This is a genomic window from Bradyrhizobium cajani (assembly GCF_009759665.1).
Classification (GTDB): Bacteria; Pseudomonadota; Alphaproteobacteria; order Rhizobiales; family Xanthobacteraceae; genus Bradyrhizobium; species Bradyrhizobium cajani.
In genome coordinates this window covers 1-55329 of the sequence record NZ_WQNE01000017.1, presented here as the reverse complement: position 1 = coordinate 55329, position 55329 = coordinate 1, and the positions used below count along the sequence as shown (strand labels likewise).

At 64.9% G+C, this 55329-nt stretch carries 56 protein-coding genes and 2 tRNA genes (1 of these 58 only partly in view); 18 read left to right on the top strand and 40 right to left on the bottom strand.

Features of this window, described 5'->3' with window-relative positions; translation table 11 throughout:
* The 4 genes from GPL20_RS20670 to GPL20_RS20655 all read right to left on the bottom strand — a co-directional run.
* Nucleotides 1-135 carry the start of a hypothetical protein gene (locus tag GPL20_RS20670; protein ID WP_157331342.1) on the bottom strand. Its footprint begins 135 nt before the window's first position, so 135 of the gene's 270 nt are visible here — the first part of the coding sequence; it begins with the start codon at nucleotides 133-135; its stop codon lies beyond the left edge, outside the window.
* A 157-nt stretch (nucleotides 136-292) separates the two neighbouring features.
* Nucleotides 293-2203 (bottom strand): propionyl-CoA synthetase, encoded by a 1911-nt coding sequence (locus GPL20_RS20665; RefSeq protein ID WP_157331341.1) that lies wholly within the window; start codon nucleotides 2201-2203, stop codon nucleotides 293-295.
* A 342-nt stretch (nucleotides 2204-2545) separates the two neighbouring features.
* Nucleotides 2546-3934 carry a tetratricopeptide repeat protein gene (locus tag GPL20_RS20660; protein ID WP_157331340.1) on the bottom strand — a complete coding sequence of 463 codons (1389 nt, stop codon included), beginning with the start codon at nucleotides 3932-3934 and terminating at the stop codon, nucleotides 2546-2548.
* A 109-nt stretch (nucleotides 3935-4043) separates the two neighbouring features.
* Nucleotides 4044-4808, bottom strand: a complete 765-nt coding sequence (locus tag GPL20_RS20655; RefSeq protein WP_157331339.1) for a tetratricopeptide repeat protein — start codon at nucleotides 4806-4808, stop codon at nucleotides 4044-4046.
* Nucleotides 4809-4911: 103 nt separating this feature from the next.
* Between GPL20_RS20655 and GPL20_RS20650 the strand changes: the two genes are divergently transcribed.
* Nucleotides 4912-6456, top strand: coding sequence for a cation:proton antiporter (locus tag GPL20_RS20650; RefSeq protein ID WP_254125530.1), 1545 nt, complete (start codon nucleotides 4912-4914; stop codon nucleotides 6454-6456).
* Nucleotides 6457-6527: 71 nt separating this feature from the next.
* Complete coding sequence (locus GPL20_RS20645) at nucleotides 6528-7298, top strand: hypothetical protein (protein WP_157331338.1); 771 nt, start codon at nucleotides 6528-6530, stop codon at nucleotides 7296-7298.
* Between the two features lie 175 nt (nucleotides 7299-7473).
* On the opposite strand, the gene GPL20_RS20640 is transcribed toward GPL20_RS20645, so the two are convergent.
* The 5 genes from GPL20_RS20640 to GPL20_RS20620 all read right to left on the bottom strand — a co-directional run bounded on the left by GPL20_RS20640 (nucleotide 7474) and on the right by GPL20_RS20620 (nucleotide 12808).
* Nucleotides 7474-8280 (bottom strand): SDR family NAD(P)-dependent oxidoreductase, encoded by an 807-nt coding sequence (locus GPL20_RS20640; RefSeq protein ID WP_157331337.1) that lies wholly within the window; start codon nucleotides 8278-8280, stop codon nucleotides 7474-7476.
* A gap of 89 nt (nucleotides 8281-8369) precedes the next feature.
* Entirely contained in the window at nucleotides 8370-8783 is a 414-nt protein-coding gene (locus GPL20_RS20635; RefSeq protein WP_157331336.1) for a DUF1850 domain-containing protein, read from the bottom strand.
* Nucleotides 8744-10855, bottom strand: a complete 2112-nt coding sequence (locus GPL20_RS20630; RefSeq protein WP_167533132.1) for a TRAP transporter permease — start codon at nucleotides 10853-10855, stop codon at nucleotides 8744-8746. Before GPL20_RS20630 ends, GPL20_RS20635 begins: the two co-directional genes overlap by 40 nt.
* A gap of 249 nt (nucleotides 10856-11104) precedes the next feature.
* Nucleotides 11105-12052 carry a TAXI family TRAP transporter solute-binding subunit gene (locus GPL20_RS20625; protein WP_157331335.1) on the bottom strand — a complete coding sequence of 316 codons (948 nt, stop codon included), beginning with the start codon at nucleotides 12050-12052 and terminating at the stop codon, nucleotides 11105-11107.
* 276 nt (nucleotides 12053-12328) lie between these two features.
* Nucleotides 12329-12808, bottom strand: a complete 480-nt coding sequence (locus GPL20_RS20620) for a hypothetical protein (protein WP_167533131.1) — start codon at nucleotides 12806-12808, stop codon at nucleotides 12329-12331.
* Nucleotides 12809-13003: 195 nt separating this feature from the next.
* Here GPL20_RS20620 and GPL20_RS20615 point away from each other — a divergent pair, with 195 nt between their 5' ends.
* Nucleotides 13004-13321: a hypothetical protein gene (locus GPL20_RS20615; RefSeq protein WP_157331333.1), complete on the top strand. Its 318-nt coding sequence runs from the start codon at nucleotides 13004-13006 to the stop codon at nucleotides 13319-13321.
* Nucleotides 13322-13514: 193 nt separating this feature from the next.
* Here GPL20_RS20615 and GPL20_RS20610 read toward each other — a convergent pair whose 3' ends face one another.
* Entirely contained in the window at nucleotides 13515-14702 is a 1188-nt protein-coding gene (locus GPL20_RS20610; RefSeq protein ID WP_157331332.1) for a hypothetical protein, read from the bottom strand.
* 56 nt (nucleotides 14703-14758) lie between these two features.
* Complete coding sequence (locus GPL20_RS20605; RefSeq protein WP_373568229.1) at nucleotides 14759-15388, bottom strand: NUDIX hydrolase; 630 nt, start codon at nucleotides 15386-15388, stop codon at nucleotides 14759-14761.
* 69 nt (nucleotides 15389-15457) lie between these two features.
* On the opposite strand from GPL20_RS20605, the gene GPL20_RS20600 reads away from it, so the two are divergent.
* The 4 genes from GPL20_RS20600 to GPL20_RS20585 all read left to right on the top strand — a co-directional run bounded on the left by GPL20_RS20600 (nucleotide 15458) and on the right by GPL20_RS20585 (nucleotide 19274).
* The gene (locus GPL20_RS20600; RefSeq protein ID WP_167533130.1) at nucleotides 15458-15883 is read left to right on the top strand and encodes a PaaI family thioesterase; all 426 of its coding nucleotides are present in this window, start codon (nucleotides 15458-15460) and stop codon (nucleotides 15881-15883) included.
* A gap of 275 nt (nucleotides 15884-16158) precedes the next feature.
* Nucleotides 16159-17169 (top strand): aldo/keto reductase, encoded by a 1011-nt coding sequence (locus GPL20_RS20595; RefSeq protein ID WP_157331329.1) that lies wholly within the window; start codon nucleotides 16159-16161, stop codon nucleotides 17167-17169.
* A gap of 16 nt (nucleotides 17170-17185) precedes the next feature.
* Complete coding sequence (locus GPL20_RS20590; protein WP_157331438.1) at nucleotides 17186-18499, top strand: tetratricopeptide repeat protein; 1314 nt, start codon at nucleotides 17186-17188, stop codon at nucleotides 18497-18499.
* A 196-nt stretch (nucleotides 18500-18695) separates the two neighbouring features.
* Nucleotides 18696-19274, top strand: coding sequence for a hypothetical protein (locus tag GPL20_RS20585; protein WP_157331328.1), 579 nt, complete (start codon nucleotides 18696-18698; stop codon nucleotides 19272-19274).
* 9 nt (nucleotides 19275-19283) lie between these two features.
* On the opposite strand, the gene GPL20_RS20580 is transcribed toward GPL20_RS20585, so the two are convergent.
* Nucleotides 19284-19535, bottom strand: coding sequence for an oleate hydratase (locus GPL20_RS20580; protein WP_157331327.1), 252 nt, complete (start codon nucleotides 19533-19535; stop codon nucleotides 19284-19286).
* Nucleotides 19536-19556: 21 nt separating this feature from the next.
* Nucleotides 19557-21380, bottom strand: a complete 1824-nt coding sequence (locus GPL20_RS20575; protein WP_157331326.1) for an AMP-dependent synthetase/ligase — start codon at nucleotides 21378-21380, stop codon at nucleotides 19557-19559.
* 112 nt (nucleotides 21381-21492) lie between these two features.
* On the opposite strand from GPL20_RS20575, the gene GPL20_RS20570 reads away from it, so the two are divergent.
* Nucleotides 21493-21840: a DUF3088 domain-containing protein gene (locus tag GPL20_RS20570; protein ID WP_157331325.1), complete on the top strand. Its 348-nt coding sequence runs from the start codon at nucleotides 21493-21495 to the stop codon at nucleotides 21838-21840.
* Nucleotides 21841-21882: 42 nt separating this feature from the next.
* Here the strand turns inward: GPL20_RS20570 and GPL20_RS38920 are convergent, their stop codons facing one another.
* The gene (locus GPL20_RS38920) at nucleotides 21883-22065 is read right to left on the bottom strand and encodes a hypothetical protein (RefSeq protein WP_167533128.1); all 183 of its coding nucleotides are present in this window, start codon (nucleotides 22063-22065) and stop codon (nucleotides 21883-21885) included.
* On the opposite strand from GPL20_RS38920, the gene GPL20_RS20565 reads away from it, so the two are divergent.
* The gene (locus tag GPL20_RS20565) at nucleotides 22064-22381 is read left to right on the top strand and encodes a hypothetical protein (protein WP_157331324.1); all 318 of its coding nucleotides are present in this window, start codon (nucleotides 22064-22066) and stop codon (nucleotides 22379-22381) included. The genes GPL20_RS38920 and GPL20_RS20565 overlap by 2 nt on opposite strands.
* Before the next feature lie 31 nt (nucleotides 22382-22412).
* Here GPL20_RS20565 and GPL20_RS20560 read toward each other — a convergent pair whose 3' ends face one another.
* From GPL20_RS20560 to GPL20_RS20535, 6 genes are all read right to left on the bottom strand, one after another.
* The gene (locus tag GPL20_RS20560) at nucleotides 22413-23684 is read right to left on the bottom strand and encodes a flavin monoamine oxidase family protein (RefSeq protein ID WP_157331323.1); all 1272 of its coding nucleotides are present in this window, start codon (nucleotides 23682-23684) and stop codon (nucleotides 22413-22415) included.
* A 9-nt stretch (nucleotides 23685-23693) separates the two neighbouring features.
* Nucleotides 23694-24401, bottom strand: coding sequence for a RibD family protein (locus GPL20_RS20555; RefSeq protein ID WP_157331322.1), 708 nt, complete (start codon nucleotides 24399-24401; stop codon nucleotides 23694-23696).
* A 15-nt stretch (nucleotides 24402-24416) separates the two neighbouring features.
* Nucleotides 24417-25094 carry an FABP family protein gene (locus GPL20_RS20550; protein ID WP_157331321.1) on the bottom strand — a complete coding sequence of 226 codons (678 nt, stop codon included), beginning with the start codon at nucleotides 25092-25094 and terminating at the stop codon, nucleotides 24417-24419.
* A 155-nt stretch (nucleotides 25095-25249) separates the two neighbouring features.
* Entirely contained in the window at nucleotides 25250-27856 is a 2607-nt protein-coding gene (locus GPL20_RS20545) for a bifunctional diguanylate cyclase/phosphodiesterase (protein WP_157331320.1), read from the bottom strand.
* Between the two features lie 326 nt (nucleotides 27857-28182).
* Nucleotides 28183-28962 (bottom strand): DUF2182 domain-containing protein, encoded by a 780-nt coding sequence (locus GPL20_RS20540; RefSeq protein ID WP_157331319.1) that lies wholly within the window; start codon nucleotides 28960-28962, stop codon nucleotides 28183-28185.
* A 63-nt stretch (nucleotides 28963-29025) separates the two neighbouring features.
* Nucleotides 29026-29658: a DUF1326 domain-containing protein gene (locus tag GPL20_RS20535; protein ID WP_157331318.1), complete on the bottom strand. Its 633-nt coding sequence runs from the start codon at nucleotides 29656-29658 to the stop codon at nucleotides 29026-29028.
* A gap of 518 nt (nucleotides 29659-30176) precedes the next feature.
* On the opposite strand from GPL20_RS20535, the gene GPL20_RS20530 reads away from it, so the two are divergent.
* The 3 genes from GPL20_RS20530 to GPL20_RS20520 are packed head-to-tail and all read left to right on the top strand — an operon-like array spanning nucleotide 30177 to nucleotide 32812.
* On the top strand, nucleotides 30177-31430 hold the full coding sequence (locus GPL20_RS20530) for a glycosyltransferase family 2 protein (RefSeq protein ID WP_157331317.1): 1254 nt from the start codon (nucleotides 30177-30179) through the stop codon (nucleotides 31428-31430).
* 12 nt (nucleotides 31431-31442) lie between these two features.
* Nucleotides 31443-32489, top strand: coding sequence for an HlyD family secretion protein (locus GPL20_RS20525; RefSeq protein WP_157331316.1), 1047 nt, complete (start codon nucleotides 31443-31445; stop codon nucleotides 32487-32489).
* 8 nt (nucleotides 32490-32497) lie between these two features.
* The gene (locus GPL20_RS20520; RefSeq protein WP_157331315.1) at nucleotides 32498-32812 is read left to right on the top strand and encodes a TackOD1 domain-containing metal-binding protein; all 315 of its coding nucleotides are present in this window, start codon (nucleotides 32498-32500) and stop codon (nucleotides 32810-32812) included.
* Nucleotides 32813-32875: 63 nt separating this feature from the next.
* Here the strand turns inward: GPL20_RS20520 and GPL20_RS20515 are convergent, their stop codons facing one another.
* A complete protein-coding gene (locus GPL20_RS20515) occupies nucleotides 32876-36433 on the bottom strand; it encodes an autotransporter domain-containing protein (protein ID WP_246250770.1) in 3558 nt (1185 codons plus the stop codon).
* A gap of 308 nt (nucleotides 36434-36741) precedes the next feature.
* On the opposite strand from GPL20_RS20515, the gene GPL20_RS20510 reads away from it, so the two are divergent.
* A complete protein-coding gene (locus GPL20_RS20510; RefSeq protein WP_157331314.1) occupies nucleotides 36742-37695 on the top strand; it encodes an AraC family transcriptional regulator in 954 nt (317 codons plus the stop codon).
* A gap of 440 nt (nucleotides 37696-38135) precedes the next feature.
* Here the strand turns inward: GPL20_RS20510 and GPL20_RS20505 are convergent, their stop codons facing one another.
* The 10 genes from GPL20_RS20505 to GPL20_RS20460 all read right to left on the bottom strand — a co-directional run bounded on the left by GPL20_RS20505 (nucleotide 38136) and on the right by GPL20_RS20460 (nucleotide 45215).
* Nucleotides 38136-38531, bottom strand: a complete 396-nt coding sequence (locus tag GPL20_RS20505; protein ID WP_157331313.1) for a lysozyme inhibitor LprI family protein — start codon at nucleotides 38529-38531, stop codon at nucleotides 38136-38138.
* A 586-nt stretch (nucleotides 38532-39117) separates the two neighbouring features.
* Nucleotides 39118-39193: transfer RNA gene (locus tag GPL20_RS20500), tRNA-Phe, on the bottom strand.
* Between the two features lie 175 nt (nucleotides 39194-39368).
* Nucleotides 39369-39551 carry a DNA gyrase inhibitor YacG gene (gene yacG / locus GPL20_RS20495; RefSeq protein ID WP_157331312.1) on the bottom strand — a complete coding sequence of 61 codons (183 nt, stop codon included), beginning with the start codon at nucleotides 39549-39551 and terminating at the stop codon, nucleotides 39369-39371.
* 168 nt (nucleotides 39552-39719) lie between these two features.
* Nucleotides 39720-40349 carry a Maf-like protein gene (locus GPL20_RS20490; protein WP_007597557.1) on the bottom strand — a complete coding sequence of 210 codons (630 nt, stop codon included), beginning with the start codon at nucleotides 40347-40349 and terminating at the stop codon, nucleotides 39720-39722.
* Between the two features lie 209 nt (nucleotides 40350-40558).
* The gene (locus GPL20_RS20485; protein WP_157331311.1) at nucleotides 40559-41026 is read right to left on the bottom strand and encodes an arsenate-mycothiol transferase ArsC; all 468 of its coding nucleotides are present in this window, start codon (nucleotides 41024-41026) and stop codon (nucleotides 40559-40561) included.
* A 72-nt stretch (nucleotides 41027-41098) separates the two neighbouring features.
* Nucleotides 41099-41596 carry a UPF0262 family protein gene (locus GPL20_RS20480; RefSeq protein ID WP_157331310.1) on the bottom strand — a complete coding sequence of 166 codons (498 nt, stop codon included), beginning with the start codon at nucleotides 41594-41596 and terminating at the stop codon, nucleotides 41099-41101.
* A complete protein-coding gene (gene hisD, locus GPL20_RS20475; RefSeq protein ID WP_157331309.1) occupies nucleotides 41593-42888 on the bottom strand; it encodes a histidinol dehydrogenase in 1296 nt (431 codons plus the stop codon). The genes GPL20_RS20480 and hisD overlap by 4 nt, the downstream gene beginning before the upstream one ends.
* Nucleotides 42889-43069: 181 nt before the next feature.
* On the bottom strand, nucleotides 43070-43513 hold the full coding sequence (locus tag GPL20_RS20470) for a DUF2948 family protein (RefSeq protein WP_167533127.1): 444 nt from the start codon (nucleotides 43511-43513) through the stop codon (nucleotides 43070-43072).
* A gap of 83 nt (nucleotides 43514-43596) precedes the next feature.
* A complete protein-coding gene (locus GPL20_RS20465; protein ID WP_167533126.1) occupies nucleotides 43597-44256 on the bottom strand; it encodes an NAD(P)H-binding protein in 660 nt (219 codons plus the stop codon).
* Between the two features lie 20 nt (nucleotides 44257-44276).
* The gene (locus GPL20_RS20460) at nucleotides 44277-45215 is read right to left on the bottom strand and encodes an SDR family oxidoreductase (RefSeq protein WP_157331306.1); all 939 of its coding nucleotides are present in this window, start codon (nucleotides 45213-45215) and stop codon (nucleotides 44277-44279) included.
* An 89-nt stretch (nucleotides 45216-45304) separates the two neighbouring features.
* Here GPL20_RS20460 and GPL20_RS20455 point away from each other — a divergent pair, with 89 nt between their 5' ends.
* Complete coding sequence (locus GPL20_RS20455; RefSeq protein ID WP_157331305.1) at nucleotides 45305-45955, top strand: TetR/AcrR family transcriptional regulator; 651 nt, start codon at nucleotides 45305-45307, stop codon at nucleotides 45953-45955.
* A gap of 59 nt (nucleotides 45956-46014) precedes the next feature.
* Here GPL20_RS20455 and GPL20_RS20450 read toward each other — a convergent pair whose 3' ends face one another.
* From GPL20_RS20450 to GPL20_RS20430, 5 genes are all read right to left on the bottom strand, one after another.
* Complete coding sequence (locus tag GPL20_RS20450; RefSeq protein ID WP_157331304.1) at nucleotides 46015-46839, bottom strand: alpha/beta fold hydrolase; 825 nt, start codon at nucleotides 46837-46839, stop codon at nucleotides 46015-46017.
* A gap of 151 nt (nucleotides 46840-46990) precedes the next feature.
* On the bottom strand, nucleotides 46991-47500 hold the full coding sequence (locus GPL20_RS20445) for a hypothetical protein (protein WP_157331303.1): 510 nt from the start codon (nucleotides 47498-47500) through the stop codon (nucleotides 46991-46993).
* A 192-nt stretch (nucleotides 47501-47692) separates the two neighbouring features.
* Nucleotides 47693-48001, bottom strand: coding sequence for an EthD family reductase (locus GPL20_RS20440; protein ID WP_157331302.1), 309 nt, complete (start codon nucleotides 47999-48001; stop codon nucleotides 47693-47695).
* Nucleotides 48002-48218: 217 nt separating this feature from the next.
* On the bottom strand, nucleotides 48219-49925 hold the full coding sequence (locus GPL20_RS20435; protein ID WP_157331436.1) for an FAD-dependent oxidoreductase: 1707 nt from the start codon (nucleotides 49923-49925) through the stop codon (nucleotides 48219-48221).
* Nucleotides 49926-49950: 25 nt separating this feature from the next.
* Complete coding sequence (locus GPL20_RS20430) at nucleotides 49951-50151, bottom strand: hypothetical protein (protein ID WP_157331301.1); 201 nt, start codon at nucleotides 50149-50151, stop codon at nucleotides 49951-49953.
* Nucleotides 50152-50469: 318 nt separating this feature from the next.
* On the opposite strand from GPL20_RS20430, the gene GPL20_RS20425 reads away from it, so the two are divergent.
* The 3 genes from GPL20_RS20425 (at nucleotide 50470) to GPL20_RS38915 (ending at nucleotide 51442) form a co-directional block, all read left to right on the top strand.
* A tRNA-Thr gene (locus GPL20_RS20425) sits at nucleotides 50470-50544 on the top strand.
* Between the two features lie 67 nt (nucleotides 50545-50611).
* Nucleotides 50612-50962: a RidA family protein gene (locus GPL20_RS20420; RefSeq protein WP_254125648.1), complete on the top strand. Its 351-nt coding sequence runs from the start codon at nucleotides 50612-50614 to the stop codon at nucleotides 50960-50962.
* 330 nt (nucleotides 50963-51292) lie between these two features.
* Entirely contained in the window at nucleotides 51293-51442 is a 150-nt protein-coding gene (locus GPL20_RS38915; RefSeq protein ID WP_167533125.1) for a hypothetical protein, read from the top strand.
* 196 nt (nucleotides 51443-51638) lie between these two features.
* Here the strand turns inward: GPL20_RS38915 and GPL20_RS20415 are convergent, their stop codons facing one another.
* From GPL20_RS20415 to GPL20_RS20395, 4 genes are all read right to left on the bottom strand, one after another.
* Nucleotides 51639-52094, bottom strand: coding sequence for a DoxX family protein (locus tag GPL20_RS20415; RefSeq protein WP_157331434.1), 456 nt, complete (start codon nucleotides 52092-52094; stop codon nucleotides 51639-51641).
* A gap of 99 nt (nucleotides 52095-52193) precedes the next feature.
* Nucleotides 52194-52670: a cyclic nucleotide-binding domain-containing protein gene (locus GPL20_RS20410; RefSeq protein ID WP_157331300.1), complete on the bottom strand. Its 477-nt coding sequence runs from the start codon at nucleotides 52668-52670 to the stop codon at nucleotides 52194-52196.
* 245 nt (nucleotides 52671-52915) lie between these two features.
* Nucleotides 52916-53545, bottom strand: coding sequence for a ferric reductase-like transmembrane domain-containing protein (locus tag GPL20_RS20400; protein WP_157331298.1), 630 nt, complete (start codon nucleotides 53543-53545; stop codon nucleotides 52916-52918).
* Between the two features lie 11 nt (nucleotides 53546-53556).
* Nucleotides 53557-54060 (bottom strand): peptidase associated/transthyretin-like domain-containing protein, encoded by a 504-nt coding sequence (locus GPL20_RS20395; RefSeq protein WP_157331297.1) that lies wholly within the window; start codon nucleotides 54058-54060, stop codon nucleotides 53557-53559.
* 217 nt (nucleotides 54061-54277) lie between these two features.
* On the opposite strand from GPL20_RS20395, the gene GPL20_RS20390 reads away from it, so the two are divergent.
* Nucleotides 54278-55273 (top strand): LLM class flavin-dependent oxidoreductase, encoded by a 996-nt coding sequence (locus GPL20_RS20390; protein ID WP_157331296.1) that lies wholly within the window; start codon nucleotides 54278-54280, stop codon nucleotides 55271-55273.
* Nucleotides 55274-55329: the final 56 nt, after the last annotated feature.

Below are 55329 nucleotides of genomic sequence, written 5' to 3'. Positions count from 1 at the left end.
GCCGCGGCCCTGGCAGACCGCGTCGTCATCGTCGCCGCCCATCGCCACCGGCGTCTGGTAGCGCGCGGAGCAGGCGGAGAGAGCGATGGCGAGCAGCACAGCTGCAAGCAGGCGCGGCGCGGTGGCGAGTGGCATACGAGGTCCCCTGTTGGCCGGGCCCTGTTTAGCGCGGAATGAGGAGATTATAAGTCGGCATCACCGTCATTCCGGGGGCGGTCCGCAGCACCGAACCCGGAATCTCGAGATTCCGGGTTCGATGCTTCGCATCGCCCCGGAATGACAGGCCAAAACTTCACACCCTCCCTTTCAGCGCCTCGCCGATCTCGTCCAGCACCTTGGGATCCTCGATCGTCGCCGGCATGGTCCAGGCCTCGCCGTCGGCGATCTTCTTGATGGTGCCGCGCAGGATCTTGCCGGAGCGCGTCTTGGGCAGGCGGCCGACGGTGATGGCGAGCTTGAAGGCGGCGACGGGGCCGAGCTTGTCGCGCACCAGCGTGATGATCTCCTTCTCGATCTCGGCCGGGGCGCGCTTCACGCCCGCCTTCAGCACCAGGAAGCCGCAGGGCACCTCGCCCTTGATCGCGTCCTTGACGCCGAGCACGGCGCATTCGGCCACATCCGGATGTGACGCCAGAATCTCCTCCATGCCGCCGGTGGAGAGGCGATGGCCGGCGACGTTGATGATGTCGTCGGTGCGGCCCATGACGAAGACATAGCCGTCCTCGTCCTTGTAGCCGGCGTCCGAGGTTTTGTAATAGCCGGGGAATTCGCTCAAGTAGGCTTCCTTGAAGCGCGTGTCCTGATTCCATAGCGTCGGCAGGCAGCCCGGCGGCATCGGCAGCTTGATGACGATCGAGCCCATGGTGTTGGGGCCGACCGGCTTTGCGGCTTCGTCGACGATGTCGACCTGGTAGCCCGGCATCGGCACCGTCGGCGAGCCATGCTTCACCGGCAGCATGCCGAGGCCGACCGGATTGCCGGCGATGCACCAGCCGGTCTCGGTCTGCCACCAATGATCGATCACCGGCACCTTCAGCTGCTGCTCCGCCCATTCCACCGTCGGCGGATCGGCGCGTTCGCCGGCGAGGAACAGCGTGCGGAACTTGGAGAGATCGTATTGCCGGATGAACTTGCCGTCCGGATCTTCCTTCCGGATGGCGCGGAACGCGGTCGGCGCGGTGAACAGCGCCACCGCCTCGTGCTCGGAGATCACGCGCCAGAATGCGCCGGCATCGGGCGTGCCGACCGGCTTGCCCTCATACATGATCGAGGTCGCGCCGTGCAGCAGCGGGCCGTAGACGATGTAGCTGTGGCCGACCACCCAGCCGATGTCGGAGCCGCACCACCAGACCTCGCCCGGCTTGACGCCATAGAGGTTGAACATCGACCATTTCACCGCGACGAGATGCCCGCCATTGTCGCGGACCACGCCCTTGGGAATGCCGGTCGTGCCTGACGTGTAGAGGATGTAGAGCGGATCGGTGGCGGCGACAGGCACGCAAGTAGCCTTCTTGCCGTCATTCAGCGCCTTGCGGCGCAGGCTTGCCCAATCGTAGTCGCGTCCCGGGGTCAGGTCGCAGGTGTGCTGCGGACGTTGCAGCACGATGCAGGCCTTCGGTTTCGTGCTCGCGAGCTTGATGGCCTCGTCGAGCAGCGGCTTGTAGTGCACGATGCGGCCGGGCTCGATGCCGCAGCTTGCGGAGAGAATGAGGTTCGGCTGGGCGTCGTCGATGCGGGTGGCGAGCTCCTTGGCGGCAAAGCCGCCGAACACCACGGAATGCACCGCGCCAATCCGCGCGCAGGCCAGCATCGCGACCACGGCCTCCGGCACCATCGGCATGTAGAGGATGACGCGGTCGCCCTTGGCGACGCCGAAATCCTGCATGATGGCGGCGAGCGCCTGCACCTCGCCGAGGAGCTCGGCATAGGTGAGTTTGGTGATGCTGTTCGTCAGCGGCGAATCGTGGATCAACGCGACCTGGTCGGCGCGGCCGCGCGCGACGTGGCGGTCGAGCGCGTTGTAGCAGGTGTTGACGAGGCCGCCGGTGAACCAGCGCCCGTAGGTGCCTTGCGTGGCATCGAAGACCTTCTTCGGCGGCTCGATCCAGTCGATCTCCTTGGCCGCCTCGGCCCAGAAGCCCTCGGGATCGGCCAGCGAGCGCGCATGGACCTCGTGATAGAGACTCTTCCCCTGGATATTCATTCCCGCGCTCCCGTTCCCTTTATTCGCCTGGCCCCGACCATGCGGCAGGACAGGCGCCCCGCCATGACCCGGATCAAGTGCCGGCCTTGTTTGAAGGGTATTTTCCCGGGAACGGGCCGCGGTTCAAGCTGAAAAGGATGGTGCTTTTGGGGGAGAGAGCGCGGCAGCGGCTGTGTCCTCCCTCGCCCTGCTTGCGGGGAGAGGGCTGGGTGAGGGGGGTCTCCCCGGGGACGGTGAGAGTTAGACTCCGCGGAGGCCCCCCCTCACCCGGAATTGCTCTCGCAAATTCCAGCCTCTCCCCGCACGCGGGGAGAGGCGAAGAGCGCGCGCCGCACAAGCTCGTCAGCTCTCCATCGCATTCAACCGCTGCAGCCGCTCCTGCATGACCTTCTTCAGATCATAGCCCGGCCGGCCGAAGCTGGCGTTGCGCGTCGCGAGGAAGTCGCGCTGGGTCCTGCGCAGGTCGCCGGCCGAACGCTTGTTGGCCGACTTCAGCACGCGCTCGTAAGTCTCGGCGATCTGGCGGTCGAGCACGCCGAGCTGGGGATCGGCGCAGATCACCTTCTCGACCTCGCGCCTGGCCGTGGCGCAATCGAAGGACGGGCCGCTATCGTCGGCCGAGCGCGCATGCATCGGGCCCGAGGTGGTTGCGCCGAACTTGGCGATCTCGGCGATCATGCTGCGGCGGCCGTCGGCTGCACTCCGGTTGCCGGGATCGAGCCGCAGCACCGTCTCGAAGTCGGCCAGCGCCTTCTTGCGTTCGCCCATCTTGCTGTAGAGCACGGCGCGATTGTTGTAGGCGAGCGCGAATTTCGGATCGAGCCGAAGCGCAGCGTCGTAGTCGCTGAGGGCGGCGCCGAGCGCGCCCTTGAACTGGTGGGAATCGCCGCGGTTGGTGAAGAAGTTCGGCCGCTGCTCCAGTCGCAGCGCTTGGTCGTAGTCGGCGATCGCCTTGTCGTACTCGCCGAGGTCGGCATAGGACAGGCCGCGGTTGTTGAAGAATTCCGGCTCGGTGGGATCGAGCCTGATCGCCTCGGTTTCGTCGGCGATGGATTTGTCGAGCTGATCGAGCTTCCTGTAGGCAGCCGCGCGGTTGGCGTGGGCGCGCGCGTGGTTCGGATCGAGCCGTAGCGCCTCGTTGAAATCGCGGACGGCCTTTTCGTTGTCGCCGCCAAGATAAAAGGTCGTGCCGCGGTCAGACCAGGCCTGGGCATAGTCGGGCTTCAGCTTGATCGCCTGGTCATAGTCGGCGAGCGCGCGGTCGAACCGGTGCTGATTGGTATAGACGATGCCGCGCATCTCGTAAGCTTCGGCGTCGTTGGGATCGAGCTTGATCGCGGTGGACAGATCGGCCGCGGCGCGGCCCAGATCTCCGCCCGCCTCGCGCAGGAGGTCGCCGCGCACGCGATAGGCAGGCGCATACTTGCCGTCGAGCGCGATGGCGCGGTCGAGGTCCTTCAAGGCCTGGTTCAGGCCGCCCTCCGTCCTCGCATTGGCGTTCGCACGAACGACCAGCGCCGCGGAACGGTCCCGCCTCGGATTGCCGGTCTGATCGATGATCACATTGCAGGCCGCGATCAGCTCGGATCGCGGCGCCTTGCTGTCGAGCACGCAGGCGACGCCGGCGGCGGCGGGGCCGGCCGCGAGCGCGAGGCCGGCGGTCAAGGTTGCGCCGAGCAGCGTCGATCGGGCAACGGATGAGTGTTGCGCGGGGCGAGACGTGCCGCACATGGCTTTGGGCTCCGTGACAAGGGCTTTCCCCGTTGTCGCGTTCATCCGGCAACAGGTTCAAACGGCGAGGCCTCCCTCTCGCCGCGAGCGAGAGAGGCGATGCGCGGCATTAATATCCGTCGACGCCGTTGATCCGCTGCAACCGCTCCTGCATCGCCTTCTTCAGGTCGTACCCCGGCCGGCCGTAACCGGCATTGCGGCGGGCGATGAACTCGTCCTGCTCGCGATGCAGCGCCTTGGCCTCCGCGGGATTGCGCGCCTCCCGGATCGCGCGGGCATTCGACCCGAATATCTCGCGATCGAGATCGGCGAGCTCGCGATTGCCGCAGATCGCCCTTTCCACCGCACGCCGCGCGCCGGCGCAGTTGAAGCTGGGCTTGCCGGCGACCGCCATCTGCGCGCCGATCCGCTCGAGCTCGCGCGCCATCGCCTTGTGATTGACCTTGGCCTTCTCGTGGTTCGGATCGATTCTGAGCGCCGCGCCGAAATCCTGCACCGCCTTGGGCTTGTCGCCCTTCTTCAGCCAGAGCTCGCCGCGCGCGTTGAACGTGTCGGCGAGCGTGGGATCGAGCAGAAGAGCGCGGCTGTCGTCGGCGATCGCACGGTCGATCTGGTCGTGCCGCGCATAAAGCGCGCCGCGCGCGACCAGCGCCTTGATCAGGTCTGCCTTCGCGGTCTTCTCGTTGTCGATCACGGCCGCACAGGCCGAGGCCGCCTTGTCCATGTCGTCGGCTAAGGCCGCAGCGAGGCACGGCGCGACGTCGATCTGCGCCACAGCGACCGGCTCGCCGCCGGTCGCGGCATGGGCCACGGCGAGCGAGAGCGCATAGATCAGCGCCACGCCTGACGATTGAAGCAGGAGAAGAGATCGCATTGTCGTTGCAGTCGGAAAGCTCGCCTTGAGACCGGATTGTCCGCTATACGGCCGGATTGGTGCTAGCTTGTGGCATCGCTCAAATCTGTCTTCGGGGACTGGCGTGTCGACATTCGAATGGCTCATCGCGCTTCTGCTCGGCGCTGTTGCCTTATCGGCGCTGGCGCGGCGGATCAAGGTCCCCTACCCGACCTTTCTCGCCATCGGCGGTGCGCTGATCGCGCTGCTGCCGGGGAGCCCGACCTGGACGCTGGAGCCCGACCTCGCGCTGGCGCTTTTTGTCGCACCGGTGCTGCTGGATGCCGCCTTCGACACCTCGCTGCGGGATCTGCGCAACAACTGGGTTCCGGTCTCCACCCTTGTCGTCGCCGCGGTCGGCCTCACCACCGCTGGCGTCGCCTATGTCGCGCACCGGCTGATGCCGGACATGCCCTGGGCCGCCGCGGTTGCGCTCGGCGCGATCGTGGCGCCGCCCGATGCAGCGGCCGCTGTCGCGATCCTGAGCCAGGTGAAGCTGCCGTACCGCATGGTCAAGGTCCTTGAGGGCGAGAGCCTGCTCAATGACGCGAGCGCGCTTCTGATCTATCGCATCGCCGTCGGCGCCGTCGCCGCCGAGCATCTGACGTGGAGCCAGGTCGCGCCGACGATGGCGCTGGCGCTGGTCGGCAGCGTCATCGCGGGTCTCCTTGCAGGGCGCATCATCCCGCTGTTCATGGAACGGGTGAGGGAGGCGCCGAGCGCGATCATCGTGCAGTTCGCCACCACCTTCATGGTCTGGATCGCCGCCGAGCATCTCGGTCTCTCCGGCATCCTCACCATCGTGGTCTACGCCATCACCGTCGCGCGCACGGCGCCGGCACGCATCCCGGCGCGGCTGCGGGTGCCGTCCTATGCGGTCTGGGAGACGACGGTGTTCGTGCTCAACGTGCTCGCCTTCATGCTGATCGGCATGCAGATGCGGCCGATCTGGTCGCGGCTGGATGCTGACGTGCGCTGGGAATATTGCGTGGCCGCCGCATGGATCCTGCTCACCGTGGTCCTGGTCCGGCTGTTCTGGGTGACGTTCTACCGCACGACCCTGCGCACGCTCGTCGCGTACGGGATCTATCATCCCAAGGATCCGACGGCGGTCGCCTCGCCCAAGGGCGGCCTCATCATCTCCTGGTGCGGCATGCGCGGCCTCGTCACGCTCGCCACGGCCTTCGCCCTGCCGGAGAACTTCCCCTATCGCGACTTCATTGTCTTCATCGCCTTTGCGGTGGTGCTGGGATCGCTGGTCATCCAGGGCCTGACGCTGCGTCCGCTGATCCTGGCCTTCAACCTCAAGGACGACGATCCCGTCGGCGCCGAGGTCGCGCGCGGACGCGCGGTCGCCTATCGCGCGGCACTAGACGCGATCGAGAGCGATCCGTCGGAGGAGGCGGAAATCCTGCGGCTCGAATATCGCGCGATCCTGATGCAGGCCGAGAGCGATCCAAACGGCGGCATCGCCAGCGGCGAACTGCCTGCCGATCCCCTGCGCCGCCGCGCCATCGAAGCCGCGCGCAAATCGATCTTCGACCTCCGCGCCACCGAGGTGATCGGCGACGACGCGTTTCATCGGCTCGAGGAAGAGCTCGATCGCGCAGAATTGAGCGCGGGCGGTTGAGCTACGTGCGCTAGATCACACTGGGCTGTCCAGGGGCTGAACCGGATCGCCTCCCCATAGACTCACTCCTGATGACGACCCTGATCGACGACCGTCGTGTCCGCGCGCGTGATGCGTCGCCTGCACGATATTTTTATCTCCACATGTCGCTGGCCTGTGCGGCCACTGCTTTCCTCGGCTTCGCACCGACCTATTGGATCCCGCTTGCGCAGCGGACCTTCTCCACAAGCCCCGTGATTCATTTTCACGGACTCTTGTTCTTCACCTGGTCGCTCTATTTCGTGCTCCAGACCTGGCTCGCCGCCTCGGGCCGCGTGGTCAATCACCGTTCGCTCGGCATCGCCGGCGTGTCGCTTGCGACCGCGATGACGATCTTCGGCTTTCTCGCTTCCGTGCATGTGATGCAGCATTCCACCGCACTCGGTCAGAAGGAGGCCGGCATCGGCTTCTCGATCGTGCCGATGAGCGGGATCGCATTCTTCGCGGTCGTGTTCGTGCTCGCGATCGTGAACACGCGGAGGCCCGAGATCCACAAGCGCCTGATGCTGCTCGCGGCGGTGTCGATCCTCGACGCCGCGATCGCGCGCTGGTTTCTCACCTTCCTCGCGCCTCCCGGACCGCCCGGCCCACCGCCGGTGCCGGTGACCATCGCTCCGGCCGTGGTTGCCTCGCTGCTGCTCGTCGTCGCAATGGTACGTGACTGGCGCACCGAGGGCCGCGTCCATCCGGTCTACATCTACGGCACGCTCACGCTGCTGGCGGTGAAGGTGTTGAACTGGCCGATCAGCGAGACGGCCGCGTGGCATGCGTTTGCTGGCGGCATCCTGGCGCTGGCGCAGTAATTCTCCGCTGTCGTCCTGGACAAGCGCAGCGAAGCGGAGCGCAGATCCGGGACCCATAACCACAGGAAGATGTGGTTACGATGACTCGGAGTTACGTCTCGGCAAAACAACTCCACCCTGTGGCTATTGGTCCCGGGTTCGCGGTCCGCCGCCCCGGGACGACAGCGGATTGGCGTTACGCCCCCGCCTTGCAGGTGATCCCGCCGTCGACCACGAGCTCGATCCCCGTCACATATTTCGACTCGTCCGACGCCAGGAACAGCGCCGCGTTGGCGACATCGAAGGCGTCGCCCATGTGCCCCATCGGCACCTGCGCATCGCGCTTGCGCCACATCTCCTCGACGTCGCCGCTGGCGTAGCTTGCGGCAAGACCTGCGGAATGCGCGACCATCGGCGTCTTCATCAGGCCGGGCAGGATCGCGTTCACCCGCACATGGTGGCGCGCGAACTCGATCGCGGTGGTTCGCGTCATCATGTTCATCGCCGCCTTCGAGGTGCCATAGGTCACGTAGGAGATGCCCATGTGGCGGATCGAGGCGATCGAGGAGATGTTGATGATCGAGCCGCCGCCCTGTTTCACCATCACGGGGATGACATGCTTCATGGCGAGATAGGCGCTCTTGAGGTTGACGCTGAAGACGCGGTCCCAGCTCTCCTCGGTCACCTCCACCACGCTGCCCATCTCCGCGATGCCGACATTGTTGTCGAGCACATCGATGCGGCCATAGGCCTTCAGGCATGCCGCGACCATCGCCTCGATCTCGCTCGCCCGCGAGACGTCGGCGGTGAACGCCGTGGCCTTGCCGCCTTCGTCGGTGATGATCTTCGCGGTCTCCTCGGCCGCCGCGCCGTTGCGATCGACGCAGAACACCTGCGCGCCCTCGCGCGCAAAGGTCACCGCGGTGGCCTTGCCGTTGCCCCAGCCGGGTCCGATCGAGCCCGCGCCTACCACCATCGCAACCTTGCCCTTGAGCCGATCCATCTCGTTTCTCCTTTGTTGTTCTTTGTAGCCCGGATGAGCGAAGCGACATCCGGGGCCACCGTTCCCGGATATCGCTTCGCTCATCCGGGCTACGGATCCTTGCAGAAGCCCATCTTCGTGACGTTAGCACCGATGGGATGGCCGACAATCTCGGACAGCGTCCGGCACTGTCCACCATGGCACAGCCGCCACTCCCCCGCCGCCGCCGAGTTACCGAGCACGACCTCCGGCATCGGCGAACGCGTCGGCTGCCATTGAAACCAGCCGTCGACAAGCCGCGCCTCCGGCGGCGGCTCCATGCCGGGGCCGGTGCCCTTGACGCGGGCCTGCACCAGTTCGAGGCCGGCGGGGGTGACGCGCCAGTCCTCCTGCCACTCGACCTTTGCAATCGAATGCGTCCAGGCCAGCGTGAAGGCGGACAGCGCCAGCGCCTTCACGCCGCCCGCTGTTGCAAGGCAGAGGCTCACACCGCCTCGACCGTTGCCGGCGGACGCTGCCGCCATTGCCACAGCACGAGCGCTGCGGAGAGCACGAAGCCCGCGGTGTCGCTGAACGGGAAGTCGCCGAGCAGACAGAACGCGGCGCCGAGTGCAACCAGACGTTCCAGCAGCGTCAACCGCGTGAACAGGAAGCCGATCGCGACCATGCCGAACAGCGCAATCGCCACCAGCGCCTTCAGGGTTGCAAGCGCCACCGCACCGTAGAAGCCGAGCTTGGCCGCCATGGGATCGCCGGCCTGAAGCATCAGCGCAGGCGAATAGACGAAGATGAAGGGAATGACGTAGCCGGCGAGCGCGATGCGCATCGCCTCCCAGCCGATCTTGTCCGGGTTCTCCTTCGCGATCGGCGCGGCGGCAAGTGCTGCGAGCGCGACCGGCGGCGAGAGGTCGGCCATGATGCCGTAGTAGAACGCGAACATGTGGCTCGCGATCAGCGGCACACCGAGCTTTGCCAGCGCCGGCGCGGCAAGCGCGGCGGTGATGATGTAGGTCGGGATGGTCGGGATGCCGGTGCCGAGCAGGATCGACAGCAGCATGGTCATGATCAGTGCCAGGAACAGGCTCTTCTCGCCGAGCCCGATCACCCAGCCGCCGAAGATGGTGCCGACACCGGTCTGCGACATCATGCCGATGATGACGCCGACGATGGCGCAGGCCATGCCGACGGTGATGGCGGATTTGGCGCTTTCGGCCAGTGCATCGCGGCAGGCGCGCAAGGCTGCAAAGCCGCCGCGAACGAAGGCGGTGATCACGATCAGTCCGACCACGACGCAAGCGACCGGCACGATCTGGAGCCCGTCGCGCGACAGCGCGGCGACGACGAGCGCGAGCCCGATCCAGAAGATGTAGCGGATGACCGTCGTCGAGACGCCGGCGGTGATGCTGGTGCCCAGGATCAACGCCACCGTCAGCGCGAGGCCCATGCTGCCGGCATAGAGCGGCGTAAAGCCTTCGAACAGCATGTAGACGAGGGCGGCGAGCGGCAGCACGAGGTACCAGCGCGTCACCAGCGCCCTCCACGCGCTCGGGATCTCCGAGCGCTTCATGCCGACAAGGCCGTGCTTGCCGGCTTCCAGGTGCACCATCCAGAACGCCGAGGCGAAATAGAGGATCGCGGGAATTGCCGCCGCTTTGACGATCTCCGAGTACTGAACGCCGAGCGTCTCCGCCATGATGAAGGCGACCGCGCCCATCACCGGCGGCATGATCTGCCCGCCCATCGACGCCGTCGCCTCGACACCGGCGGCGAAGGCGCGGCGGTAGCCGAACTTGATCATCAAGGGAATCGTGAACTGGCCGACGGTGACGACATTGGCGACGCCGGAGCCGGAGATCGTGCCCATCATGCCGGAAGCGAACACCGCGACCTTGGCCGGTCCGCCGCGGGTGCGGCCGAACAGGCCGAGCGAGACGTCGGTGAACAGCTGGATCATGCCGGCGCGCTCCAGGAACGAGCCGAACAGGATGAACAGGAAGATGTAGGTCGCCGAGACGTAGATCGGCACGCCGTAGAAGCCTTCCGTGCCGAACGACAGGTGCGTGACGATCTGGTCGAAGTCATAACCGCGATGGTTGAACGGCGACGGCAGATATTGGCCGAAGAACCAGTAGACGAGGCACGCGCCGCACATCAGCGGCAGGGCCGCGCCCATCAGCCGCCGGGTGCCCTCGAAGATCAGCACCGCGAGCAGCGTGCCGACCACGAGGTCGAGCCGCGTCGGATCGCCGTCGCGCGCGATCAGGTCGGCATAGAAGATCCATTGATAGAGTCCGCACAGGAAGCCGGCGCCGCCGATCACCCAGCCGAGCGCTCGCCCAAAATCGCTCTTCGCAGTGAAATTGCCGATCAGGCCGAAGGTGAGGAGAATGAGGAAGCCGACATGGACGCCGCGCACCACCTGGCTCGGCAGATAGTTGAACGCGGCGACATAGAGCTGGAACGTGGCGAAGGCGATGCCGATCCAGTAGGCGAGCGTACCCCACCAGCCCGGGCCGAATCCGTCCGGAAAACCGTGCTCGAAATTGTCGAACTCGACCTTGATGGGGGCCTCGGTGGCCTCTGCCTTTTCCAGCATTTCATTCGTCCTCAGCCTGTCCCTGCCGGATAGCATTGGCACATGGGCCCCCAAAACGTCATGCCCGGGGTTATCCCGGGCATTCGCGAACTCTCTCTCCGTCATTCCGGGGCGATGCGAAGCATCGAACCCGGAATCTCGAGATTCCGGGTCTGGTCCTTCGGACCATCCCGGAATGACAGAGCAATTGGCAAGAACGTGGATGGCCGGGACAAGCCCGGCCATGACGTCCGACACCGAGAGCCGACCTTACTTGATCAGCCCCTTTTCCTTGTAATAGCGGATCGCGCCGGGGTGCAGCGGAACCGGGCTGCCATTGGCCGCCGTCTCGAGCTTGATCTCCTTGCCGGCCGCGTGCGCAGTGGCGAGCTCGGGCAGCGACTCGTAGACCAGCTTGGTCATCTGGTAGGCGAGATCGTCCGAGACGGCGGAGCTCGTGACAAGATAGTTGACCACGGCCGCGGTCGGCACGTCCTTGTCCTGCCCGGTATAGGTGTTGGCGGGAATGGTCGCGGAGATGAAGGGCGGGCCGATCTTGTCGACCGTCTCCTTCGGCACCGACACCACCGTGATCGGGCTCGAGGTCGACAGATCCTTCAGCGAGGCGACGCCGAGGCCGGCCGATTGCAGCGTCGCGGCGAGCTGGCGGTTCTTCATGAGATCGACGGATTCGGCGAACGGCAGATATTCGACCTTGCCGAGGTCCTTGTAGCTCATGCCGGCCGCAGCGAGGATCGCGCGCGAATTCAGCTCGGTGCCCGATTTGGGCGCGCCGACCGACAGGCTCTTGCCCTTGAGGTCGGCCAGCGTCTTGATGCCGGACTCAGTGGTGGCGACGATCTGGATGTAGTTCGGATAGATCGCGCCGATGGTCCTGAGCTTGTCGAGCTTGGTCTTGAAGCCCGCCTCCTCCTCGCCGTCCCAGGCCGCTTTCAGCGAGTCGCCCAGCGTGAACGCCAGCTCGCCACGACCCTGCTGGAGCAGGATGAGGTTCTCGACCGACGCCTTGGTCGCCTGCACCTGCGTCTTCACGTTCGGAATCTTGTCGCCGTAGATCTTCCCGATCGCGACCCCGAGCGGATAATAGACGCCGGAGGTGCCGCCGGTCAGCACGTTGATGAAGGATTGCGCATGCGCGCAAGGTGCCGACGCCGCCAGAGCAAGAGCCGCGGCCACGCCGAAGAACGTCCGTTTCATGATTTTTGTACTCCCCAAACCGGCGGCGAAATTGGCCGGATGAAGGGAGCGGGTCAACCCATCCAAAAGGCAAAACAGGACTGCGGTAAACGGCCGTTCCGGCTTGATTTTTGGGAACCCGGCGGGTGCGGCGAGGTGGCGCAGCGCTCACCTCTCCCGCGCGCGGGAGAAGTCGGCGCGCAGCGCCGGGTGAGGGCTCTGTCCTAGTGGAGACTGTCCCCATCGCGGAGACACCCTCCCCGCCCCTCCCCTGCAAGCGAGGGAGGGAGCACACCCTCACTGGAAGGTCATGTCCAGGCACTTGGAGATGTCGGAGCCGAGGCCGGAGGAGATGATGATGCAGCCGCGTACCCTCTGCGCGGTGACGTCGGCGGCCCAGACCGAATAGCCGCCGGGGCCGAAGAACGAATTGGTGTTCGGCGGCTCGGTCTCGGTCGCGTCGAAATCATAATGGCCGTCGGTCTCGAAGATGCGGGGCTTCTTGGTGCAGCCGCCGTCGGTCTGGACGTTGATGACTTCCTTGTTGTCGCGGGTCAGCGCCAGCGAGACCTGGCAGCGGAAATACTCCGAGGTCCTGGTGTTGAAGAGGTAGGTATAGGATTTGCAGGTCGCGGTGTTCAGCTTGCCCGGGGCAAGGCCGCGGCTGCACGAAATCCGCTGGTTGTGGCTGAGCTGGTAATCGTCGGCCCGGGCGGCCGGCGCCAGCGCGGTCAGCAGCAGCGCGACGGCCGAGCACGCTTTAATGACATGGTTCATCCGAATCATCCCCACCAATCTTTTTGTCGAATTGCGTTCTAGACGGAAAGCGGAACATAGTCGCGAGGGGACGAAGGGAAAATCACAAACTGCTGGGCACGATGTGATGCGCTGCGGCGCTTTCGCGAATTGACCCGGAAACGCCGTTCGTGATTTGTTCAAGCCGGGTGCTCCAATGGCGGGGAGGATTGGATCATGACATTTTCGACGAAGACATTTGCACTCGTTTCGGCTGCACTCGTGACGGCGCTCGGCGCCTTTGCCGCGCCCGCGTTGGCGCAGACTGCGGCCACGCCGTGGGAGCTCAAGCCCGACATGGGCTACGCCTATGACAGGGACGGCAAGACCTTTTCCTACAAGATGGGCACCAGCAATGCCGGCGAGCTGCTGAAGGGCGCCAAGAAGGTGCCGAAGGGCACGCTGTTCTTCATCGGCCACAACGGCCAGCTCTACATGCGCACCGGCCCGTATCTGGAAGGCGACGGCAAGTTCAAGTTCGGGCCGGATCAGTAGGGGCGACGGCGGTGCGCTGCCTCGCCCCGTTGTTACGGGGCCGCGACGAGCTTCGCTCGCGCTGAGAGGATTGGGGTGAGGGGCTCTGTCCGCGGATGAGATTGTCGAGGGACCTGTACCCCCTCACCCGGATCGCAAGAGCGATCTGACCTCTCCCCGCAAGCGGGGAGAGGTGAAGCAGAGCAGCAGTGCCCTAAAACGCGCCCGCCAATTCCCTTGCGCCGGCATTGTTGCTGTTCGAATTCATCCGCGTATCCGTCACGGCGAGCAGCTTGGCCACCGTGTTGTGGCGGATCGCGACCGGGTTGCGCTCGTAGCCGCCGCGCTGGAAGAAGTTCGAGGTCGGCACCTGCTCGCGCATGGCCTGCGGCATGGTCACCATGTCGAGGCCGGTGCCGTCGCCGGTGAGGTTCATCATCTCGAGCTCGGCGGCGGTGAGCGGGCGGGTGTAACCCTTGGCGCGTGCGAACAGCACCGAGGTCAAGAGCTTGTGGGTCTGGAGCATCGGGCCGACATCGACGTCGAGCACCATCGCGTGCATGGCCCAGCCCTGCGCGGTGTTGCCGATCTTCTCATGCTCCGACCAGGTGTCGGGTACCGACTTGGCGTGCGCCACCATGCGCTTGAGCACGCCGAGCTTGTGCTCCAGCGTCTTGCGTGCCGGCCCCGACGTCTGCGCCACCTTTTCGCTCAGCGCGCGAATCAACTCATGGCCCTGCTCGGCCAGGAGCTCGACGCTGTTGGTGGTCAGCAGCTGGTTGTAGCCGATCGCGGTCGAGATCGCGCGCTTGCCGCCATGCTCGATTCCCGCCTGCACGTCATAACTGCCGGTGCCGCCGGTCTCGAATGAATAGACCCGCACCGCCTGCTCGCGCGTCAGCCCCGAGGCGAGCGCGTAGCGCGCATAGGCGCGCTTGAACTCGACCTCGCTGGCCGGGCGCTGCGGCGTGAACTGATAGAGCTCCTGCGCCGCGCGCAGGAAATCGGCGACCACCGGGATCGGCTTTCGGGGGCGCTCGGGCGTTTCCTCCGGCTCCGGGTTCACCGGCCGCTTCGGCCCGCTATAGAGCGGCGGATGCTCCAGCACGTAGTCGTCGAGCGTCACCTGCTGTCCGCTGCGCCGCTTGGCATTGCGGGTTTTCCGCTTCTCCGAGATCTGGCTCCAATAGGCGCCGGCCTCGGCATCGAAGGCGGCGCGCGCCTCCTGGTATTCTTGCAGCTTGCGGCGATATTCGGCGATCGCCTGCGGCGAAGCCTGCGCCATCGCGTTCCTGACGGCCGGCGGAAGCGCGGCGGACTCCTGCGCAAGCGCCGCCGGCGCGAGCAGGGCGAGCGCGAGTGGAACCAGCGTCAGGCTGCGTCGAATCGGTGTGTGATGCATGGAGCCTTCTTAGCAGGCCTTCGGTAACCGTCACGTTAACGCGCCGTTTACCATCGTCACTTCCAGGCGAACACCGGCTGCTCCAGGTCGGTGACGCGGGTGTGCCGGCCCGCCAGCACCTCGCGGAACTGGTAGATCAGTGCCGCCGTCGGCGCGTGGATCAGGCTCATCCGGTGATGGAAGCGGATCACGCGACGACTGCTCTCGGGGATCACGGCGAAATCGAAGGCGTCATCGCGCTCGATCGTCGCAAGCGCGATGCGATGGACGGAGGCGACCTCGTCCGGGTTCGGCCTGATCGCGGCACTGTCCGGTGCCCAGACCACGACCGGCGTGATCAGATAGCCGGAGCGGGTCGGATAGTCGTCGAGCGTGCCGAGCACATCCGCACCGGTGAGACGGAGGCCAAGCTCTTCGTCGAGCTCGCGCAGTGCCGCCTCGACCGGCGTCTCGCCGGCATCGCAGCGCCCGCCCGGCAAGGCCCATTGGCCGCGATGGGCGCGCAGATGCGATGCGCGCAGCGTGAGCAGGAACGCGGTGTCGTTGCTCTCGCCGTCCTCGGTCAGCGCCAGCGCCACCGCGGCGCGTTTCAGCGCCGGCGGCGTGGCCGCCTCAGGCAGCCGCGCGAAGGCCGCGCAGGCCTCTGTAATATTCCGCCGTGTGGCATCGTCGAAAACTCTCATGATGCTTGACTATACCAGGACCGCATCTGATGAAACGAGGAGAGATCAAGCGTTGCAAGGATGGACCGGGCGATGATCGACAAGACCGCCGCAAAGCTCAAGTCAGACGGCTGGTCGATCGTCGACACCAGTGGCTTCATCCATCTGATCGGCCCGCTGTGGGAGCGCAAGGTCGACGGCCACTTCGAATATGCGCTCGCCACCGAGGACAAGCACCACAACCGCCGCGGCATGGTCCAGGGCGGCGTGATGATGACGTTTGCCGACCGCACCTGCGGCATGACGGCCCGCTACGAGACGGGCAAGCAGTACATGGCGACGGTGCAGCTCGACACCCATTTCGTCGAAGCCGGCAAGATCGGCGACATCCTGATCTCCCGCCCCCGCGTGGTGCGCACCACGCGCAGCCTGATCTTCATGAGCACCGAGGTCAGCGTGGACGACCGCTGCGTGGTGATGGCGAATGGCGTGTTCAAGATCTTGAAGGGGCCGGAGTGATAGCTTCACACTCCGCTGTCATTCCCCGCGAAGGCGGGGAATCCAGTACGCCGCGACGGCTCGATCAATCACAGACGTCTCGGCGTACTGGATCGCCCGCCTTCGCGGGCGATGACAGTTGAGAGTGTGGCAAGCGGCTTCCGCCACACGTCATTGCGAGCGCAGCGAAGCAATCCAGAATCTTTCCGCGGATGCATCTCTGGATTGCTTCGCTGCGCTCGCAATGACGGAACTGGGCGGCTATGCTGACACCACAGGAAGCAAAGGACCCGCCCATGCAGTACCGCCAGCTCGGCCGCAGCGGCCTGAAAGTGTCGCCGATTTGTCTGGGCACCATGATGTTCGGCGGGCCGACGGATGAGGCCGCATCAAAACGGATCATCGCGAAGGCGCTCGATGCCGGGATCAATTTCATCGACACCGCCGATGCCTATTCGAAGGGCGCATCCGAAGAGGTCGTCGGCCGTGCCATCGCCAACAACCGCCATGCCTGGGTGCTCGCCACGAAGCTCGCCAATCCCATGGGCAGCGATCCCAATCGCGGCGGCCTGTCGCGGCGCTGGGTGCTGCAGGCGGCGGACGAAAGCTTGATGCGGCTCGGCACCGACCACATCGACATCTACTATCTGCACAAGGAAGACCATGCGACGCCGCTGGAGGAAACGGTGCGCGCGATGGGCGATCTGATCCGCGCGGGCAAGGTGCGCTATTTCGGCGTCTCGAACTACCGCGCCTGGCGCGTCGCCGAGATCTGCAACATCTGCGACCGGCTCGGCATCGCCCGGCCGGCGGTGAGCCAGCCCTATTACAACGCCATGAACCGCATGCCGGAGGTCGAGCACTTTCCGGCCTGCGCCTATTACGGCCTCGGCATCGTGCCCTATAGCCCGCTTGCCCGCGGCGTGCTTACCGGCAAGTACAAGCCCGATGCTGCCCCGGACAAGGAAACGCGTGCGGGCCGCAACGACACCCGCATGATGCAGACCGAATGGCGGCCGGAATCGCTGCAGCTTGCGCAGGAGATCAAGACCCACGCCGAGAGGAAGGGCATCACCGCCGGCCAGTTCGCGGTGGCCTGGGTGCTCAACTCCGCGTTCGTCTCTTCCGTCGTCGCCGGCCCGCGCACGGAGGAGCAATGGGACGGCTACACAAGCGCGCTCGACTACCGCTTTACTGCGGAGGACGAGGCATTGATCGACCGCCTGGTTGTGCCAGGCCATCCCTCGACGCCCGGCTACAACGACCCCGCCTATCCGATCGAAGGACGCCGCGCGCGGACGGCTTGAATTTTCGGAGACGATGATGGCGCATCAAGACCGCTACGGCCTTCCGATCTCCACCACATCCGATGCGGCCGCATCGGCCTATCGCGAGGGCATCGACTTCATGCTCGCCGGCTGGACCGGCACGGCGGAAACGCTGGAGCGCGCGATTGCAGCCGACCCGGATTTTGCGCTGGCCCATATCGCCCGTGCCCGCGTTCATGCCTTCTACCAGCAGGGCGATCTCGCCCGTCAGAAGGCGGCAGTCGCGCGCGAGCTCGCCGCGACGCGCGGCACGGAACGCGAGTGCTCCCATGTCGAGACGCTGGCGCTGGCGATCGAGGGACGGTTGCCCGAGGCCATTGCGGCGATGCGCCAACACGTCGAGACATGGCCGCGCGATGCCGTGGTGCTGTCGCTGCCGCTTGGCGCGTTCGGCCTGTTCGCGTTCTCCGGCATGGCCGATCACGACCGCGCGCGGCATGAGCTGTGCGAGCGCGTCGCGCAGCACTATGGCGAGGACTGGTGGTTCCTCACCATGTATGGCTGGGCGATGACGGAGAACGGCGACGTCGCGCGCGGCCGCGGCGTCACCGAGCGCGGCTTCGATTTGCGCCGGGCGAACGCCCATGCCGCGCACGCCGTGCTGCACGCGATGTTCGAGGACGGCTCGATCGAGGCGGCCGATCGTCTCGTCGACGACTGGATCCCCTCTTACGACCGCGCCGGAATCCTGCACGGCCACATCCGCTGGCACCAGGCTCTCGGCGCGCTGGAGCATGGCGATGCGGCGCGCGCACTCGCGATCTATGCCGATGTGCTCCAGCCATCGGTCACGCAGGCGCCGCCGCTCAACGTCGTCACCGACGGCGCTTCGCTGCTCTGGCGGCTGTCCGCCTACGGCCACGCCGTACCCGAGGCGCTCTGGCTCGAGGCCGACGCCGCCGCGCAAAGACTGTTTCCGAAATCGGGCCTGCCGTTCGCTGACGTCCACATGGCACTGTTCGCGGCCGCAACGCAGAACCACGAGGCGCTCGCCGCCCGTCTTGCCGTGATCGAGCAGCGGCTCGGCGACGGCAAGCTGCCGGCCGGTCCCGTGGTGCCGGCAATCTGCCGCGCGCTTCTGGCCTTTGTGGATGAGGATTACGCGGCCTGCGCGCGGACGCTCGCGCCGGTTCTTGCTGACGTCGTGCGCATCGGCGGCAGCCACGCCCAGCGCGAACTGATCGAGGACACCTTCATCGTCGCTCTGATGCGCAGCGGCGAGCTGCCGCGCGCCCGTACCCTGCTCGACGCCCGCCTGCACCGCCGCCCGTCCCTGCGCGACAGGCGCTGGCAGGCGGCGATGGGCTAGCGCTGCCACGAAAAAAACACCGGCCTGACGGCAAGTGCCTGCCGGGACGGGTTGGGCGATTTGGACGAATCGCCGTTGGGATGGCGCGGTGGTATTCCAGTCGGGATTCGCAGAACAAACGGGATCGCAACCAATTTGCGGTTCGATGGTTATCGGACGGAACTTTTCCGCGGTTCCCTGGCATGTGAGCCTTCCGATGCGCCTCTGCCGACCTGCCCTTGGTGCCGCCCTCATCGCCTTGGCAAGCCCTTGTTTTGCCGAGTCTTCTGCTCCCATCCCCGTCAACAATCCGCCCGCGCAGCAGAACGGCTTCATCGACCTGCTGGCGCTGATGTCCGGCAAGTGCAAGACGCTCAAGGTCGCCGGGCGCACCTATGCCTGCAAGACGGTCGCCTACGCCCATGGCGACAAGGGCCGGGTCAATTTCGCGGTCGCCGTCGACGATCCCACCGACGCCAATCACGTCGTGTCGTTCTCGGGCGAGAACGGCAAGCGGGCCGACGACAATTCCTATGAGCTGCCGATCGACCGCATGCTGCTCAACTCCAAGAACCGGCCGAAGGTCGATGGCCTGCCGGTGCCGGCCGAGCAGACCTCCACCGGGATCTGCCGCCAGACCGGCAATTTCGCCGCCAGGAAGGTGAATGACGTCACCTGCACGGCGACCGACAGCGAGGGCCGGAAATACGAGCTGCTGTTCGTCTCCGATGGCACGCCGGTGAGCGTCCGCCGCATCCGGCAATCGGCGCCGTCGATCCAGGACCCGTTCAAATAGCTTCAGCCCTCACGCGAACGCCTTCTCGAGCGTCGCGAAGATCACGGCGAGCGACTTGTCGTGACGGGTCACCGGCGGCACCGGGCGATCGATCTTCATCAGCTGATAGACCGCCATCTGCGCCGCGCGCACCGAATATTCCACGGTGAACACGACGTCGTCGGGAATCTCGATTGCATTTCGCAACGTCGCGGCGGACAATGCATGGCAAGGCAGCGGGCGAAGTTGCGCTGGATCAAGCGTGGCGGACGCATCGTTCAAGACGACGTGAGCGCGGTTTCTTCATGAAGCATGCGCCGCCGGCTTCTTCGCATAGATGCGTGTGATCTCGTCGGCGAAGCGATGCTCGAGTGCGGGGCGCTTGTTCTTCAGTGTCGGCGTGAGCAGCCCGGCGGCGATGGTCCATGGCTCCAGCGTCCACCACACCGCGCGCGGCGTCGCATAGGACGGATGGGCTTTCACGGCCGCAGCAATCCGCGCGAGCAGAACGGCGCGCTCCGCCGCCTCGCCCTGCTTGCCGCTCGCTGCGAACCTTTCCTTTTCCTGCGCCCAGGCCTTTGCGTTGAGCACGACCAGCGCGGCGAGGAAGGGGCGCTGCTCGCCGACCACGATCGCCTGCTCGAACAGGGGATCGGCGAGGATCGCGGTCTCGAGGTCGACCGGCGCGATCTTCTCGCCGGTGGAGGTGACGAGGATGTCCTTGATGCGGCCGGTGATGGTGATGCGTCCGTTCTCGATGCGGGCCTGGTCGCCGGTGTGCAGCCAGCCGTCAGGCTCCTTCACGCGGCGCGTCTCCTCTTCCTTGTGCCAGTATCCCGGCATCACGCTGGGTCCGCGCACCAGCAGTTCGTCGTTCTCACTCAACCTGACCTCGACGCCGTCGAGGACGCGGCCGACCGAACGCGGATCGTTGTCCTCGGGCGTGTTGACGGAGACCACCGGCGAGGTCTCGGTCATGCCGTAGCCCTGGAGGATGTCGAGCCCGAGCGCCAGGAACAGGCGAATGACGGGCTCGGCGATCGGCGCGCCGCCGGAGACCGCAACGCGCAGGCGGCCGCCGAGCTGCGCCAGCACCTTGTCGGCGACGAGCCGCTTGAGCAGCGGCCACGCCAGACGGTCGAGCAGCGACGGCGCGGCGCGCCCCTGCCGCGCATCGAACCGCCTTCCGCCGACGGCGATCGTGAGGTCGAGCAGCGCGCGCTCGATGAATCCGGCCGCGGTGCGATGCTGCATGATCAGGGCATAGAAGCGCTCGTAGATCCGCGGCACGGAGATCAGCACGGTCGGCCGCACTTGCTTCAAGTCCTCCGCGAGTTGCGGCACCGACCGCGCATAAGCGACGCACGCGCCGGCCGCGATCGGATAGTAATAGCCGCCGGTGCGTTCGAAGGTGTGCGAGAGCGGCAGGAGGGACAGGAAGACGTCGTGCGGCATTGCCGCGATGCGCTGCGCGACCGCCTTCACATTGGCGACGACGTTGCCGTGCGACAGCATTACGCCCTTTGGCCGCCCGGTGGTGCCCGAGGTATAGACGATGGCGGCGAGGTCGTCCGGCTTGATCGCGACATCGGCCAGCGGCGCGGCCGCGCCCGGTGCGTCCGCGAGCCAGCGATCGAGCGCGACGATGCGCGCGTCGGCCGGCACCGGTCCGGCCCCGTCCGCGCAGACGATGCGCCTGAGATGGTCGAGCGGCTGACCGGTGGCCGCGATCGCCTGCCACCGCTCCAGTGTATCCACGAACAGCAGCAGCGCACCGGAATCGGCGAGGATGTAGGCGATGCTGTCGGGATTGTCGACGGCATGCATCGGCACCGGCACGAGCCCGCGCGACAGCGTCGCCTGGTCCATTGCGATATGCGCGATGCCGTTCGGCATCAGGATCGCGACGCGCTCGCCCGGCGCCAGATCCTCCGCGACCAGCGCCCGCCGCCACAACTCGAACTCCGCGTCGATCTCCTGCCAGGACTGGCTGATCCAGCGTCTCGCGGTGGCGTCGAAATGGCGATAGGCCTCCGCTGCGGGCGTCGCACCGACACGCCAGCGCAGCAGCGCGGGCAGCGTCGTCACCTCGGCGAGCCCATGCGGTTGACTGATCGGCTTGGGCATGGCGTCCTTTCGATACCTCGTCGATTCCCCAGGTAATTGGGAGGTCGAGACTAGGCCGGCCAGCCCTGACCGCCTTGATCCTCAGCAAGGCGGCCATGCTTCGGAGCGACCCATGACGCGCGACCGTCTGTTTCTGCTGCGCCCCGATTTCGAGGACCCGGCCTTTCCGGGCCGCCGCTTTTATTGCTGGCATTGCGCGCTGATCGAGGGCGTGCTGGCCTCCTTCCCGCTGCTTGCCGACAAGCTCGACGTCGCGCGCATCGCGTGGCCGCGCCCGCGGCAGGCCGTGATCGCGCTGGTCGGCGAGGAGAACCAGTCGCTGCCGATCCTGGTGCTGGCCGATGGCGCGACATCGCCGTATCAGACCGGCAGCCATCAGGGCCGCGCCTTCGTCGCCGACAAGGACGCGATCCTCGCCGCGCTCTCCGAGCGCCACGGCTTTCCTGATCCGCATCCGTGAGACCACCACCAAGGCATCGTCACAACCGATGGTGTGATCGCGTCATTCGCGGCAGAGTGATGGCGACAGTGCGATCAACGCCGGTAATGCGACAATAAATCTCACGACACGCACGCATCCGCGCGAAACGGAAGTCGCGAGCTGCGTCGTTTCGACGCCCGCACTGGCCGGAACGCGCCGGATGCCCATCTGTTGTCGCACGACATTCAACTGGAGTGATGACATGAAGTATCTCTTTGTCGCGATGGCCGTCGGTGCTGCGGCGCTTGCCGGCGGATCGGCGGCGAACGCGGCCAATAATTCAAGCGCGAAGCCAATCGCGCAAGGCAGCCGATCGACCGACATCAGCGCTCAGCACCGGCACCACTATCACGGCCATCGCCACCATCACTGGCGCCATCATCACGGCCATTATCGCCCGTACTATCGCAGCTACGGCTACTATCCGCGGCACCACGGCTATTATGGCGGCGGACCATACGGGTACTACGGCGGCGGTGGTCCCGGCGTGACGTTCAGCTTCGGCGGCAGTCGCTGGTAAGACCAAAAGGCCCGCAGATCTGCGGGCCTTTTCATCCGCGCAAGATCATCCCCGCCGTCTCCAGCCCGCTTGCCAGCGCCGCCTCGACCGTACCCATATCGCGGCCGCGATAAAGCGCCTCGCCGGAGAACAGCACCGCCCCGTCGGCGCGCGCGAGAATCGTCTGCGCCGCACGCGTCCGCGGCGTCGCCCATGAATAGGCGCCGCGCGCGAAGGGATCGTGCATCCAGTTGATCGCCGCCGCCGCGACAAGGTCGCGCGCGAGGACCTCGCGCGACAGCCCGAAGATGGCGGCGAGCGAATCGAGCCCGGCGTCGATCAGCGCTTGCTGATCGAGGCCCCCCAGCTCCACGGTCCGCGGGCCGCCGAACCAGCCGGTGAGCAGCGGATGCTGGTCCGGACAGCGCGTCCACCACACCGGGATCGTCTCATCCGTCAGCAGGAAGGTCATGTCCGCGAGATCTTCCTCACGCTCGCGCCACCAGGGCCGCGCGAAGCGCAGCAGGATCTTGATGACATTGCCGAAGCCGATGTCGTCGGCAGCCGCGGCCTTTTCACGTGCGCTCGTCGGCAGCGCGAGCTCGCGCAGCAGCGGCAGCGGCACGGTCAGGATCACGCGGTCGCAGGCAAGCACATCGCCGCCGGCGCAACGAACCGCCACGGCGCCGCCCACTTCCTCGATGGCCGACACGGCGCAGCCGAGCCGGATCGCAACGCCGCGCCTGCGGCACTCGGCCACCATGAAGTCGATCAGCGCACCATAGCCGCCCTTGATGCGCGCCTGCGGAGAGTGCCTGCCATCCATCCATTCCTCGCGCAGCGCCAGCGTCGAGGCGCGCTCGGGATCGGCAGCGTCATAGCCCTCGACCATGCGCTCGATCGAATGGCGCAGCCGCGCATATTCCTCATCGGCAAAATGACGGCGGAGGAAATCGGCCACCGTGAGGTCATGCTTCAGCCCCCTAAGCACGACTTTCAGCTCCGCCTCGTGCGGATCGTGGCGGTCCTCACGCGAGAGGCTTGCGCCGTCAAAGCCCCACTGCACGCCTTCGATCTGCTGAAGGGACAGCCCGGCCTCGCGCAGGAGACCGCGCGTGACCGGTGCCTCGCCATGGACGAATTCGGCGCCGGCATCGGCGGGGTCGCCGAACTGCGCCGCCGGCAGCGAATGAATGCGCCCGCCGCAGCGCTCGCGCGCCTCCAGGATGGTCACGCGCCTGCCCGCACGCGCGAGATCGCGTGCCGCCATCAGGCCGGCCGCGCCCGCACCGACGATGACGATGTGCTCCGATGGTTCGGACATGGCCGCGCTTTATTTGGCCACGGCGTGCGGATCGTTCTTGATCAGGTACCGCAGCAGCAGGACGCCGCCGCCGAGGTCCCGCGTGCTCTCCAGCGTCATTGCCGTGATCGGCGCGCGCTGGTCGCTGTCAGCTTCCGTCGAGTCGAACACGAAGGGTGCGCCCTGCGCGCCATCCACGGCGGGGCTGAGGATCAGGTTGAATTCGTCGATGAGGCCGGCGCGCAGGAACGCGCCATTGGCGACACCGCCGCCCTCGACGAGCAGACGCTTCACGCCAAGCTCGCGATTGAGAACGTCCAGCACCAGCGCCAGGTCGATCTCGGACTTGCCGGCAAAGATGTAGGACACGCCCTCGCCGCGAAGCCCTGCGAGATGCGAATCCGGCACGCTCTCGGTCAGCACGACGACGATCGGATCGCCGCCGATGTCGGAGCGGCCCCAGCCGATCTTGCCCCGCGCATCGAGCACGACGCCGTAGGTCTTCGCATCGCGTCGTGCGAACCAGTTTTCGCGCGGGATTTTCGTCGTCGTCTCCGGATACGGCTTGCCCTTGGCGAACTCCGCACCGGTGACGCGGCCGATCACCCAGGCATCGCCGCCGAGTTCGTCATGGATCTTCTCGAACCAGTCCGTGCCCGCGCCCTTTGGACGCCAGCGGCTGGGATGCGTGCGGCCGTCCAGGCTGGAGTGCATCAGGCAGATGACGTAGGGCTTCATGTGAACCTCCGCACCTCAGGCCGCCGGCCCGCCGGCCTTGGCGCGATCGTTCTTGGCGCGATCGTTGACGATCACCGCGAGCGGATTGAGCTTTGGCGGCGCGACGAGCTTGAGCGTGTTGCTGTCGTGATGATTGAACGGCGCGCCGCGCACGAACAACTCGGTCTGGATCAGATAGCTCCAGCTTCCGTCGTCGTTGAAGGTGATGTCGCAGCGATAGGAATCGGTGCGGAAGGCCTGCTCCAGGAAATCGGTCGAGCAGATGCCGTAGGCGGTGTCGCCCCGCTTGGCCGTGACCGAGATCTTCCTGTCATCCGGCCCGGCCTTGCCGGAGGCGAGCAGCACCTGCCCGCGCGGGATCGCCAGCGTCTGCATGATCAGCCCGGTCGCGGGCTCCCACAGCCAGTAGCCGACCTGGTCGTGGAAGGTGATGTCTTCCTCGGGCGTGTTGATGTGGATGTGATAGCGCAGCCCGTAGAACAGCTGCGGCCCGTTGGCCTGCGGATCGATCGGGTCCATCCGGATGCGCTCGATGAAGGTCCGCCGCTCGGGACCATCGGCCTTCGGATTGACGTCGATGCCCTTGTCGGCCTGCCAGCTACCTGCGAGGCGGCGGAGCGGGCCGAGATTGGCAAGGCCGTCGGGCGAGACATCCTCGGGCTCGGTGAAGATGTCGGCAGGAAGGGGAAGCATGGGTGTCCTCGCGCAGATTGCGAGGAGCAGCAATAGCACGGGGGCAGGAAGCTGGCTCGTGCTTATGTCTCACAATTCCGAATGGACATAGGCGCCATGTGCGGACGGTTGTTGGGCGACCGCGCGTCGTCCGATCAGAGGAGTCCAGCCTCCCCTCACGCCGCCGCTTGCCGTCTCCGCCGCGCGCCGGGACCTTGCCATGACAGGTCGGCCAGGGGCACGGGCTTGCTGAAGAAAAAGCCCTGGCCGAGCGGAATCCCGAGCGACTGGAGCCGTCCGACCTGCTCGCGGGTCTCGACGCCTTCGGCGACGATCGTGAGCTTCAGCGTCCTCGCAAGCTGCACGATGGATTTCAGCACGGCGACGGTCTCGCAGCGGTCGATCCTGTCGATGAAGGACTTGTCGATCTTGACCTTGTCGAACGGAAAGGCCGTCAGATAGGACAATGACGAGTAACCGACACCGAAGTCGTCAAGCGCAATCGAGACGCCCAGTGCCTTGAGGCGCTGAAGAGTCTTGAGGTTTTCCTGGGTATCGGCGAGGAACACGCTCTCGGTGATCTCGAGCTCGAGCCGGCTTTCCGGAAGACCACTCTGCGCCAGTGCGAACGTGACGGTGTCGACGAGATTGGAGCCGGCAAATTGCAGGGCGGACAGGTTGACCGCGACATTGACGTCGCCCGGCATGGTCATCGCATCCCTGCACGCCTTGGTCAGCACCTGATTGCCAAGCTCGACGATCAGTCCACCCGCCTCCGCAACGGCGATGAACTCGGTGGGGGGAATGAAGCCCCTGGTGTCGTGATGCCAGCGCGCCAGAGCCTCGACCGATTTCACACGGCCCGTGCCGAGCTCGGTCACGGGCTGATAGAACACCTCGATTTCATCGCGCCAGATCGCCTCGCGAAGCTCGATCTCGAGCACGTTGCGCTGATCCGCTTCCGCCTTGAGCTCCGCCGAGTAGATATGGAAGCAGTTTCGGCCGGCGTTCTTCGACTTGTAGAGCGCAAGGTCCGCATTGCGGAGGATCTCATCGACACGGGTGCCATGCTCGGGCGCCACGGCGATGCCGATGCTGCAGCCGATCACGACGGGATGGCCGTCGATCTGATAGGGCTCGGCGATGGCGTGCACCAGCCTGGCCGCGAGCGTCGCAGCGCCATCCTGCATCGAGACCTGGCCCGGCGCCACGATCACGGCGAACTCGTCACCGCCGATCCGCGCCGCAGTATCGACGTCGCCGATCTGCGCCTTGATCCGACCGGCAACCTGCTTCAGCAGCGCGTCGCCGCATTGGTGACCGAGCGCGTCATTGACCGACTTGAACTTGTCGAGATCCAGCAGCAGCACGGCGAACGGCGCGTCGGGCCTGGGATGACTGGCGAGCGCTTCGTCGATGCGCTCCTTGAACAGATTGCGATTGGCGAGGCTGGTCAGGCTGTCGTAGTGCGCCAGCCTTTCGATACGGTCCTCGGACGCCTTGCGTTCGGTGATGTCTTCATGGGTGGCGACCCAGCCACCGCCCTCGCGCCGTCCGTATGAGATATAGATAACGCGCCCATCCGGAAACTGCACGGTGTTCGAGGTCTGCTCCGACTTGGCGAGCCGGCTCTTCAAATCGGCAAGGTAGGCCTCGACGTCGAGCACGGCTGTCTGTTTTGCAAACACCTCCCGAAAATCCATGTCGATCCGAATCTCCTCCGGCACAAGCCCATAGAGTTCGACCCATTGTCGATTGTACGCGATCAGGCGGTCGCGGCCGTCGAACATGCTCAAGCCCTGAGGAAGGTTTCTGAGCGCGTCCTCGAACTTGCTGGCAAAATCGCGCACCTCGCGTTGGGCGCGATCGAGCGCTTTTTGTCGCCTCCAGTGGAACATCGTAGCGGTCAGGATGATGAAACTGAGCAGCACCGCGCCGCCGAGATAGACCTTCTGCCTGCGATCGGAGCGCGAATAGATTTCCTGCTCCGAAATGCCCACGGTGAAGATCAACGGAAAGACCCGCGATCGGCGTGCGGTGGTCAACCTGTCGCTGCGGTTCGGGCGGTTCTCGTTCCAGTATTGTGCATAGAAGCCGTCCCGCAGCTCGCCTTCGACGCGGTTCGGCGCGCGCTGCCCCAGCACGGTGCCCTGGTCCACGCCCCGCGCGGCGAGCACGACATAATTCGCATTTCTGAGAACCAGCGTTCCGCCGGCGCCGAGCTTTGCGGTGTCGTAGAACTTGCCGACGACGTCGACGCTGATCGAGCCGACCACCACGCCCGCCGGATTCCTGGCGGAGTCGAACACCTTCCTTGCGAGCTGGATGGTCCATTTGTTCGACGCCCGCCCCAACACCGGCTTCGCAACATAGAGGCGATCTTCGGCTTGCGACACGACATTGATGAAGTGCTCGCGATCGCCGAGATAGAGCGGGGGACCGGAATAGCCCGTCGTCGTATCGAACAGGTAGCCGTCCAGTCCGATCAGGGAGAACTGAATGACGTCACCGGTCGCGATGCGGGCCTTGTCGGACCAGAACTTCAGGCTGAAGGTCAGCGGATCCTGGGCGTAAAGCGCGCGCACCACCAGCAACGACTGATCCACACGCTCGAAGATGCGCTCAGTGTTCTCCTCGAACAATTCGGCGACGCTGTCGCCCTGCAACCGTGCCTGCTGGACGGCATCCGCCCGTTCCGATGACGTGATCGCGAAGTACCCGATCCAGACCAGGGGCAGGAAAAACAATGCGACCTGCAGCGGGGCGTTCCGCAGGATCGTCATCGCAGCTTTGCGGACCGACCTTCCGGGAATCACGGCACACGCCCCCGCATCAGCCGCCGGGGCAGAACGGTGCTCGCCGCCAAATATGGCATCGCCCTTCTCCGCCTCAATTGCTCGGGACGGCAAGGCCGCAAATTGGGCGCTGTCGTCAATCCGGGTCGCGAGACTAGGAGCGATAGCCTTAAGTTTTGGTTCGGAGAAAGCTCAATTCTTCAGTTTCCGACATCCGTAAAATCGCGGAGGTCGGCCGCTTTTGAAGCAACCTGGCAGTATTAATACATCCGGAAACGGACCTTTCCGCAGCGCCCCCTCGATCCGCCCGTTTCTCACAGCGCCCGCGCAAGAACGATCGTGCCGGACAGGATGAGGGTCGCGCCGGCCACATGGCTGAGCCTTCGACCGAACGGCAGCAGTTTCTCGCCGGCGACATAGAGCGCGATGCCGATGATCCAGACCAGGTTCATCACGCCACCGACGAACAGCAATACCATCAGAAACCAGCAGCAGCCGACGCAGTAGCTGCCGTGGCGAAGCCCCATGCGGAATGCTCCGCGCGCACCAAGCCGCCAATGCCGGCTGAGAAACAACAGCGGGCTCTCGCAGTAACGCAGGCAGGCATGCTTGAGCGGCGTGAACTGGTAAAGCCCCGCGGCAAGCAGGATGGCGCCGCCCAGGACCGCACTGGTCGTCGCCATCGCCATCGACAGCAATCCGAAACGTTCGAGTGCCCATTGTGCCAGGACCGCAACCAGACTGAACCCGGCCCATGTCACGAGATAGCCTGCGAGAAATATCCAGGCATCGATGGCGGCGCGGGATGCAGTCTCCTGCTTGCGCTTGACAGTCACATACAACAGGACGGTCGGCGCTGCGCTCGGCGCCATCATCGCGATCATCATCACCCACCACATCGCGAACAGCAGAGCGGCGTAGAGCGGCGTCCACGGCATCGGTGCCATGTCCGGCATGTCGGCCATCATGTCGGTATCCATGCCGGCGCCGCTCGCGAGATAGGCCCAGGCGAGCGCCGCCACCGCGGCGGTCCCGATCGCGACGATCAGGCGGTCGCGGCGGAGCAGGTGTTCCAGCATCAGGCGTCCCTGCATGGATCTGCCTAGCGTAGCGATGATGAGTTGACGCCGAGGTCTCGTCTCGGCGTCAGCGCCGCATCACGCCGCGACGCCGTCGGGCGTCTGCACGACGTTGGCGAGCGAGCTATGCGTGCCCCGGGTCTCGAACGGGATCGCGCCGGTCGAGCGGATGTTGGATGACGCGACCTCGGCAGCCCTGTGCTCGAACCCCTCGGGCATCACGACCTGGATGCGGTGCGGATCACCCGTCACCGGATTCTTGATCGGCTCGACATCGGTCTCGAGCACGCCCCCGGCGACGAGCTTGGCGACGCGTCCGTCCTTGTCGAAGGAAAACTCGAACGGCGCGAACACCGGATCGTGGATCTTGGTCACGATCAGGCTGAGGATCTGGAAAAGCGTGCCCTCGGCCGAATGCTTGCCGGAAAAGATATCGAACAACGCCTGACGCTGCTCCGCGGTGGCGCGTTCATCGATGATCGGCTGGATCGTGCCGTTGCCCTCATGCAGCGGTCCTGGGAAATCGACCGTGACCGCGAAGCAGAGACCGTCGAGCCTGGTCCCCTCGAAATGCCCTTTGGTGATCCGCATGCCGGCCAGCCCCTTGCAATAGCCTCGGGTCGGCGGTGCATTGAAATCGCAGGGGCAGCCGAACGCGCAAGTGCAATTCTTGATCCATTCGCCTTCGAGACGCCAGTCCGATGCAGCCATGGCACATCTCCCAATGTGAGCGGGGACGCGGCAGCTGTTTGACGAATTTGATCAGCGTTATGTCGAAGCAAGGCGAAAAAGCGCGAGCGGGATCGAGATTCGATCAGAAGGCCGGCATCGCAGAAAAAGTCTGGTGGCGAGCTGCCAGTACCGTCCAATGACGAAAGCATATCACCCGCGGCCGGGCGCGTATAGCAAGCCTGTACGACAGAGCAGCCAGGATTGAGTACCTCCGAGGTCGCAGCAATGACGCGCCATTCGGAGCATGCGAACATTTATGCACTTGAAATATCAATAAAATCTCCACAGGCGGTCGCGCCCCTGCCCGCTTGCGGCAACGGCGGCGATTGCCTCCTCGAGCGAGCCGATCCAGCGATTTGGAGGGAAACGATTAGCGAAGAATCAAGAATGGAGTTCCCCCGAGGCCGCCGATCGCAAAACCCGCTTCGCCCGCCGGTTGCAAAGGCCTAGACTGACACTGGCACGGCGCGCGATGCGCCCAGCGAAGGCAGGTCGGCATGCCCGAGGCATTGCAGTTGATCGCCGATGCGAACTGGATCGAGCTGGCATTCGCGGTCTTCATTTTCGACATTCCGCGATACTCCCTTTCGCTGCTCTCACTTTGCCTCCTTGGCCTGGCGCGCCGATCCCGACAAAGCGACGCGCCGATCGGCGTGTCGATCAGCGTCATCATCCCTGCCTTCAACGGCGGTTCCGGTCTGCTCAGCTCGCTCGAATCGCTGCGGCGACAGACGTTGCCGCCGCACGAAGTCATCGTGGTCGACGACGGATCCACGGATGACACCCGCGCCATTGTCGAGCAGGCCCGCGCCGCCGGGCTGGTGGACATGGTGATCTGCCATGGCACGCGCTGTGGCCGCAGCGCCGCGATCAATGCCGCAGCGCGTTTCGCGAGCGGCGAGCTGCTTCTGACGATGGATGCAGACACGCATTTCCAGCCTGCGGCACTCGCACGGCTGGCGCTGGCGTTCAGGGATCCACGCGTTGCGGGAGCAAGCTGCAACATTGCCATCAGCAATGAGGGCAGTTCGATATGGACGCGGCTTCAAAGCATCGAATACCTGATGTCGATCAGCGCCGGCAGGACAATCCTCGACATTGTCGGCGCGATCGCCTGCCTGTCCGGCGCCTGTTCGATGTACCGCCGCGATGTCTTCGTGCGCCACGGCGGGCTGGACGTCGGCCCGGGGGAGGACCTGGAATTCAGCCTGAGGCTGCGCCGCCTCGGCTACCTCGTTCGCTTCGTGCCGGAGGCCTGGGCGGAAACGGCAGGCCCCGTCGGCGGGCTAAGCCTGCTGCGGCAGCGCGCGCGCTGGGATCGCGATGCCCTGCGAATTCGCCTCATCATGTATGCCGAGCTCGGGTTGTTTCATCGCTTCGAGCGGTTGCCCGACACGTTGCAGAGGCTGGATTTCATCCTGTTCGATCTGATCCCGACACTGATCTTTCCGTTCTACATCGTCTACCTCGTGGTACTGCTCGGCGCCGACGCCTTCTGGTTTATCGCGGCGATCTATTTCCTGCTGGCCTGGATCTCGTTCTTCAACCTGGCACTCGCCGTTGCGCTGTTCGGCCGCTCGCCGAGCCCCGCCAATCTCGGTGCGGTGCTGATCTTTCCGCTCTATCAGGGCAGCTATCTCAGATGTGCCCGGCTGGTCTCCTACTCCTCGGAAATCATCTTCGCCGCTTCGAAGCACGACGATTTCGTGCCGCCGCGCGTGCGTCGTGCGCTGTTCTCCGGCCGTATTTGAAAGACGAGCTTCATGAACGTCGTCATCAACAGGCTCGATCCAAATGTTCCAGATCCCGTGGAAAGCCGCCGGAGCGCGGCGAGCCGCTTTGTACGCATCGTCTACGCGACATGCGTGTTCGGGGTGCTTGCATTCCTTGTCGTCTATTTCGGAGCGCCGCTTGTGTATCTGAATGGACCCGGCACCGTTTCGGCTCCGTCGCACGTCGTCTCGCTGCCCTATATCGTGCAGGTCAAGAGCGTGAATGTGACTCATGGCGCCACGGTCAAGGCCGGCGAAGAGATTGCCCAGGTGCGCTCGCCCGAGCGGGACGGTATCGTGGCCACCTACATGAGGTCACTGGCCGACATCACGAGCCGCAAGTCGGAGCTGCGCATCCGGGCACGCGTGGCGCAGGAGACGCTCGAGGCGGCGAAAGCCTACAGGCAGCTGACCGAGGACGCCGTCGACCAGCTCGAAGGATCGCAGGCCGCGAGCCTCACGTTTCGGTTCGAGCTGATTCGCGAACGCGCGGCGGCGCGGAAAGCCGTCATTTCGCAGGAGGCGGAGATCGCCGAGGCCACCACCCAGCTGGCAGCCCTCGACGCCTTTGGGCAGCAGCTCCGCGACCGTCTCGACGAGGTGGAACGGGATTTCGCCGCTGGCCGTGTGCTCGCGCCGGTCGGCGGCATCGTGTCGACGGGTCTTGCCGATGTCGGACAGTCCCTGGTGGCCGGCACGCCGATTGCTCAAATCCTCGATCCCAGCGACATCTTCGTCGACTGGCACATTCCGAGCGCCCGGCTGGTCGAGCCCCACATCGGCAATGAGGTGCTCGTCGTCTTCGGCAATCGCCGGATCTCGGCAACGATCGCGGAAATCCTGCCGGTGTCCGATGTGTACGCCGGAAGCCGGCAGGCTCTGACACGCGATCGTCCTGCCACCCAGCTCGGACGTCTTCGCTTCACTCCGGGAGCGGTGCCGCCGCCGCTGAATTCAACCGTCCAGGTTCGCATGTACTATACGGAAGTGGCCTCCCGATTGTCCGCGGCCGTGGCCGGTCTGCTCGGCCGGCAATAGACGCGAGCATGCCGAAGGGGACTATGGTGCAGATAGGAGCAAACGAATCGACCTGTCCGGCTTGTGGAGCCGGCGATCTCGCGTTCGCTCCAATCCTTCATCACATGATCTGCGCCTATGTCGGTCCGTCCTATGATTTCATCGAGACGTCCGAAGGCTATCTCTGTCCGAAATGCCGCCATGGCATCGCCTCGGGCGACCCGGCCTGCGAAATCCTCGGCACCTCCGCCCGATGTGGCGCCTGCGGCAGCGAGATGATCGTGTTGCCGGAGCACGCTCAACCATCGACGCCCGCCCCGAATGGTGCTGGTCGGCAACGCTGAGGAGCAAAGGGCTACGGCGCGGTGGACGCGTGATCGCGGCGTGCCGCTTTCAATGTGGGGGCGTTACCATTGATACCTCACCACACCCTTGCCGGCGTAGCTGCGGGTGACGTTGGAGAACTCGCCTTCGAACGTTGCTGCCGCCGACCAGCCGGTCAGCCATTTCTTCTCTGCTGAGGCCGTGACGAGCGCGGCATCAGAGGCTTGCGCTGCGCCGTTGACGACGAAGCTCGCGCCGGGCAGCGCCTGGAAGGTCGCGCCGATCGCGCGATCGGGATTGAAATCGTGGGCCCAGGCGAGGCGGCCGCGCAGGGTGGCGATGCCATCGGCTGTGGCGAAGGACTTGTCAGTGCGCAGGCCGAGCTCGCTGCGGCTGGCGGTGACGCTCTTGGCGGCATAGCCAAGCGCGAACGTATTGGTTCCGGTGACGGCGCTCTCGGCATAGGCTGGAAGATCGAACGTCGTGAACTGGCCCGCGGCATAGGGCGTAAGGCCCATCCAGGGCGTGACAAAGCGATAACCGCCCTCGGCACGCCCCGAATACGCATTGGCGTTGAACTGCGCGCGCAGATGATCGAGGCCGGCAGCCGTGACGAAGCGGTCGGTGGTGATGTCCTGCCAGCCGTAGGCGGCGGCAGCAGCGATGTATGCCGGGCCGGCCGTGTGTCGCACGAATGCGCCGGCCTGGAACAGGTCGGAACGACCGCTGCCGCCATTTGCGACGGAAAAGCTGGTGCCGCCACCGGCGAGCGCAAAGCCTGCAATCGTCGCGGGCGAGAAGCGGTAGTCAACGCCGACCGCGCCGGCGGCGATGCGGCTCGTCGTGTCGTTCGACCCGAGCGCCATGTTGCCATCCGTCGTCTGGGCGCCGCCGAAACCTGCCGACCACACACTCCATTGTGGCTGATAGACTGGCGCGAGCGGGGCCTTGTGATGGACCGCGGCGTAGGCGTCGCGCTCGGCCCGCGAACGGGCGCGGCCCATGGAGGCGTTGGCGGCGTAGCTTTCCTCCGCAAAGGCCGACGGGCCCGGTCCGGCCGCCGTGGCATCGCTGCGACCGCCGATGAAGGGATCGGTGATCAGGCCGAGGAAGAGGTTCATGGCCGTGAAGGTGGTCTGCTGCGCTCCGGTGACGGTTTCGCCCGAGGCCTGCGTCAGGCCAGACGGCGTCAGCGACCCGAATGCGAGTGGAATGCTGCCGGTCGCGTTGAAGGAATTGGTGAGTGCGTTGGCGACATTCTGCTGGTTTACATTGAGGCCCGTCGCCGACGCGAAGTTCAGTGCGAGATTGAGGTAAACGTCATTGCCGACGTAGCTCAGGCTGCCTGTGAAATTCGGTTGGTTGGTGCTGACGACCGGATTGAACGTGCCGACGATACCGGTGGCGCTGAGGATCAGATATTGCTTGGCGACGTTGGCGTCGAGGATGGCAGCATTGACGGTCGCGCCGCCGAGCGTCGCGGTTCCGGTGACGTTGACCCGGTCGGCACTCGAAGCAGATACCTCGACCAGATAGCTTGCCGCCGCGGTGAAGACGAGATTGCCCTGCACGGAGAGCAGACCGATCGAATGGCCGGGCGAAAGCGTACCGCCGTCGATAGTGGTGTTGCCGACGATGCCGTTGCCACCAAGCGTGGCGCCCGCGGTCACCGTGAGGTTGCTCGCCGAAGTAAGGTCACCGTCGACGCCGAGCGTGCCGCCATTGACGTTCACCGGACCTGCAAAGGTGCTGGTGCCGGTCAACGTCCAGGTTGAGTTGCCGATCTTGTTGAATGTGCCAAAGCCCTGATACTGCGCGGCTGCGCCGATCTGCGACACGTCAAAGCTTGCCGCACCACTGCCGCCGAGTTGGAACGTATCGTTACCCGTACCGAGGACGTTGCCTGATATGCTCGAGCCAGGCGCCAGCGTCAGCGTGTTGCCAGCTCCGGCAAACTGGATCGCCGTGCCGCCGCTGATACTGCCGGCATTGAAGATCGAAGAGCCGCCTGCGGCCACGGCCAGGATTCCGATTGTCCCACCTGTGATGCTGGCGCCGGTCATGTTCGTCACCGTCGCGCTGGTTCCGGCGTAGATGCCGTAGGTCGCGATGCCGGTGATCGTCCCGGCATTGGTGACATCGGCGGCGCCAATGGCGACAACGCCGCGCGCGCCGCCCGAGATGGTGGCGCCGGCGGTGTTGGTCACCGTCGCGTTGGAAAGGGCGAAGGCGCCATCGCTGGCACCGGCGGTGCCGGAGATGGTGCCGGAATTGGTGAGGTTGAGAGAACCGCCAGCCGCGCGAATGCCGGACAGGCCGCCCGTGATGTTGCCGGCGTTGGTGACGTCGGCGGCATTGGCATAAACTCCGTACTGTCCGCCCGTGATGCTGGCGGCCGTATTGTTGGTCACAGTCGCCTTGATTTGAGCGAAGATGCCGGAATCCGAAGTGCCGGTAAGACTGCCTGCATTGGTGACATTGGCTGTGCCGGCAGAGTGAATTGCGGATTGACCGCCAGTGATGGTGGCCGCGGCGCTATTGCTCATCACCGTCGCGCTGGTTCCGGCGTAGATGCCGTAGGTCGAGGTGCCGGTGATCGTCCCGGCATTGATGACATCGGCTGTGCCGATGGCGACAACGCCGCGCGTCCCGCCCGAGATGGTGGCGCCGGCGGTGTTGGTCACCGTCGCGTTGGCAAGGGCGAAGGCGCCATCGCTGGCACCGGCTGTGCCGGAGATGGTGCCGGAATTGGTAAGGTTGAGAGAACCGCCAGCCGCGCGAATGCCGGACAGGCCGCCCGTGATGTTGCCGGCGTTGGTGACGTCGGCGGCATTGGCATAAACTCCGTACTGTCCGCCCGTGATGCTGGCAGCCGTGTTGTTGGTCACAGCCGCCTCGATTTGAGCGAAGATGCCGGAATCCGAAGTGCCGGTAAGACTGCCTGCATTGGTGACGTTGGCTGTGCCGGCAGAGTAGATGCCGAATTGACCGCCAGAGATGGTGGCCGCGGCGCTATTGTTCGTCACCGTCGCGCTGGTTCCGGCGTAGATGCCGTAGGTCGCGATGCCGGTGATCGTCCCGGCATTGATGACATCGGCTGTGCCGATGGCGACAACGCCGCGCGCGCCGCCCGAGATGGTGGCGCCGGCGTTGTTGATCACCGTCGCGTTGGCAAGAGCGAAGGCGCCATCGCTGGCGCCGGCGATGCCGGAGATGGTGCCGGAATTGGTGAGGTTGAGAGAACCGCCATTCGCGCGGATGCCGGAAAGGCTGCCCCCGATGGAGGCGTTGGCGTTGTTGCCGACCGTTCCACTTGCGACGAATATTCCGAAGTCTGTACCGGAGACCAAGTTCGCGATGCCGGCGGCAACGCTGACGGTAACGCCAATCTCAACGCCGGTGCCGTAGCCGTTGGTGCCTGCGTTGGTGCCAGGCGCGCCGCCGCCTTGATTGAAGGTGGCGCCCGTGCAGGTCGCCGTCACATTGTCGGCCGCCTGGGGCGTACAGTCAGCCCACGCCGCTCGATCCAGCAATAGTCCCATGGCGAGGGCGAGGGCCAGAGATGGCCCGATGCTCGCGAGCGACATGCGCGGACCGTTTGGACCCGAACCGTCGCGCAAACCAACCGGAAATTTGTTCATGCCAGTATCCCTTGCGCCGCCCGCGCCGCAATGCAAATTGTCGGACGCAATTTCGCATAACGGCCGCGCCACTTCTGTCGCTGGCGGGCCACAGCACTTTCCGGAGGCTTGACGTCAGACGATAGAGACTTTGCAATCTGCGCACTCAGCACGACAAAATGCGTCAGCGTGCCGCAGGCTCTTCGAATTCAATACACAGTTGATCTTATGCGAGCAGGTCCTTTGCATTTTACGCAGCGGGAAGCTGGCTTGAAATTTGCAATCTCCGGGTGAACACTAGGTTCGAAATTCATTGGAATGCATCGCCCATGTCCGCAGCCGAAGATTTTTCGCCCAGGCGCTTCACCACCGATCAATTGCCTGAAAATGAGAGACTGGCGCGATGGCGCGAGGAATTCGGAAGAACGCTGGTGCACGTCGACATCGAACCGGCATCGCATGATGTCCCGTTCAGGGCGGACGCCGTGCTTCAGAACCTCCCGGGTGTACGCATCGCATCCTGCGCCGGCTCGAAGGCGCGCCTCCATCGCACGCGCGCACTGGCTGCCGATGGCGGTGACGGGATTGGCCTGTTCGTCAATCTGGCGGAAGCGGCAATGGTGTCGCAGCGCGACAAGGAATTGGTGCTGAAGCAAGGCGATGCCGTGATTGTCCGTCCGGACGAGCCGGTCCTGTTTTGCGCGACGAGGCATCTTCACTTGTTGTTTCCGCGCGCCGCTCTGGCCGTACGGACGAACGATATCGCCGGCGCGGTCATGAGACCGATTTCGCACGGCGCTTCGCCGCTGCGGCTGCTTCTCGGCTATCTGCATCTCATCCAGGGGGAGCCCGGTCTCGATGAGACGGCGCTGCGGCAGGCGATGGTCAACCACATCCACGATCTCGCCGCCTTGGTGATCGGCCCTACCCACGACGCGCGACAACAGGCAAGGGGCGGCGCCGCCGCGGCACGATTGGCCGCTGCAATCGATTTTATCGGAAGATCTTTCACCGACCCCGAGCTCTCGCTCGCGCATGTTGCCGCGCGCCAGGGTATCTCGCCGCGCTATCTTCAGGAGTTGCTGGAGAAGTCGGGAGCATCATTCACCGCACGCGTGAATGAGTTGAGATTGAAGCGGGCCTTCGCCCTCTTGACCAAATTCCCGGACCGTCCGGTGTCCGAGATTGCCGCCCAGGTCGGATATTCCAACGTCTCGCATTTCAACCGCCTGTTCCGACAACGCTTCGGCGACAGACCGAGCGGTGTACGAGGCCGCTTCTGAGCAAAACATGCCCGCCCTATGCTATGGCGCGGGTCGTGAGGGAGCCCTAGGCGGATCCGGAGCGCCACTCGTCACGAGCACAAATCGGTCAGCCTGGCACCCACGCAGCGCCGTCGCATGAAATCGTGGTCCACGGCACAGAAGCGCAGCTTGGTGCCTAGGGAGGGAATCATACGCAACCACCGACACGAGGAACCGCTGTTTGTTCTCAGTATGGCTGCGTGAGCGCTTGGCACGATGGCGGAGGTTACATCCCGAAACCCACAATCGCGGGAGCCCTGCTTCGTTATTGGCTGGCAGCCTGGCTCGCTGGGAAGCATCGCTTATGGCCAGCCGGAACCCGCCGCTTGTTCGACCCCTAGCGAGGTTCAAATCCTGGAGGCGCAACTACCGATACCAACATCCGGTTCAAGTGCTGATTTGACGAAGGTGTCGACCGCTCAAGGCTTCTCGTTGACGCGCTTTTCGAGCGCCAACGTTCGCTCGACCAAGTCATCCAATTCAAAAGACTGCGATTCGAGGAATGCGACAGACCCATTGTTGGGGTTGACAGCTAGACGGTGGGTCTCGCTCAAATGATGTTTGAGCCAGGTCCTCTGCTCTTGCTGCAATTGCGCTCGCTGCTTGCCCTCGGACCTGTGCAGAAGCGTCTGATAGGCGGCATTCAGCCTCGGGTCCCACTTATCGACTTCGGCTTTGCCGCAATCCAACATTTTCGAGGAAACGCCGTCGGCTTTGGCTATGCACGCGTCGAACTCCGCGCCCTGCTGCGCGCTTGCAGGAAATGCGGCGATATAGAGGGCGGCTCCCAAAGCGCGAGATGATTTCCAGAACATCGTAGCGGTCCTATGCCATTTCCGACCTGAGTAAAATTTGACCTGTCTGTTGTGGCTATTTCGCGATGAGACTAGGAAGGTTGCTGGCGGCCAAAAACCGTAGGCGACCGGCGGAGAGGCGCTCCCTCTTCGCTCCTTCGCTGTCTTCAAGTTCACTCGGTTCTCCTCCGACGCCTTCCGCCATTTCATCATGCGTCAGAGCCTGGACAAGATCGCTCGAAGGAATGGCTGGCAAGTTCACACTGAGGGATTCATCTGAACAGCCGTGGCGGCAAGATGTTGGCCGACGCGGTGCAAGGTTGCTCGATGGGAAGCTCGAATAAAAAACAACTGATGATTGGTCGTGGATTCAATGAAGCCTCTACCCAGAGCGCCAAACATGGCCGGTCAATGAATCCGCAATTGTGGACGCCAATCGCCCAGCTTAGGAGGTCAATATTGCAGGCCGATGATAGCGAGGAGCACGGTCGGACACAGGACCACGGCGATATGCACGCTGGCGCGTCGGGAGAGAAATGCGTGAGCACCCTTCGCGCCGATCATCCAGCGAACGCAATCGTACAAGATCGTGCTCAAGCGTAGTTGTTGGTGCCCAGGGGCGGAATCGAACCACCGACACTGCGATTTTCAGTCGCATGCTCTACCAACTGAGCTACCTGGGCGTGCTCCAAGAGAGGGGCCAAGGCCCATCGAGCGGGCGGTTTATAGTGGGCTGAAGGCTGCCTGTCCACCCACGCTTCGCCTTTGGCTTCGCGGGGGGCTGCCCGGCTGTGCACAAGGTTGGGCAGGATCGTCGCGGCAGGCCGCCAGATCAATCAAGTATTTGATATTATTAGTCTATTCTACGTCATCCGCTCCGTCGTCGCGGCCGGGGATGACATAGGAGCCTTTCAGCCAGCGGTTCAGATCGACATCGCGGCAGCGCGAGGAGCAGAACGGGCGGGTGGCCTGCGACTGCGGCTTGCCGCAGATCGGGCAGGTCTTGAGGGGGGCAGCGGGCGTTTTGACGTGGTCGTCCATGATCGGGGCAACTGACACAGGGGGTGAGGGAGTTCAAGCGCCTGTCGGCAAACGGGTTCCTCGAGCGGCGGCGCATGTGCTCCCGGCAGGTCGGGCGAGCCCAATTCTACTGTGCATGGGGTTGTTTTCGAGATTTTTGTCGGACCGCCCGGCGCGGCTTTCGCGCGGTCAGACGGCCGTGGCGTTGAGCCAGCCGAAGCGGATCGGGAAACCCTCGCCGCCGAGCAGCGTCGTGGTCTCGTACAGGGGCAGGCCGACCACGTTGGTGTAGGAGCCGACCATCTTGACGACGAAGGAGCCGGCGATGCCTTGCACGGCGTAGCCGCCGGCTTTGCCGCGCCATTCGCCGGAGCCGATATAGGCCTGGATGTCGTCCTCCGACAGCCGCTTGAAACGGACGCGGGTCTCGACCAGGCGCTGGCGGAAGGCCTCGCGCGGCGTCACCAGGGTGATCGCGGTGTAGACGCGGTGGTTGCGGCCCGACAGCAGCCGCAGGCACTGCGCGGCCTCATCCACCAAATTGGCCTTGGGCAGGATGCGGCGACCGACCGCCACAACCGTGTCGGCGGAGAGGATGAAGGCACCGCGCAGCTCGTCATCGAGCTGCACCGATTTGAGCGCCGCATCGGCCTTGGCCCTGGCGAGGCGGTTGGCGCAGGCGCGCGGCAGCTCGCCCCGCTTCGGCGTCTCGTCGACGTCGGCCGGCCGGAGCGCGTCCGGCTCGATGCCGGCCTGGTTGAGCAGCGACAGGCGCCGCGGCGAACCGGAGGCAAGTACGAATTTGGGGCGGCCGAGCATCAGGTGATTTGGGGATGAAGCGGAGGGGGTGAATTGCGCGCGGAACCTATCGGAAGGGGCCCGGTTTCACAACCCGGGAACCCGAGCTTAGTGATTCGAGGCGTCCGACGTGGGTTTGCCTGCGGTCCGTGACGCCGGTGTTACGCCGTCTTCACCTCTCCCCGCACGCGGGGCGAGGGAGCAGAGGTGCGGCGTCCGGGGCACGACAGCTACTCGGTCGCAGCGCCGACCTTCGCAAACCGCCGGCGGATGCGCATCAGCAGCTGGTCGCAGACTTCGCGATAGGCGGCGAGCTTCTGGTCGCGGCTGCCTTCGATGGTGGTGGGATCCTGCGTCGGCCAGTATTCGACATCGGCGGCGAGCGTGCGGGTCAATTCCAGCGCCTTGTGGTGCGCCTCCGGCGAAAGCGTGATGATGAGGTCGAAATTCAACCCCTCCCAATCCTCCAGCTCCTCGAAGGTCTGCGGCTTGTGGGGGGAGATGTCCTGGCCGAGTTCGGCCATCACGGCGACCGCGAACGGATCGAGCTCGCCCTTCCTGGCGCCGGCCGATTTCACGTAGAGACCTTGCGGAAACATGTGTTGCAGCAGGCTCTCGGCCATCGGCGAGCGCACGCTGTTCATCGCACAGGCGAACAGCACCGATTGCGGATCGCGTGCGCGTGGCGGCGCAGCCATCCGCGTTTAGCCTCTTTTGACGGAGGGCATGGCCTTGTCGGAAAACCGCTGCACATTTTTCCAAGCCATGCCCTACCCCTTCCAATGCAGGACGGTAATGAGCGTGAACAGCCGGCGCGAGGTCTCGAAGTCGACCCGCACCTTGCCTTTCAGCCGCTCCTGGAGCGTGCGCGATCCCTCGTCATGGATGCCGCGGCGGCCCATGTCGATGGCCTCGATCTTGTCCGGTGTAGCTGTCCGGATCGCCTGATAGTAGCTGTCGCAGATCATGAAATAGTCCTTCACGATCCGCCGGAACGGCGTCAGCGACAATAGATGCGCGACCACGGGCGTGCCGTCCTCGCGGCGGATGTCGAACATCAGGCGGTTGCCGGTGATGCCGATATGCAGCGTGAACGGCCCCTGCCCCTCGGCGCCATCGGGCGCAAACAGATTCTGCTCGATCAGGTCGTAGATCGCGATCGCGCGCTCATGCTCGATGTCGGGACCGGAACGGCCGATCGAGTCTTCGTCGAGCGTGACGCCGACGATGCGATTGGTCGAGTCGTCCTGTTCGGGCGGCTTGTTCATGACAGATTGAGGCGCAATCCAATCGAGCGCGAATGGGCATCCAGCCCCTCCGCTTGTCCGAGCGTCATCGCGGCCGGGCCCAGCGCGCGGAGCTGATCCGGGCCGCATTTCAGGATCGAGGTGCGCTTCATGAAGTCGTGCACGGACAGCCCCGAGGAGAACCGCGCCGAGCGCGCCGTCGGCAGCACGTGGTTGGAACCGCCGACATAGTCGCCGATCGCCTCCGGCGTATGCGCGCCGAGGAACACCGCACCGGCGTTGCGGATCCTGGCGGCGAGCGCGTCCGGATCCGGCGTCATGATCTCGAGATGTTCGGCCGCGATCGCATCCGCGAGCGGGATGGCGTCGGCAAGGTCCTTCACCATGATGATGGCGCCGAAATCGGCCCAGGAGGCGCTCGCAATCGCGGCGCGCGGCAATGTCTTCAACTGCGCCTCGACCGCCTTCTCCACATCGGCGGCAAGGCGCGCGGAATCGGTGATCAGGATCGACTGCGCGCTGGCGTCGTGCTCGGCCTGCGCCAACAGATCAGCGGCGATCCAGTCGGCATTGCCGGTGTCGTCGGCGATGACCAGCACCTCGGAAGGGCCTGCGATCATGTCGATGCCGACCTTGCCGAACACCAGGCGCTTTGCCGCGGCGACATAGGCGTTGCCGGGCCCGACGATCTTGGCCACCGGCGCGATCGTCGCCGTGCCGTGCGCGAGCGCGGCCACGGCCTGCGCGCCGCCGACGCGATAGATCTCGGTGACCCCACCGAGATGGGCTGCCGCCAGCACCAGCGGATTGAGCTTGCCGTCCGGCGCCGGCACCACCATCACCAGACGTGAGACGCCCGCGACCTTCGCCGGCACCGCATTCATCAGCACGGAGGATGGATAGGCCGCGGTACCGCCGGGCACGTAGAGGCCGGCGGATTCGATCGCCGTGTAGCGCCAGCCGAGCTCGACGCCGAGCGGATCGGTGAAGCGCTCGTCCGCCGGGAGCTGACGGCGGTGATAGGTCTCGATGCGGTCGCGCGCGAGCTTGAGCGCGTCCAGCGTCGCGGCATCGCACGCCTTCTTCGCGGCATCGATTTCGGCGGCCGAAACGCGAAGGCCGGATGCATCCAGCGTCAGCCGGTCGAACTTTGCCGTCGCCTCGAGCAGGGCCGCATCGCCGCGCCTCGCCACGTCGTCGACGATGGCGCGCGCGGCGGCCTCGACGTCGGCCGAAACCTCGCGCTTGGCGGCAAGGAAGGCCGCGAATCGCTGGTCAAAATCGGCGCTGCTGCGGTCGAGGCGAACGGGCATGTCTGGCTTGGCTTCTGGCTGGTTTGTCGGGGCGAATTGGCGCACCAGGTCCCCTGCTCAATGGCGCGGCGGGGAAGCGGCGTCAACCCTTGGCCAACCCTTGGCGGCCGGCCGTTGGCTTTCGGAGGTCGTCCGGGCGAAACCAGGGCGAAAACGGAATGCGTGGCCTTGGCATGCCACCTCACCCCTCCGCCTCGATTCCCGTTCCCAGTTCGTCCGCCCCAAGGTCGGTCAGCTCGCATTCCAGGCATTCGACGTCGAGGCGGATGGCGCCGCCCTGGGCGAACAAAAGCAGGGCGCTGCCGCCGGGCTCTTCGGCACGGCCGTCCTGGGGGTGAAACTCGATGCCGACGAGATCCAGGACCTTGTCTGGAGCACCGAGATCGATGTTGCGCGATTTGCAGGCGAGCACGCGGTCGAAGCGGAGCGCAGCGACCAGCCGGCGCGGCTCGGCCTGGCCCTCCAGCGACTGCTCCCAGTCCAGCCGGCTCATCCCGACCACCAGCCGTTTCTCGCTTTGCCGCCAGATGATGTCCGAGGCCTGCACCCGGGCGTCCTGGACATGGGTGGAGATCACGGCGAGATCGTCGGCATCGAGCGCGATCAGTTTGAGCTGGGGAGACATCGCGGACATTCTCTCCTCGGGAGCCGATACGGCCCAACGCGCGCGGGCAACGAAATTTCCGCGCAAGCTAACGGGCCGGCGGGCTAGAGGCTATTGATATCCTCCATCTCCAGCACCTTCCGCCGATAGCCCTCCCGGGCGACTCGGATCATGGCGCGGCCGATCTGCTCGGTCGAGGTGACGAGCCGCGGCGAGATCCGGCGCAGCACCGACCAGAGTGGCCAGGTTGTGGCGTACACGGCCTGCACCCAGGCAGTCTTGGAGCGGGCGCCGTGCAGGGGCTGGATCGCGCCGGGCCGGAACATGTAGGCGGCCTTGAACGGCAGCTTGAAGAGATCGTTCTCGGTCTTGCCCTTGATCCGCGCCCACATCCGCGAGCCCTGCTCGGTGGAATCGGTGCCGGCGCCGGTGACGTAGACGAATGTCATCTGCGGGTTGAATTTCGCCAGCGTCGCCGCAGCGGCGAGCGTGATGTCGTAGGTGAGATGGCGGTAGCGCTCCTCACCCATGCCGATCGAGGAGACGCCAAGGCAGAAGAAACAGGCGTCGAAGCCCGTGAGCTGCGGCTCGATCGCCGCATAATCCGTGAAATCGTCGTGGATGATCTCGGTGAGCTTGGCGTTGCGCACGCCGGTCGGGCTGCGTCCCACCACAACCACGCGTTCGATGCCGGGATCGATCAGGCACTCGCGCAACACACCCTGCCCGACCATGCCGGTCGCGCCGAAGACGATGACTTTCATCGGGACGTCCCCACCGAGGCTCATGCGGCGGCCGCGATCTCGTCGAAGGATACACCGGTCAGCGTCGCCGAGGCATCCCACAGCATGGCTGCCACGGCAAAATCCTTCGCGTGCGGCATGATCCTCGCCGGCCTCGGTGCCCCCTTCAATTCGTAGAACCCGTGCGGACCGTAATAGCCGCCGGGCTCCGCGGCCGGAGAGGTCGCCGCGAACAGCGTGGGCAGGGCGCCCTCGGCCGCGGACTGGCTGATCAAGGGCTGGAGCAACCGCCCGACCCGCCACGAGAAGCTGTTTGCACCCGGGCCGTTCGGAATGAGATCGGTCCGCGCGTAGCCGGGATGCGCGGCAACGCTCATCACGCCCCAGCCGGCAGCGAGGCTGCGACGTTGCAGCTCCAGCGAAAACATCAGCATCGCGAGCTTGGACTGGCAATAGGCGCGCCATGGGCGATAGGAGCGCTTGCTGTGCAGATCGTCGAAATTGATCGCCCCGGAGCGGTGCGCGAGGCTGGAGAGATTGATGACGCGAGACGCTTTGGCGCGGCGAAGCTCCGGCAACAGCCGCGCCGTCAGCGCATAATGGCCGAGATAGTTGGTGCCGAGCTGCATCTCGAAACCATCCTCCGTCTGCTGCCGTTTCGGCAGCGCCATCACGCCGGCATTGTTGACGAGGAGGTCGAGCTGCTCATTGCCGGCGGCAAAGCGCCTCGAGAAGTCGGCGACGGAGGCAAGGCTTGCGAGGTCGAGATGCTCATAGGCGATCAGAGCATTGGGAAACCGCTCGCAGATGCCCTCGATCGCGCGCAGGCCCTTTGCGTCGTTGCGCCCGGTGAGTATGACAATGGCACCGGCGCCCGCCAGCGCCATCGCCGTCTCGTAACCGAGGCCGCCCGTCGCTCCGGTCACCACGGCGGTCTTGCCGCTCAGTGAGGGGATGTCTGCCGTGCTCCAGTCGGTCATGCGATGTCTCCAGGGCCTTCAGGGGATGGAAAAGACCTGCGACCGGTCTAAATGTGCACTTGGTGCAAGTTTGCAAGAGGTGAAATAATTTGAAGGTCTCCAAGCTCGCCGGGAAATCGATCAGGAACGGCGCCAAGCCATTGTCCGCGGGAGGGAAATCGCCGGCGGCGGGCCTGCGGCAGCGCAAGCGGCAGGAGACGCGCGAGCGGCTGGCTCGGGCGGCGATGACGCTGTTTCGCGAGCGCGGCTTCGAGGCCACGACCATCGAGGACATCGCGGCGGCGGCGGATGTGTCGCGCCGCAGCTTCTTCCACTATTTCGCATCGAAAGAGGACGTGGTCGCCGCCTGGCAGGAAAGCGCCGCGGCTGCCCTGGTCGCGGAGGTCGTCGCGCGGCCCCGGGACGAATCAATGCTGACGGCGGCGGAGAATGCGATCGTGGCGGCCGTCAGGCGGCTCGACCCGGCGGAAGCGGCTGCGATGTCGCGGCTCAAGCGCGACAACCCCGCACTTCAGGCACGCGACCAGCTCAAGTACGAGAAGCTCGAGCGCGCATTGGCCGAAGGGCTGTCACAGCGCGCCCGAAACAAATCGGACCGGCTGAAGGCACGGCTCGTCGCCATGATCGCCACCGGCGCGATGCGCGTCGGCGGCGAAAGCTGGATCGGCGAAGGCGCGCGCGAGAAGCCGGAGGTCTTCGTGAAGCGCACGTTCGATGCGATCCGGGAGATATTGAAGTGAGGGTTTCTTCCCTCTCCCGCAAGTGGAGAGGGAAGACACAAGCAGCACGAGTTTTCGCCTCACTCCTTGAAAAACGCCAGGAGGTCCGCGTTGATGGTCTCGGCATGCGTCGTTGGCATGCCGTGCGGGAAGCCCTTGTAGGTCTTCAGGATGCCGTTCTTCAGCAGCTTGGCCGACAGCGGCGCGGAATCGGCATATGGCACGATCTGGTCGTCGTCGCCGTGCATCACCAGCACCGGCACGTTGATCTTCTTCAAATCCTCGGTGAAATCGGTCTGCGAGAACGCGACGATGCCGTCGTAGTGCGCCTTCGCGCCGCCCATCATGCCCTGGCGCCACCAGTTCTGGATCACCGCTTCGGACGGCTTCACGCCGGGACGGTTGTAACCGTAGAACGGACCTGCGGCGATGTCGCGGTAAAAGGCCGAGCGGCCGGCGGCGAGCTGCGCCTGGAAATCGTCGAACACGCTCTTCGGCAGGCCGCCGGGATTGGCCGCGGTCTGCACCATCAGCGGCGGCACCGCGGAGAGAATCGCGGCCTTCGCCACCCGGCTCTCGCCGTGGCGCGCGATGTAGTGCACGACTTCACCGCCACCGGTGGAGTGGCCGACGTGAATGGCCTTCTTCAGGTCGAGATGCGCGGTCAGCGCGGCGAGATCGTCGGCATAGTGGTCCATGTCGTGACCATCGGCGACCTGCGCCGAGCGGCCGTGGCCGCGACGGTCGTGGGCGATGACGCGGTAGCCGCGGGTGACGAAGTACATCATCTGCGCGTCCCAGTCATCGGACGACAGCGGCCAGCCATGGCTGAACACGATCGGCTGGCCCGAGCCCCAGTCCTTGTAGAAGATCTCGACGCCGTCTTTGGTGGTGATGGTGGGCATTGCAGGGCTCCTTTAGTGAGAGACGTCATTTTCCGGGACGCGCATGAGCGCGGACTATGGTGCGCGGTTGCGCACCTGAGAATCCAGATGTTGTGGTGCGAGCTTCCGGGTTCGATGCTACGCATCGCCCCGGAATGACGGAGGGCAGCGATCAGGCGAACGCCATCGGCCTGAAGCGGCGCCAGGCGCCAATGGTGAGCAGCACGAAGAACACCAGCACGATGCCCTGCACCACCGCGAACACGGGGCCGGACGGCGGCGCGGGCGGCACCGCGGGCGCGAGCGCGGCGAGCGCCGGCACCTTCAGGAACGACTGGATCACCAGCACGAAGACGTTGAAATAGAGCGAGATCATCGCGGTCACGATGTAGACCGGACGCCAGCCGCCCGCGAGCTTCTTGCCGTACAGCGCGAAGCAGGCGATGGCGAGCAGCACCAGCGAGATGATGCCGATGATGTGCGACGGCAGCAGCTCCTTGAACGGAAACAGGAAGCCGGTGGCGCTGGTGAGGATGGTGAACAGCAGGAAGATCGCGGTGAGGCCCGGCATCGACTTCGAGCCGAGCAGGCCGAACATCACGACGAGGCCGGCGGCGATGGCGATCAGGCTGATGATGACATGGATCAGTGTCAGTGCGGGCAGGCTCAACCCGAGAACCATGGCATCTCTCCTACTTCCAGCATTGAAACCGGAAGAATAGTATTACGGTCCTCATCGGATTGCCACCTGCGCTGGTGTCACACATGCGCAGGCAGCCATGCGCGGTCGTGCGAATCGACAAACGCATGGCTGAATTTTTTGCGGCGCTGTCACAAACGACAGCAGGCTTTCGACGAAAGTTGAATCGAAGTCTCACACTTCCTTGGTGTCGAAGATCAACAGGTCGGCGCCGCCACTGGCGAATTTCGGCACGTCGCCCGCGGCGGCCTTGCCTTCCTCGCTGCCGAATGCCGACTGGATGGCGGCCACGCTATCGAAGGAGAGAATGGCGACGAGGTGGACCCCGGAAGGTCCGGCGGGGGAGCCGACCGTGCCCGTGCTGACGGCGTATTTCTTCAGACCGGGAAGCTTCTTGGCGAGCGGGATGTGGGTCTCGGCATAATGCTTGTCGAAAGCCGTAGCATCCTTGGGCGTCTTGTAGAGCACGACGAGTTCAGCCATTTAGTCCTCCCTTTGGGCGTTTTGTTGGTAGATCCTCATGGTGAGGAGCGTGCGAAGCACGCGTCTCGAACCATGTAAGGCCCGGGTCGTCGTTCCGGGCCTTCATCCTTCGAGACGCGCGCTTGGAGCGCGCTCCTCAGGATGAGGGGATAGTTCAGCATCATGCGGTACGATGGCAAGCCACATTCGCCTTGCCGTTCCCTTGTCTTGTCCTTGCCTAAAGCGCCGGTTTTGCGGCGTCGCCGAGATAGCCGTGCAGGGAGGCCACGACCTGCGCGCCTTCGCCGATGGCGCCGCCGACGCGCTTGACCGAGCCGGAGCGGACGTCGCCGACGGCGTAGACGCCGGGCACGGAGGTCTCGAGCGGCGCCACCAGCCGGCCCTGGTTCTGCTCGGACTGCGCACCGGTGACGACGAAGCCGCCGCGATCGAGCGTCACGCCGCAGCCATCGAGCCAGCCGGTGGCGGGATCGGCGCCGACGAACAAAAAGAGGTTGCGGATGTCGGCAGAATCCTCGTCGGCGGACAAGCGGCTCTTCCAGCGGATGCGGCGGAGCAGCGAGGCCTCGTCGCCTTCGAGCGCCGTGATCTCGGTGTTGAACATCAATTCGATGTTCGGCGTCGCTTCAATGCGCTCGATGAGATAGCGCGACATGCTGGCGCCCAGGCCGCCGCCGCGGATGATCATCAAGACCTTCTTCGCATGACCCGACAGGAACACGGCGGCCTGGCCTGCCGAATTGCCGGCACCGACCAGCGCCACCTCCTCGCCGGCGCAGAGCCGCGCCTCGACCGGCGAGGCCCAATACCAGACGCCGCGTCCGTCGAACTTGTCGAGATTTGCGATCTCCGGCCGGCGATAACGCGCGCCGCTCGCGACCACGACCGCGCGCGAGCGCAAGGTGTCGCCGCAATCCAGCGCCAGCGCGAAGGTGCCGTTTGCGCGCGAGCAATCCAGCGAGCTCACCGACATCGGAATCATAATGTCGGCGCCGAACTTCTGCGCCTGGGTGAAGGCTCGGCCTGCCAGCGCCTGGCCGGAGATGCCGGTCGGGAAGCCCAGATAATTCTCGATCCGCGCACTGGCGCCGGCCTGGCCGCCGAAGGCGCGGGTGTCGACGACGGCGACCGAGAGACCTTCGGAGGCGGCGTAGACCGCGGTCGCAAGTCCCGCCGGTCCGCAGCCGACGATCGCGACGTCGTAGATGCGATCATCCTTGGCCCCGCCGATCATGCCGATGGCACGCCCGAGCTGGGTCTCGCTGGGATTGCGCAGCACGGTGCCGTCGGCGGTGACGACCAGCGGCCAATCCTCCGGCTTCGGCGAATAGCGCGCGATCATCTCGGCCGCATCGTGCTCGCTATCGGGATCGAGCAGATGATGCGGCTGGCCGTTGCGGGTCAGAAAGCCTTGCAGGCGCACCACGCCGGCAGAGTTCGACGGCCCGATCAGCACGGGGCCACCGATGCCGCCCTGGATCAGGCTGACCCGGCGCAGGATGAGCGCGCGCATGATGCGCTCGCCAAGCTCGGCTTCTGCCACCAGCAGCGCACGCAGCCGGTCCGGCGGGACGAGGAGCACCTCGACATCGCCCTCGGCGCGGCCATCGACCAGCGCCGGCCTGCCCGAGAGCTGGCCGAGTTCAGCCAGGAATTGCCCCGGCCCCTGATCGATCACGGGCGTGACGTGGCCGAGCCCGTCGCGCTGGGTGATGGCGACATGCCCCGACAGCACCACGAACATGCCCGGCCCCCGCTTGCCGGTTTCGAACAGGAGTTCGCCGTCTTTATATTGCCTGAGCTCGCCGAAATGGCGCAGGCGCTCGATCTCGACAGGCGTCAGCGTCGGAAAGGTCTGCTCGGGACGCGAGAACTGCGCCATCAGCGCCTCCCTGCCGGTTGGTTGCTGTCCGTCCTGCCCCATCGTCATTCTCGCTCATTCCAAAATTCTAGCCGCCGGTTTTCCCGGCGGCCCCCTCATCCAGGGAACCATTGTCGTTCTGCGGGGGCTCGGCGCCTGCGGCGCGTTCGCGCGCCTGCACCTTCCGCCGCTTCAGATTTTCGCGCAGCGCCGATTTCAGCCGGTCGTCGCGGGACGCCCTCGCCTGTTTTGCGTCCTGTCGCGCGCTCTTGTCGGTCTCGTCGGCCATCACGGGTCCATTCACGGGATCGGCGGCAGGATGCCACCGAATGGCGACAGCTCAAGGGGGCTCCGCGCGAATCCGATCGTGCGAAACGCGAAATGGGCCGAATCCGGCACCGCGGGCAACTGGCCAGTTGGCCGGGGATATCGGACGCCAAATTGGCGAAAAGTCGATCGTTTCGATCCGAAATGAGCATTTTGCCCTCGATATCGACCCGATTTTCTCGTTTTGACGAGCCCTGCAAGCTTGCACAGGAGGGGGGCTTGTGGCAGATATCGGCCCGCTTGGTAGGCCCCTTGGCGGCCGATTCTTGTCCCAGCACATGCTGCCGTAGCTCAGTGGTAGAGCACTCCATTGGTAATGGAGAGGTCGACAGTTCAATCCTGTCTGGCAGCACCATGCTCTCCCCCATTGAAGCGTGCCCTCCGCCCAGCCGGCGAACCCGCAACACCGTACGGATGCCATCGTGATCAAACGTTCCCTGCCCTATGAAGGACTGCTCCACGAGATCGTCGAGCATAATGGCGTGCTCTATCTCGGCGGCATCGTTCCCGAGGATACCGGGCTCGACATGGCGGGCCAGGCCGACGATGTGCTTCGCCAGTTGAAGACTCTGCTCGATGGGGCCGGCTCCGATCTCTCCTGCGTTCTCCAGGTGACGATCTACGTGACCAACCTTGCCGACAAGGCGGCGCTCAACCAGGTATGGAAGCGCTATTTCAACGCGGACCATCTGCCGGCGCGTGCCGCGGTCGGCGTTGCGGATCTCGGCCCGGGCGTCAAGCTGGAATTGACGGCCATCGCCGCCCGCCGCTGATACCGGCGACACCGGCGAGGCGAGAACGCTCAATCATTCTTGTGTTCACACACGAAGCGACGTTCTCGCGGCGCGAAGCGTCCGAGTTTTGCTGTTTTCCTTAGCTAAAGCGCGATGAGATTGGGATGAATCGTCATCGCGCTTTAGGTTGTCGTTTGAGCATGATCTTTTCAGAAAACCGCTGCGCACTTTTCCGGATCATGCTCTAGTTCACGGCTGAGGGCTGTTCCGAGTATTTCAGCGACCTGCTACTTTTGAGAGGACTTGTAGCATCGGCTCCTTTCGGCAACACTCATCAGATTTCAAGTAATTGCTTTTAAGGGTGTCCTCATGCCCGAAGCATTGGAAAGCGTTTTGTGGTGTGCCGCGCTCGCGACGTGGCTGATGCTTTTCTTCGGGGTCATCGGCGAGCGTTTGAAGGCTCTGTCAAAATTCGTCAGCCATCTGCTCGCCGCTGCTTCCAGACATCGGGCGAAGTGAAGCAGTAACGGCCTCAAAAGGCGCGGCCTGGCGGCTGCCGAACTGGCAGAGATGCGCGTCGCATTGATGGCGTCAAGGCGAACGGATTGAGCGGGTGCATCGCGCGGCTTCGATCTCTCACAGCGCTGTGGGCGACGATGCTTGCGCTACATCTAAGTGAGTGGCCATCAGACTGAGGGAGAAGCGGACCATGCTGCTAGCCTGCCAGCCTCCGATCGAGGGAAAACCGGCCTCCTCCGGTGACCAGGATCAACAGAGCGCCTCCCAATATCGAGATGTTCTTCAGGAAATGATTGTACTGCCCAATCTGCGCCGGGCCGGCGGGATATTCCCAGTAACGATGTGCGATTGCAGTAGCCGAGAATACAAATAGAAGAATCACAATTGCGCAGTAGCGCGTACCAATGCCGAGTATCAGGCCGGCCGAAATCAGTGCTTCCAGTGCGACAGCGGTCGCAGTGAACAGCTGAGGCATTGGAAGGTTCAATGACCTGAAATAGCTCACCGAGCCACTGAAGTTGGTAAGTGCTCCGTACGCACTTCCAACAAAGACCCATACAAGCAATATGCGGCCGATCAGGATCAGCAGGTCAGCACTCCCAGTGGCGAACTCGTCGATCCGGGATGTGAGCCGGGAAGAGCGAAACGGCATGGTCACTGCCTTATCGCCTGACGACGGCGTTTAAACATCAATGATACTAACACGATCAACGAATCGGATGAAGAGCGCTTGGCGCCATCCTACGCAAGATCAATTCTCATCACCCACCTGCAGCCCCGCAAACCGATCGTCCGCCCGCCGCAGCCGTCGGCAGAGCTCGCGATTGATGTTCTGCAGCACGATCACATAGGCGTGGATGTCGGCCTTGTAGCAGGCGTAGAGATTTTGCGCCGTCAGCTCGAACAGCACCGTCGGTGCCTCCGCGACCACCGTTGCAGAGCGATTCTGCATCTCGATCAGCGTCATCTCACCGAAGAAATCGCCAGGCGCCAGAACGGAAATCGGGACGACGCTCCCCGAACTCGCCCGCTTGCTCACCGCCAGCCGGCCGGATCTGACGATGAACAGCGAGCGTCCCGGCTCGCCTTCCGCCACGACGGTCGCGCCGGCATCAAAGCGGCATTCGACCAGCATCGAAATCAGAAAGTCGAGACTTGGGTCCGAAAGACCGCCGAAGAACGGCGTCGCGAGCAGGAACGCTTTCAGATCGGGGGCACTGACAACCATCGCGGAAGGATACGCCCCGCCGCAATCTGCGGCAAGCAAAGCGGTGTAGCCCGGATGGAGCGTCAGCGTAATCCGGGGCCATCAGCCGCGGATGCAGTCGCCCCGGATTGCGCTTCCGCAAGCTCCGTCATTGCGAGCGGAGCGAAGCAATCCAGAATCTTTCCGCAGCGACAGTCTGGATTGCTTCGTCGCAAGGGCTCCTCGCAATGACGGGTTGAGAGGCCTTCGCCTCACGAGTTCGCCGCTCACTGCCGCGCAATGCTCTCGCCGCGCAACGTTCGCTTTCTCCAGAGGCCAGCAATGACCTTGATGGCCGCCGCGAGCACAAGCACACAAAGCACAGCCTTCGAGATTGTCTCCATTGTCCCCTCGATCAGCAGGCAATGGGCCACGCTGCCTGCGACGATGACGATCGCAAGCGGAACATGGACGATGCGCCAGGTTCGCAGGCGCAGTCCCAATCGCCGGCGCAGGAGAGCCAGAAGCGCAACGGTGAAGATGGCCCACATGGCGATCACGCCGAAGGGGGAGAACGGCGTCGGCGATGTGAAGGTCAGCGCGTCGATCATGTCGGGCGGACTGGTGATCCAGAGGCCGGCGACATGGATCACCACCGCGAGAGCAAGCGTGCCGCCGATCCAGTGATGGACGCGCCGGCCGCGATAGGCCGACAGACCCGGCAGATATCCGCCGATCAGCAGGGGCTGAACGAGCACGAGTCCCAGCGCGATGATGCCCGCGAATCCGGCGAGGATGTAGACCGGACCGCGCCATGCGAGCTGCTCGCTTCCCGCCGCCAGGGCGATCGGCACGCCAATGGCAAGAGCAAGGGCGACCCAGATCAGGGTCGCCCGGGCCGATCTCCACCCCTTCATTTGCAATTCGGTCAAACCGGCTGAAGGACGAAGTGCGCCTCGAGGCTGGTTTCCTTTGCGCTCCGCATCACCGGCCGCAGGAAGACGGTTTTGAATTCACCGCTGTCATAGGCGAGGTGGCCATGCGGTTGGCCGAAGATGGGAATGATCTGCGGCATCTCGAGCCGGAATTTTCCGTCCTTGTCGGTGAGCGTGGCGCCGTGACTCTGCGGCTCGTGCTCCTGCCCTTCGACCGTGTGCGCCCAGATCTGGATGCGCTGCCCGGCGAGCGGAGCCCCGTCGCCGGCGCGGCGCACGGTGCCGCTCATCCAGAAGCCGCCCTTTCCGATCCGCTCCACGACCGCCGCGCCCTTGCGGTAATTGTTCGCCCCGCCCGACATCGTCTCGGTCGGCGCGAGGCCTGCCGCGCGGGCAGGCAGCAGGAGTCCGGAAACTCCGGTTGCAAGGATTCCGGTCGCGAGGACCGCGCCGCCGGCAGCGAGGAAGTTGCGGCGGTTGAATACGACGGTGGTCATGTAGCTTCCTCCGGCTACCGAGCAGTTGTTCCGTTCAGAATACAACAACAGGCGCAAAACGCCCAGCTGAGGCGAAGGGCGCAATAGGTCGCAATAACAGTGTTGTGAACGGAGACATCGTTGCTCAAACTGTTGGGCGACGATGTCTTCCTGACACTACATGTGACCCTTGCAGACGCGCATCATCGCGCAGATCCCCCACCTCAGGTACACCCACATGATCCCCTTCTCCGTGCTCGACCTCGCGCCCATCCGGCAGGGTGGCGACGCAGCCCAGGCATTTCGCAATTCGCTCGATCTGGCGCAGCATGCGGAGAGGTGGGGTTACAAGCGGTTCTGGCTGGCCGAGCATCACAACATGACGGGGATCGCGAGCGCGGCGACGTCGGTGGTGATCGCCCATGTCGCGGGCGGGACCAGGACGATCCGCGTCGGCTCCGGCGGGATCATGCTGCCGAACCATTCGCCGCTGATCATCGCCGAGCAGTTCGGCACGCTGGCCTCGCTCCATCCCGGGCGGATCGATCTCGGGCTCGGCCGTGCGCCGGGCACCGACCAGTTCACCGCGCGGGCGCTGCGGCGCGATCTCGCCACCAGTTCGGAGAATTTTCCGCATGACGTGCTGGAATTGCAGGCGCTGCTCGGCGACGTGCAGCCGAACCAGGCGATCCGCGCCGTGCCCGGCATGGGAACGAAGGTGCCGCTCTGGATCCTCGGCTCCAGCACTTTTGGCGCGCAGCTTGCTGCGATGCTGGGGCTGCCGTTCGCGTTCGCCTCGCATTTCGCGCCGCAGATGATGACGCCGGCGCTGCGCGAATATCGCGCGCGCTTCGAGCCCTCGGCGCAGCTCGACAAGCCCTATGCGATGGTCGGCGTCAATGTGTTCGCCGCGGATAGCGACGCGGAGGCGCAACGCATGTTCTCATCGCTGCAGCAGCAGTTCATCAACCTGCGCCGCGGCACGCCCGGCCAGCTGCCGCCGCCAGTGGACGACATGGACGCGCTGTGGTCGCCGGCGGAGAAGGCCGGCGTCGGCCAGTCGCTGTCCTGCTCCGTGGTCGGCTCGCCCGCCGTGGTGGAAGCGAAGCTGAGGACACTGATCGCCGAGACCGGCGCGGACGAGCTGATGACCACGGGCCAGATCTACGACCACGCCGCGCGGCTGCGCTCGTTCGAGATCGCGGCGGAGGTGCGGGACAGGTTGGCGGGGTAGGCGGTGGAGTGAAAGGAGGTGCGCTCCCTCCCCCGCTTGCGGGGGAGGGCTGGGGA

Coding starts and splice junctions, on each gene's coding strand:
- GPL20_RS20440 (WP_157331302.1), bottom strand. CDS start 48,001: ATGGCTGAACTCGTCGTGCTCTACAAGACGCCCAAGGATGCTACGGCT.
- GPL20_RS20600 (WP_167533130.1), top strand. CDS start 15,458: ATGATCGACAAGACCGCCGCAAAGCTCAAGTCAGACGGCTGGTCGATC.
- GPL20_RS20505 (WP_157331313.1), bottom strand. CDS start 38,531: ATGTTCTGGAAATCATCTCGCGCTTTGGGAGCCGCCCTCTATATCGCC.
- GPL20_RS20400 (WP_157331298.1), bottom strand. CDS start 53,545: ATGAAGGGGTGGAGATCGGCCCGGGCGACCCTGATCTGGGTCGCCCTT.
- GPL20_RS20585 (WP_157331328.1), top strand. CDS start 18,696: ATGCGCCTCTGCCGACCTGCCCTTGGTGCCGCCCTCATCGCCTTGGCA.
- GPL20_RS20660 (WP_157331340.1), bottom strand. CDS start 3,934: ATGTGCGGCACGTCTCGCCCCGCGCAACACTCATCCGTTGCCCGATCG.
- GPL20_RS20615 (WP_157331333.1), top strand. CDS start 13,004: ATGACATTTTCGACGAAGACATTTGCACTCGTTTCGGCTGCACTCGTG.
- GPL20_RS20645 (WP_157331338.1), top strand. CDS start 6,528: ATGACGACCCTGATCGACGACCGTCGTGTCCGCGCGCGTGATGCGTCG.
- GPL20_RS20545 (WP_157331320.1), bottom strand. CDS start 27,856: ATGACGATCCTGCGGAACGCCCCGCTGCAGGTCGCATTGTTTTTCCTG.
- GPL20_RS20555 (WP_157331322.1), bottom strand. CDS start 24,401: ATGAAGCCCTACGTCATCTGCCTGATGCACTCCAGCCTGGACGGCCGC.
- GPL20_RS20470 (WP_167533127.1), bottom strand. CDS start 43,513: ATGTCTCCCCAGCTCAAACTGATCGCGCTCGATGCCGACGATCTCGCC.
- GPL20_RS20595 (WP_157331329.1), top strand. CDS start 16,159: ATGCAGTACCGCCAGCTCGGCCGCAGCGGCCTGAAAGTGTCGCCGATT.
- GPL20_RS20625 (WP_157331335.1), bottom strand. CDS start 12,052: ATGAAACGGACGTTCTTCGGCGTGGCCGCGGCTCTTGCTCTGGCGGCG.
- GPL20_RS20640 (WP_157331337.1), bottom strand. CDS start 8,280: ATGGATCGGCTCAAGGGCAAGGTTGCGATGGTGGTAGGCGCGGGCTCG.
- GPL20_RS20445 (WP_157331303.1), bottom strand. CDS start 47,500: ATGGTTCTCGGGTTGAGCCTGCCCGCACTGACACTGATCCATGTCATC.
- GPL20_RS20665 (WP_157331341.1), bottom strand. CDS start 2,203: ATGAATATCCAGGGGAAGAGTCTCTATCACGAGGTCCATGCGCGCTCG.
- GPL20_RS20590 (WP_157331438.1), top strand. CDS start 17,186: ATGGCGCATCAAGACCGCTACGGCCTTCCGATCTCCACCACATCCGAT.
- hisD (WP_157331309.1), bottom strand. CDS start 42,888: ATGCCCGTTCGCCTCGACCGCAGCAGCGCCGATTTTGACCAGCGATTC.
- GPL20_RS20550 (WP_157331321.1), bottom strand. CDS start 25,094: ATGCTTCCCCTTCCTGCCGACATCTTCACCGAGCCCGAGGATGTCTCG.
- GPL20_RS20395 (WP_157331297.1), bottom strand. CDS start 54,060: ATGACCACCGTCGTATTCAACCGCCGCAACTTCCTCGCTGCCGGCGGC.
- GPL20_RS20630 (WP_167533132.1), bottom strand. CDS start 10,855: ATGCTGGAAAAGGCAGAGGCCACCGAGGCCCCCATCAAGGTCGAGTTC.
- GPL20_RS20435 (WP_157331436.1), bottom strand. CDS start 49,925: ATGGGGCAGGACGGACAGCAACCAACCGGCAGGGAGGCGCTGATGGCG.
- GPL20_RS20525 (WP_157331316.1), top strand. CDS start 31,443: ATGAACGTCGTCATCAACAGGCTCGATCCAAATGTTCCAGATCCCGTG.
- GPL20_RS20635 (WP_157331336.1), bottom strand. CDS start 8,783: ATGGCGGCAGCGTCCGCCGGCAACGGTCGAGGCGGTGTGAGCCTCTGC.
- GPL20_RS20410 (WP_157331300.1), bottom strand. CDS start 52,670: ATGGTTGTCAGTGCCCCCGATCTGAAAGCGTTCCTGCTCGCGACGCCG.
- GPL20_RS20535 (WP_157331318.1), bottom strand. CDS start 29,658: ATGGCTGCATCGGACTGGCGTCTCGAAGGCGAATGGATCAAGAATTGC.
- GPL20_RS20485 (WP_157331311.1), bottom strand. CDS start 41,026: ATGGCTGCGCCGCCACGCGCACGCGATCCGCAATCGGTGCTGTTCGCC.
- GPL20_RS20415 (WP_157331434.1), bottom strand. CDS start 52,094: ATGCCGTTTCGCTCTTCCCGGCTCACATCCCGGATCGACGAGTTCGCC.
- GPL20_RS20560 (WP_157331323.1), bottom strand. CDS start 23,684: ATGTCCGAACCATCGGAGCACATCGTCATCGTCGGTGCGGGCGCGGCC.
- GPL20_RS20520 (WP_157331315.1), top strand. CDS start 32,498: ATGCCGAAGGGGACTATGGTGCAGATAGGAGCAAACGAATCGACCTGT.
- GPL20_RS20460 (WP_157331306.1), bottom strand. CDS start 45,215: ATGACCGACTGGAGCACGGCAGACATCCCCTCACTGAGCGGCAAGACC.
- GPL20_RS20620 (WP_167533131.1), bottom strand. CDS start 12,808: ATGAACCATGTCATTAAAGCGTGCTCGGCCGTCGCGCTGCTGCTGACC.
- yacG (WP_157331312.1), bottom strand. CDS start 39,551: ATGGACGACCACGTCAAAACGCCCGCTGCCCCCCTCAAGACCTGCCCG.
- GPL20_RS20480 (WP_157331310.1), bottom strand. CDS start 41,596: ATGAACAAGCCGCCCGAACAGGACGACTCGACCAATCGCATCGTCGGC.
- GPL20_RS20465 (WP_167533126.1), bottom strand. CDS start 44,256: ATGAAAGTCATCGTCTTCGGCGCGACCGGCATGGTCGGGCAGGGTGTG.
- GPL20_RS38920 (WP_167533128.1), bottom strand. CDS start 22,065: ATGTCATCACTCCAGTTGAATGTCGTGCGACAACAGATGGGCATCCGG.
- GPL20_RS20390 (WP_157331296.1), top strand. CDS start 54,278: ATGATCCCCTTCTCCGTGCTCGACCTCGCGCCCATCCGGCAGGGTGGC.
- GPL20_RS20565 (WP_157331324.1), top strand. CDS start 22,064: ATGAAGTATCTCTTTGTCGCGATGGCCGTCGGTGCTGCGGCGCTTGCC.
- GPL20_RS20450 (WP_157331304.1), bottom strand. CDS start 46,839: ATGCCCACCATCACCACCAAAGACGGCGTCGAGATCTTCTACAAGGAC.
- GPL20_RS20655 (WP_157331339.1), bottom strand. CDS start 4,808: ATGCGATCTCTTCTCCTGCTTCAATCGTCAGGCGTGGCGCTGATCTAT.
- GPL20_RS20540 (WP_157331319.1), bottom strand. CDS start 28,962: ATGCAGGGACGCCTGATGCTGGAACACCTGCTCCGCCGCGACCGCCTG.
- GPL20_RS20575 (WP_157331326.1), bottom strand. CDS start 21,380: ATGCCCAAGCCGATCAGTCAACCGCATGGGCTCGCCGAGGTGACGACG.
- GPL20_RS20515 (WP_246250770.1), bottom strand. CDS start 36,433: ATGAACAAATTTCCGGTTGGTTTGCGCGACGGTTCGGGTCCAAACGGT.
- GPL20_RS20430 (WP_157331301.1), bottom strand. CDS start 50,151: ATGGCCGACGAGACCGACAAGAGCGCGCGACAGGACGCAAAACAGGCG.
- GPL20_RS20610 (WP_157331332.1), bottom strand. CDS start 14,702: ATGCATCACACACCGATTCGACGCAGCCTGACGCTGGTTCCACTCGCG.
- GPL20_RS20510 (WP_157331314.1), top strand. CDS start 36,742: ATGTCCGCAGCCGAAGATTTTTCGCCCAGGCGCTTCACCACCGATCAA.
- GPL20_RS20490 (WP_007597557.1), bottom strand. CDS start 40,349: ATGCTCGGCCGCCCCAAATTCGTACTTGCCTCCGGTTCGCCGCGGCGC.
- GPL20_RS20570 (WP_157331325.1), top strand. CDS start 21,493: ATGACGCGCGACCGTCTGTTTCTGCTGCGCCCCGATTTCGAGGACCCG.
- GPL20_RS38915 (WP_167533125.1), top strand. CDS start 51,293: ATGCCCGAAGCATTGGAAAGCGTTTTGTGGTGTGCCGCGCTCGCGACG.
- GPL20_RS20530 (WP_157331317.1), top strand. CDS start 30,177: ATGCCCGAGGCATTGCAGTTGATCGCCGATGCGAACTGGATCGAGCTG.